This is a genomic window from Streptomyces sp. H27-C3, assembly GCF_030063415.1.
Lineage (GTDB): Bacteria > Actinomycetota > Actinomycetes > Streptomycetales > Streptomycetaceae > Streptomyces.
On record NZ_JASITA010000011.1, the window covers coordinates 56,860 to 113,488 of the forward strand.

Genomic DNA, 56,629 nt, shown 5'->3' on the forward strand with positions numbered 1-56,629 from the left:
CACGGGTGTGGCTGCCGGCCATGATGCCGCGCTTGAGGAGCACGAAGCGGTCCCCGACCAGGTAGGCGTGGTGCGGGTTGTGGGTGATCAGGACGACCCCCAGGCCCGCGTCGCGCGCCGCGGCGATGTACTTCAGGACGACGCCCGACTGCTTGACGCCGAGGGCGGCGGTCGGCTCGTCGAGGACCAGGACCTTCGCGCCGAAGTAGACGGCGCGTGCGATGGCCACGCACTGGCGCTCGCCGCCCGAGAGGGTGCCGATGGGCTGGTCGACGTCGCGCAGGTCGATGCCCATGCGCAGCATCTCGGTGCGGGTGGTCTCCCGCATGAAGGCGGTGTCGAGGCGCTTGAAGGGGCCCACGCCCTTGGTGGGCTCCGAGCCGAGGAAGAAGTTCCGCCAGACGGGCATCAGCGGGACGACGGCGAGGTCCTGGTAGACGGTGGCGATGCCCCGGTCCAGTGCCTCGCGCGGGGAGCTCAGGTGCGTCTCGTGGCCCTCCATCGAGAAGGTGCCCGCGTCGTGCTGGTGCAGCCCCGCGATGATCTTGATGAGGGTGGACTTGCCCGCGCCGTTGTCGCCCAGCACACAGGTGATCTCGCCCGCGTGGACTTCGAGTGAGACGCCCTCCAGCGCCTTGATGTTTCCGTAGAACTTGCTGACGTCGTCGAGCTCGACGAGGGCCACCGTCATTTCGTCGCCTCCGCGCGCTTGCGTACCCATGCGTTGAGCAGGGTGGCCAGAAGGAGCATCGCTCCGAGGAAGAACTTGAACCAGTCGGGGTTCCACTCGGCGTACACGATGCCCTTGCTGGTCATGCCGAAGATGAAGGCGCCGACCGCGGCGCCGACCGCCGATCCGTAACCGCCGGTGATCAGACAACCGCCGATGACGGCCGCGATGATGTACGTCAGCTCGTTTCCGACGCCTTCGCCCGACTGGACGACGTCGAACGAGAAGAGCAAATGCTGGCCCGAGATCCAGGCGCCCAGGGCGACGCCCATGTAGAGCCCGATCTTCGTCTTGTTGACCGGGACGCCGACCGCGCGCGCCGCGCCCTTCTCGCCGCCGACCGCGAAGATCCAGTTGCCGGAGCGGGTGCGCAGCAGGATCCAGGTGGCGACGGCGATCAGCACGGCCCACCACAGGATGGTGACCTTGAGGTTGACGCCGCCGATCGTGGTCTGCGAGGCGAAGACCTGCCTGGCGGACTCGAAGCCCTCCATGTCGCTGATGCCCTTGGTGGAGACCGTGCCACTGATCAGCTTGGTGAGGCCCAGGTTCAGACCGGTCAGCATCAGGAACGTACCGAGAGTGATGATGAAGCTCGGCAGTTTGGTACGGGTGAGCACGAAGCCGTTGAAGACGCCGATGGCGAGCGTCACCAGGAGCGAGACGAGGATGCCGACCCAGACGTTGGCCGTCATCTGGTAGCTGAACATCGAGGAGACCAGCGCCGAGCTGGTCACCATGACGCCGGCCGACAGGTCGAACTCGCCGCCGATCATCAGCAGCGCCACCGGGACGGCCATGATGCCGATCACCGAGGCCGCGTACAGGACCGTGCCGAAGCTGGACATCCGCAGGAAGCTGTCCGCGACGACCGAGAAGAACAGGAAGACGGCGACGGCGCCGACCACCGAGCCCAGCTCGGGGCGGCCGAGCAGCTTGCGCAGCGGTGAGGCCTTGATCAGCCGCTCGTCGGCACTCGCCCCGCTGCCGGGTACGGGCGCCGGTGCGGTCGCGGTCATCGGGTCCCCCGCTTCGTGTACGCCTCCAGCGCGGGGGCGTCCTTCTTGGTGATGATCTGCGGTCCGGTGAGGACCGGCTTGCCGCCGCCGAGGACGTTGTCGTTGTACTTGTAGAGCCACAACAGGTCCACGGCCTGGTAGCCCTGGAGGTACGGCTGCTGGTCGACGGCGAAGCCGAGCGTGTCGTCCTTGAGCGCGGTGACGACCTTGGCGTTGAGGTCGAAGGTGTCGATCTCGGCCTCGCTGCCCGCCTGCTCCTTGGCCTGGACGGCGGCGTCCGCGAAGGGCGCGCCGAGGGTCACGACGGCGTCGATGCCCTTCGTCGACTGGAGCTTCGCCTCGATGGACGCCTGTACGTCGGGCATGTTCGTGCCGTCGACGTAGAGGTTCTGCATGTCGCCGTCGAAGGTCTTCTTGGCGCCGGCGCAGCGCTGCTCGTGGCCCACGTTGCCCTGCTCGTGCAGGATGCACAGCGCCTTCTTGCGGCCGCGCTTGCCGAGCTCCTCGCCGACGGCCTCGCCCGCGATGGTCTCGTCCTGCCCGATGTGGGTGAGCGCGCCGAACTCCTTGGACTCCGCCGTGCCCGAGTTGACCGTGATCACCGGGATGCCGGCCTTCGTGGCCCTGGCGACCGCGGCCTTCATCGCATCGGGCTTGGCGAGCGAGACGATCAGCCCGTCGACCTTCTTGTCGACGTAGGAGTCGACCAGCTGAGCCTGCTGCTGGCCCTCGTCGTTGTGGGCATACAGGAACTTGATGTTGTCCTTGGCCGCCGCCTGCTCGGCGCCCTTCTGGACGATGTCCCAGAAGCTGTCGCCATCGCCCGAGTGGGTGACCATGCCGATGGTCCAGCGCGGAGTGTTCACCGCGGCCTTGCCCTGGGCGGCCTGCTGCGAGGCCCGCTCTTCGGCGCGCTTGCCGCCCGTGCTGCTGCAGCCCGCCAGCGAAGCTCCGAGCACCGCCGCCAGCACCGCGCCCATCGCGCGTACCCCTGTCCGAACCCTTGCCACGACGCCGTGCCCTTCTCGTACTCCTCGGTGCGTCCGGGGATCATTCAGACCGTCCCCGGCCGCCCAAGTATCTACGAGCTTGCGCCGACCTCGCCCAGCAGGTCCCGGCTGCGCGCGGCGCGCGCTCATCGGGTACCACGGGCCGTGTACTTCTCCAGCGCGGGGACGTCCTTGCCGGTGACCACGGCCGGTCCGGTCAGAACGGGCCTGCCGCCGCCGAGGACGTTGCCGTTGGTCTTGTAGAGCCACAGCTCGTCGACGGCGAGGTAGCCCTGGAGGTAGGGCTGCTGGTCGACGGCGAAGCCGATCTCCTTGGCCTTGAGCTGCTTGACCACTTCGGCGTTGAGGTCGAACGTGTTGACCTCGGCGTCGCTGCCGGCGCCGGTCTTCGCCTTGACGGTGGCCGCCGCGAAGGGCGCGCCGAGGGTCACGACGGTGTCGATGTCCTTGCCGCTCTCCAGCTTCGCCTCGATGGAGGAGGTCGACGCGGGCATGTTGGTGCCCTCGATGTTGAGGTTCTCGACGGTGCCTTCGAAGGTCTTCCTCACTCCGGCGCAGCGCGCTTCGAGCGAGACGTTGCCCTGCTCGTGGATGACGCAGAGTGCCTTCTTCTTGCCGCGTTTGTTGAGTTCCTCGCCGACCGCCTCGCCTGCCACGGATTCCTCCTGGCCGATGTGGCTGAGCGCGCCGGTGGCCTTGGAGTGCTCGCCGCCCGAGTTGATGGTGACGACGGGTATGCCGGCCGCGACGGCCTTCTTGACGGCGGCGGCGACCGCCTCGGGCTTGGCCAGCGTCACCACGATCCCGTCGACCTTCTTGTCGATGTAGGACTCGATGTGCTGGGCCTGTTCCTTGCCCTCCTTGTTGGCGGCGTAGAGGAACTCGACGTTGTCCTTGGACGCGGCCTGCTCGGCGCCGCTCTGGACGATGTCCCAGAACGTGTCGCCCTCCCCGGAGTGCGTCACCATGGCGATCTTCAGGCGCTTGGTGGTGACGGTCTTGCCGGTCTCCCCGTCGCCGTTCTTGCCGGTGTCCTCGGAGTCCTTGCCGCCCGAGCCGCTGCACCCGGCGAGTGCGAGCGCGCACACGGCGAGGAGGGCTGCTGCCTTGCGGTGGGTACGCATCGTGGGTTCCGCCTTGTCTCCCGGCCGCCCCGTTGCGGCTGGGGGGAGTTCTAGCGGCGTACGTGCGACCCCGTCAAGACTTTGTCCGAACATTCTTACGCGGGCTTGCCCGGAGAGGGTCCGGCGGCTGCTCGTTACGGCCTGACGAGCAGCTGGAACTCGAAGGCGTAACGCGAGGCGCGGTAGAGGTGCGAGCCGAACTCCACGGTCCGTCCGGTGTCGTCGAACGTCGTGCGCTGCATGGTCAGCAGTGGCGCGCCCTCCGCCTCCGCCAGTTGCCGTGCCTCCTGGGGGCCGGCGGCGCACGCGCCGACCGTTTGGCGGGCGCTGTGCAGGGTGATCCCCGCGGAGCGCATCATCCGGTACAGGCCGGTGGCTTCGAGGTGTTCGGTGTCGAGCGGGAGCAGCCCCATGGGCAGGTGGTTGCGCAGCCGGGCCATCGGTTCATTGTGCGCCAGGCGCAGCCGCTCGACGAGATGGACGTCGCTGCCCTCGGCAACCCCGAGCGCGGCCGCGACCTCGGCGGTCGCCGGTTCGACGGTGTTGCGCAGGACCTGGGTGGCCGGGCGCTGGCCGGCGGCCTCCAGGTCGTCGTACAGGCTGCTCAGTTCGAGGGGGCGCTTGACCTGGCTGTGTACGACCTGGGTGCCGACGCCGCGGCGGCGGACCAGGAGGCCCTTGTCGACGAGCGACTGGATGGCCTGACGGACGGTGGGGCGGGACAGGCCGAGGCGTCCGGCCAGCTCTATCTCGTTGCCGAGGAGACTCCCCGGGGCGATCCGGCCCTTCTCGATGGCCGCCTCCAGCTGCTGGGACAGCTGGAAATAGAGCGGGACCGGGCTGTTGCGGTCCACGCCGAGTTGGAGGGAGACGGTGGGATTCGCCGCGTGTTTCGACACGCCAGAGAGCGTATCCCCAGGTAATGCCCCCTGGTAGTCCTGAAGTCCGATTGTCAGGACAAAGCCTTGACAGGGTGGTGGGCAGCGGGTCACTTTGGGGCCATGCGCATCGGACTCATCGGCACGGGACGTATTGGCTCCTTCCACGCTGGAGTGCTCAGCCGCCACCGGGAGGTGGGCGCCCTGCTCGTCGCGGACGCCGATGCGGCGCGGGCGGTGGCGGTCGCCGACCAGCTCGGTGTCACGGCCGCGCCGTCGGTCGACGAGATCTTCGCCTGGGGCGTGGACGCCGTGGTGATCGCCTCCACCACCTCCGCCCACGCGGAACTGATCGGCCGGGCGGCGCGCGCGGGCCTGCCCACCTTCTGCGAGAAGCCGATCGCACTGGACCTGGCGGGGACGCTGGGCGCGCTGCGCGAGGTGGACGCCGCGGGCAACGCGCTGCAGCTCGGTTTCATGCGCCGCTTCGACGCGGGATACACCGCCGCGCGCGAGCTCGTACGCTCCGGCGGCCTCGGGCGGCTGCACACCGTGCGGGCGATGACGTCCGACCCGGCGCCGCCGCCCGCCGCGTATCTGCCGCTGTCCGGTGGCCTCTACCGGGACTGTCTGGTTCACGACTTCGACATGCTGCGCTGGGTCACCGGCCGCGAGGTCGTCGAGGTGTACGCCGTCGGATCCGACGCGGGACCCGCGATGTTCCGCGAGGCGGGCGACGTCGACACGGCCGCCGCGGTCCTCACTCTCGACGACGGCACGCTCGCCACGGCCACCGCCACCCGCTGCAACGCGGCGGGCTACGACGTACGGATGGAGCTGGCCGGCGAGCTCGACCAGGTCTCGGTGGGCCTCGACGACCGCACCCCGATCACCTCGACGGAGCCCAAGGGGCCGCCGGCCGCCGAGCGGCCGTGGCCCGGGTTCCTGGAGCGGTTCGCGTCGGCCTACGAGGCTGAGCTGGACGCCTTCGTGCAGCTCGTCCGCGGCGAGATCGCCAACCCGTGCGACGGCACGGAGGCGCTGCACGCGCTGCGCATCGCGGAGGCCTGCGAGCTGTCCCGGCGCGAGCGACGCCCGGTGCGGCTGGCGGAGATCCCCAGCTCATGACGGTGCGCGCGCAGGACGGTGTCGAGCTCTGGGCGAGCGCCGAGGGCGAGGGCGAGCCGGTGCTCCTGTGCCACGGCGGGCCCGGCACGTGGGACACCCTGGACGACGTGGCCGGCCTGCTCGCGGGCCGGGCCGCCGTGCACCGCTGGGACCAGCGCGGCTGCGGGCGCTCGGAGTGGCGCGGCCCGACCTGGCCCTGAAGCACGCCGAGCGGATGGCCTTCCCCTGGCGCGGCGTCAACTTCGAGTGCAACACGGCGATCAACGCCGAGACCAGGGCCCAGGACGTCCTGGGACTGCACACGCTGTGCGCCGGTCTGGACGTACCTGTGGCCATCGTGGACGGCGCCGACGACCTGCGTCCTCGCACCTCGGTGGACTCCCTGGAGCGGGTCCTCCCCCGGGTGTCACGGGTGACACTCGCCGGGGCGGGCCATCTGCCGTGGGCCGAGGACCCGGACGGGTTCGCCGCGGCGGCCCTGGATGTCCCTACGGCTCCCCCGCTGTGAGCACCGTGCCCTGCGCGACCGCGCACAGCGACTCCGCTCCCGCCTCGTCCGTCACATAGAGGTCGCAGCGGCAGACGCGGTCGGCGCGACGATCTGGTTGGACCACGCACGGAAGGTGTCCCGGTCGAGGTCGGGGACGCCGAGCAGTTCACAGATGACGGTCATGGGCAGCGGGAAGGCCGGCGCGTCGATGAGGTCCGCCGCGGTGTTCCCGTCGGCCGTCATCGCGTCGAGCAGCTCGTCGGTGATCCGCTGGACCTCCGGGCGCAGCGCCTCGACCTTGCGTGACGTGAACTCCCGCGCGACGAGCTTGCGCAGCCGCGTGTGGTGCGGCGGGTCCATCTCCAGCAGCAATCGCCGGACGGGCTGACAGGTTGCCGTATGCGGCAATCTTCAAGCTGTCCGGCCCCTGCGGCGCTCCCCCTGGCCCGCCACCGACCGCCGCCCCCACATCGTCCCCGCCAGCACCAGCGCGCCGCCCAACAGCCCTACCACTCCCAGCCGCTCACCGCCGATCGCGATCCCGACCGTCGCCGCCCACAGCGGTTCCGTGCCGAGCAGCAGGCTGACCCGCGACGGCGAGGTGCGGCGCACCGCCCACATCTGCGCGAAGAAGGCGAACAGCGTGCAGAAGACGGAGAGGAACACCAGCGCCGCCCACTCGCGTGGCCCGAACCCCGCCGCCACCGTCCAGGGCGCGGGACCGGTGCCGGGCGCGGCGGCCAGGACCGCGAACACGGCCACCGCTCCGCCGAGTTGGACGGTGGTGAGCGGGAGCGCGTCCGCGCTCTGCACCGACTTGATCCGGGCCATGGCCAGGACGTGCACGGTACGGGCGAGCGCGGCCAGCAGCATCAGCAGGTCGCCGGACGAGGGTGTGGTGAACCCGCCGCCCTGCGTCAGGAGCACCACACCGGCCACCGAGAGCCCCGCCGCGCCGAGGAAGGCGCGCGGCGGCCACACCTTGCGTACCGCTGTGTGGAGACTTCGACGGCTCGCACGCGGAGCGGTCACCGTACCCGCGCATGATCGGCCCGGGAAAGACCCGTCTCACTGGTCGGCCGGTGAGCGCGGGCGGCCCCCGCGGGCCCCACCCATGAGCGGGTTGTGAGTGACCGCCCTCCCCGAAACTCATCGGTGTCCGTTTGCCGCCAGCAGCGCCCACGCCCTGCCGCTTTCATTGAATTCGTAACCACCGCTTCGCAGATCTCCAGGTATTACGCGTTGAAGAAAGAGGTACGGACATGTCTTCACTGACCGGCAGGACCGCACTGGTGACGGGCGGCAGCCGCGGAATGGGCGCGGCCATCGCACTGCGGCTCGCCCAGGACGGCGCCGATGTGGCGATCACCTATGTGCGGGGCGAGGATGCCGCGCACGAAGTGGTCCAGAAGATCGAGGCGACGGGCCGGCGCGGGCTCGCTCTGCGGGCCGACGCGGCGGACGCGGCGGCGGCCACGGCCGTCGTGGGCCGGGCCGCGGACGAGCTCGGGCGACTCGACATCCTGGTCAACAACGCCGGTGTCGGTGTACTGGGGCCGATCGGTTCACTCGCTCTCACGGATGTCGACAAGGTCCTGGACATCAATGTACGAGCCGTCTATCTCGCCTCGCAGGCCGCGGCGGGACGCCTGGAGCGCGGCGGGCGGATCATCTCGATCGGCAGCTGCATGGCTCAGCGTGTTCCGGGCCCCGGCGGGACGCTGTACGCGATGAGCAAGGCGGCGCTGACCGGATTGACCAAGGCGCTGGCGCGGGAGTTGGGCGAGCGCGGCATCACGGCGAATCTCGTACTCCCGGGTCCCATCGATACGGACATGAACCCGGCGGACGGGCCGTATGCCCAGTCGCAGAGCGAGCTGACGGCCCTGGGCCGCTTCGGCACCCCGGACGAAGTGGCTTCGATGGTGGCGTACTTGGCGAGTGACGACGCGCGCTACACGACAGGCGCCGAGGTGCTGGTCGACGGCGGCCACGCGGCGTGACACACCCTGGCGGCACCCGCTGGCGGCGACTTCCTGCGGCCGGGTAGCGGGGGCGGCCCGCCCCTTCACGAGCTTGAACATGAGCTGAGGTCAAGCGGGTGCGAATCCGCGCGGGCCGCACCGGATCAGCCGCGGTGTCGCACGGTCGGTCTTGTCCGTACGGGAACAGGGAGGGGACCTGCCTCCGAGGCGGCCCACACACACCACGTGTGGTGCCCCCGGTTCGTACGAACCGGGGGCACCGCACGTGGTGTGTGTACGGGCCTGTGCGCCCGGTCGTCAGCCGCCCAACTCCTGGTGGCGGGCCGCCAAGCGGGCGGCGCCCTGCTCGGTCAGCGAGCCGAAGAGGCGGAGCCGGGAGATGCCGCCGTCCGGGAAGATGTCGATGCGGACCTCGCTCGCCGTCCGGGCCGAGGCCAGGACGAAGCGGTGGTTCGTGTCGGGCTGCAGACGGGTGCGCGGCAGGATCTCGGTCCAGCCCTCGGCCCCGGCAGAACCCGACTCGGCTCCGCCGTCGCGGACCGAAATGGCCGCCCAGCCCGCCGAGTTGCCCTTGAGATACGCCGTGTCGATCTCGATCGCGCGGATCTCCGACTGCTCCACCAGCCGGTAGCGGATCCAGTCGTTGCCCTTGTCCCGACGGCGGCGCGTCTCCCAGCCGTCGTCCATCTTGTGGGAGCGGCCCGGCGAGATGGTGTTGGTCGGCGAGGAGTAGAAGCGGTCCGACGCGTCCTCGACCTGGCCACCGTTCTCCAGGGCGGCGAGATCGAACCTACCCAGGACAGCCAGCCACGCCGGATCCGGCACAACCTCGCCGTACACCCGCAGACGGGCGATGCCGCCGTCCGGGTGCTGATTGACGCGCAGGTGCGTGAAGCGCTGCTCCACATCAACAGCGAAGCCGTTGGCCGCGTGCCCGCCAAGAGCCGTACGGGGAACGAGCGTTGTCCACTTCACGTCGGAGCCGGCCAGCCGCTCGGGCGACGGCGAGTCGGCGACCGAGGTCCCCTCGACCGAGACGGCCTGCGGGTAGTTGCCTCGGAAGTGGGCCGTGTCGACGACGATGCCACGGATCACGCCGGGCGCGCCGAGGCGTACGAACGCCCAGTCGTGGTCCTCGTCCGTGGGGTGCGGCTGCTCGGCCGAGACCCCGCGGCGGCGGCGGGTCTCCCAGCCGTCCATGATCTTGCCCTTGTGCCCGAAGTGCTCGGGGTCGAAGTGGGCGGGGCCGGAGCGCAGCATGTTCTCGCGCTCGGCGAAGAACTCGTCGTTGGCGGCGATCACACCCGCGCCGAGCCGCCGGTCGGCGAGGTCGGTGAGATGGGTGAAGGGGAAGTCGGCGGTGCGGTAGTCGGCGTACGGGTCGCCGCCCCCGTAGGGGTTCGCGTCGCCGGTGAACAGGGCTGTCGCCACGGTCAGTTGTTCCTTTCGAGCAGTAGGCCGGTGGGCTCGGCGAGGACGCCGTTGTCTGCGATGCGTACGCCGCGCAGCCAGGTCGACTTCACGACGCCGTGCAGTGTCCTGCCGGCGTACGCCGTGACCTGGTTGCGGTGAAACAGCTCGGCGGGGTCCACCGTGAAGGTCTCTTCGGGCGCGAGCACCGCGAAGTCGGCGTCACGGCCGGCCTCGATGGCGCCCTTCTGTCCCAGGCCCGCGAGTGCGGCCGGCGCGGTCGACATCCAGCGGACGACGTCCTCGACCGTGCGTCCGCGCTTGCGGGCCTCGGTCCAGATGGCGGGCAGGCCCAGCTGGAGCGAGGAGATGCCGCCCCAGGCGGTGGCGAAGTCGGGGGTCTTGAGGTCAGTGGTGCACGGTGAGTGATCGGAGACGATGCAGTCGATCGTCCCGTCGATGAGGCCGTCCCACAGCGCGTCCTGGTTGGCGGCCTCACGGATCGGCGGGCAGCACTTGAACTCCGTTGCCCCGTCCGGGACTTCCTCGGCCGTGAGGGTGAGGAAGTGCGGACAGGACTCGACGGTGACACGTACGCCCTCGCGCTTGGCGGCGGCGATCAGCGGCAGCGCGTCCGACGACGACAGATGCAGGACGTGAACGCGGGCGCCGAGGCGCTTGGCGTGCGCGATCAGGCCCTCGATGGCGGTGTTCTCGGCATCCCGGGGCCGGGACGCCAGGAAGTCGGCATACGCCGGGCCGGTCTTCTGCGGTGCGCTATCCAGGTGGTGCGGGTCCTCGGCGTGCACGATCAGCAAGCCCCCGAAGCCGGAGATCTCCGCCATCGACCTGGCCAGCTGCTCCTGGTCGAGCTCGGGGAACTCCTCGACGCCCGAGGGCGACAGGAAGCACTTGAAGCCGAAGACCCCGGCGTCGTACAGCGGTCGCAGGTCCGACAGGTTGGACGGGATCGCGCCGCCCCAGAAGCCGACGTCGATGTGCGCCTTGCCGCGGGCCACCTCCTGCTTGGTGGCGAGGTGGTCGGGCGTCGTGGTCGGCGGGAGGGAATTGAGCGGCATGTCGAGCAGCGTGGTGATGCCACCGGCCGCGGCGGCGCGCGTCGCGGTCCAGAAGCCCTCCCACGCGGTGCGGCCGGGATCGTTCACATGGACGTGGGTGTCGACCAGGCCGGGGAGCAGCACGTCGTCCCCGAAGTCCTCCAGCCGGGCCCCGGCCGGCACCTCGGCGTCGTACGGCAGCACACCGACGATCTTCCCGGCGGACACGGCGACGGATGCGGCGCGTGACCCCTCCGGGGTGATGACGCGCGTCGAGCGCAGTACCAGTTCCACGGCGTCGGACACCCATTACCTCACTTCAGCGGAATTCAACGAACTGTTGAAGAAGTCTTCACTCCGGACCTGGGTCCGTCAAGGCCCGGCCGAAGTGACGAGATCGCTTGGTCGATTCCACAAAGTGGAAGTAGAATTTCGCTGTGCAGAAGGTAGCTCTCCACAAGGCGCTCGCTCCAGAATCTCGGGAAGTGACGGCCGACACACGGACAAACACCCTCTGACCGGCAAGGACCTCTTGACGCCGACCGTGTCCTCCGCGCGGCCCGACCGATAGGCTGCTGCCTTGCCCGCCCGCCTCGAAAGGACCGTTGACGTGCTGTCGTCCAACACCACCACCGACGCTTCCAAGCATGCCGCGCCCAGCGGTGGTGTTCAGTCCCTTGAGCGCGCCTTCGACCTGCTGGAGCGGATGGCAGACGCCGGCGGCGAGGTCGGACTGAGCGAGCTCTCCGCCAGCAGCGGCCTGCCGCTGCCCACGATCCACCGCCTGATGCGGACGCTGGTCGCCTGCGGTTACGTACGCCAGCAGTCGAACCGCCGCTACTCGCTCGGCCCGCGCCTGATCCGCCTCGGCGAGAGCGCGTCCCGGCTGCTCGGCACCTGGGCCCGCCCCTTCCTGGCGCGCCTGGTCGAGGAGACCGGCGAGACCGCGAACATGGCGCTGCTCGACGGCGACGAGATCGTTTACGTCGCGCAGGTGCCGTCCAAGCACTCGATGCGAATGTTCACCGAGGTCGGCCGCCGGGTCCTGCCGCATTCCACGGGAGTCGGCAAGGCACTGCTCGCGCACACCCCGGCGGACGAGGTGCGGGCGCTGCTCGGGCGTACGGGGATGCCGGCGGCGACCGAGAAGACGATCACTACGCCCGAAGGCTTCCTGGAAGCGCTGGAGCATGTCCGCCGGGTCGGTTACGCGGTGGACGACAACGAGCAGGAGATCGGGGTCCGGTGCCTGGCGGTATCGGTGCCCAACTCCCCCACCGCTGCGGCGATTTCCATCTCCGGGCCGGCGGGACGGGTGACGGAGTCCGCGACGGACAAGATCGTCCCGATCCTCCAGGAAGTCGCCCAGGAGCTCTCGGTGGTCCTGACGAACGCGGGCCACAACTAGCTGCCGCTGCGCGGCGCTTGAGGACACGCCCGAAGGGCGTCCCGGGGTCCGGGGCCTGCCCCGGCTTCGGGAAGGGGCGGGTAGGGGAACAGCGCCGCAGGCAACCCCCACACCCCCCTACCCCAAACCCCCGTCCGCCATCGCCACCACCGCGTCCATCCTCCCCAGATGCGCCCGGTCATGCGTGACGAGCACCGTCGCCGTCCCCCGCTCCCGCGTCAGCGCGACCAGCAGGTCCAGCACCGCCGCTCCCCGCTCGTGGTCCAGCGCGCTGGTCGGCTCGTCGATCAGCAGCACGGCCGGGTCGTTCATCAGCGCCCGCGCGATGTTCACCCGCTGCCGCTGACCGCCGGACAGCTCGTGCGGGTGGCGGTCCGCCTTGTCGGCCAGGCCCACCGCGTCCAGCAGCTCCAGCGCCCGGCCGCGGGCGCCCCGCGGCGGCCGGCCGGACAAGTGAGCCATGACCTGCAGTTGCTCGGCGGATGTCAGAGACGGCAGCAAGTTGGGCTGCTGGAAGACGATGCCGATGCGCGCGCGCCGCAGCCGCGCCTTCTCCGCGCGGCTCAGGGTGCCCGTGTCCGTACCGTCGACGACGACACGGCCACGGTCCGCGGTGACCAGCGTGGCTGCGACCGCCAGCAGGCTGGACTTGCCGGATCCTGAGGGGCCGACCACCGCCGTCAGCGAACCGGCCGGCACATCGAGGGTGACGTCGTCGAGGGCGGTCAGGCGGGCGTCGCCGTCGGGGTAGGTGAGGGTCACTTCGGACAGGGTCAGGCTCATCGGGCGCTCCCGAGTGCGGTGAGGGGGTCCACGGCGGTGATGCGGCGGACGGACAGGGCCGCGCCGGCCGCGCCCAGCACGGCCATGACGGCGGCCGGGACGAGCAGCGTCGCCGGTTCGAGGACGAACGGAACGGCGCCTGCGGCCGACGCGCCGATCCCGGCGGCCAGCGCGGTGCCCATGGCCGTACCGGCGCACAGCATCAGCACCGCCTGTCCCAGCGCGTCGCGCAGGAGGTGGCCCGTGGAGGCTCCGAGCGCCTTGAGGACCGCGATGTCACCGCTGCGCTGAATCGTCCAGACCGTGAAGAACGCGCCGACGACCAGCGCCGAGATCGCGAAGAGGAAGCCCCGCATCAGCTGGAGCGAGCCGTTCTCGGCCCGGTAGGAGGCGAGCGCGCCCAGTGAGTCCTCCAGCGTGCGGGTCTCCGTGCCCGCCGCCGCGTCGCCCGCCGCGAGATCCGTACCGCCCCCGGTGGTCAGCGCGACGACCGTGGCCTGCTCCTCCCGGGTCGTCCCGCTGTGCCCGAGCCGCTGCCAGTCGTCGAGCGTGGTCCACACCACGGGCGTGTGGCTGTAGGAGTCCTCCCCCGCCACCGCGGCGACCTCCGCCTCGACGTCCCCGATCCGGATCTTGTCGCCGGACCCGATGCCCAGGTCATCGGCCGCCCGCGCGGACAGCACGACCTGCCCGGAGCCGAAGTCCCGGCCCGGCGCGAGCCCCGAGTCCGGCTCGACGCCGAACGCGGCGACCGCGGCCGTGCGGTCGCCCGCCCCGGCATTGGCGGTACGGATACCGAGCGGCTCGGCGCCGGTGACGCCGGGCTGCCGCGCCCACTTCGCCCAGACGCTCTCCGTCACCGAGGAGTTGGTGAACGACACCTCCTGACCCTCGGGCGGCGCGGCGAAGGCCAGCCGGTCGACGGGCAGCGAGGTGACGGCCGAGGTGTTGTCCCTGGCCAGCCCCGCCGTGAGGCCGGACAGCAAACCGACGAGCAGCGTGATCAGCACCACGACCGTACCCATCAGCGCGAACCGGCCCTTGGCGAACCGGAGATCTCTCCATGCGACAAACATGATCCCCAGCCTCTTCGCGCCCGCCCGGGAAAACATCGCGCCGGGGACCGCTCCCACCTCAACCTTTTGATTGACGGACCGGGCGCATCGGCCGTCTACGCTGGAGAACCATGGATTCCCGCCCCCCGGCCCCCGTTCTGCGCGTGCTGCGCCTGTGTCTGCACGCGCTGCTCATCGGCCTGCTCGCACTGGCCGCCGTCAAGGCCGTGGCGGGCGGCGCACCGCACGCGTTCGCCGTGGTCGCGGCAGCGGTCCTGGTGGCCGCCGTGTACGCCGCGGGAGCGGTGAGCCCCGCCCCGCGCCGCCGCTCACCGCGCGCCGCCGCGCTGTGGCTCGGTGCGCTGGGCGCCGCCTGGCTGGCCCTGCTGGCGCTCTCCCCCGACGGGCTGTGGACGGCCTTCCCCCTGTACTTCCTCCAGCTGCAGCTGCTGCCGATGCGCTGGGCCCTGCCCGCGGTCGCCGCTACCGCCGCCGCGGCCATCACGAGCTTCGTGCTGCACGGGCAGCAGATCTCCGCGGGCACCTTCATTGGGCCGGTGCTTGGCGCCGGTGTGGCCGTCGCGACCGTCCTGGGGCATCAGGCGCTGTACCGGGAGAGCGAGCGCCGCCGCGAACTCATCGAGGAGCTGATCGCGACCCGCGTTGAGCTGGCCGCCGCCGAGCGGGCCGCCGGAACACTGGCCGAACGTGAGCGCCTTGCCCGGGAGATCCACGACACGCTCGCCCAGGGCCTCTCCAGCATCCAGCTCCTGCTGCGGGCAGCCGAGCGGACGCTGCCCGACGGTGACCCGGCCGTGGTCCATGTCCGGCAGGCCAGGGAGGCCGCGCAGGACAATCTCGCCGAGGCGAGGCGGTTCGTACGGGCGCTGAGCCCGCCCGATCTGGAGCACGGCTCGCTGGCCGCCACCCTGGAGCGGCTGTGCGCGGCGGCGCCGGGCCCGGCCGTGGAATTCGGGGTCAGCGGTACGCCGGTCGCGCTGCCCACTTCGTACGAGGTGGCGCTCCTGCGTATCGCCCAGTCCGCGCTGGCCAACACCGTGCTCCACGCGGACGCGGGCCGGGCCGGGATCACCCTCAGCTTCATGGACACCTCGGTGGCCCTCGACGTGGTCGACGACGGCTCGGGGTTCGATCCGGTGGCGCCCCGGGCCAAGAGCGGAGGCGGCTTCGGACTGCCCGCGATGCGCTCCCGGGCGCGCTCGCTCGGCGGCACCCTGAGCGTCGAGTCGGCGCCGGGCCAGGGCACGGCAGTGGCGATCACGCTGCCACTGCCGCAGCCCCTGCTGGTCGGGTCGACGACGGGAGATCCGGCATGAGCGGCCCGATCCGGCTGCTGCTCGCCGACGACCATCCGGTGGTACGGGCGGGCCTGCGCGCGGTGCTCGACACCGAGCGGGACCTCCTGGTGGTCGCGGAGGCACCGACCGCCGAGCGGGCCGTGCGGCTGGCGGCCTCGGAGGCGTTCGACGTGGTGCTGATGGACCTCCAGTTCGGCCAGCGCATGATGCACGGCTCGGAGGCCACCGCGGCGATCACCGCCAGGCCGGGGGCACCCCGAGTGCTCGTGCTGACGACGTACGACACGGACGCCGACATCCTGGCGGCGGTGGAGGCGGGGGCGAGCGGCTATCTGCTCAAGGACGCCCCGCCGGAGGAACTGGCGGCGGCGGTTCGTACCGCGGCGGCCGGGCAGTCGGCGCTCGCGCCGACCGTCGCGCACCGGCTGATGGACCGGATGCGGACACCGGCGCAGGCCCTCACCCGGCGGGAGCTTGAGGTGCTCCAGCTGGTCGGGGACGGTCTGTCGAACCAGCAGATCAGTCAGGAGCTCTTCCTCAGCCAGGCGACGGTGAAGTCCCATCTGGTGCACATCTACGCGAAGTTGGGCGTGGACTCGCGCACCTCGGCGGTGGCCGCCGCGACCGCGCGCAGGCTCATTCGGCGCTAGCGCGGTAGAGTGGGGGCCGCTCTTCCGTCAGCGGAGCAGCGGCTACGGCTTACGACCTCGGGGGCAATAGTGCGCGGGCTCCCGGCGTCCCGCGACTCCGCCTCCGGCGTTGTCGTCGGCCGACGACGCTCCGCGTCGCCTCCCTCCTCCGCCTTGGACGCGAAGCCGCATGACGCCGCTCGCCGATCCACGCTCCATTGCCCCCGAGGTCGTCATGGGCGGCCACCAGGGGTGTACGAGAGGTACACCTTGCCCATACCGCCCGCGCCCAGCTTGGCGGCCAGCTGATACCCGGCCACGGTGCGCGGGTGGCCCCCTCAAGCGGCTGGAAGACCTTGTCCCGACCCGGCTGCTGACCACTCATTGCCCCACGTCCCCCACAGTGAACACCGTTACGGCACGGACCTTGTCCAAGGGCGTCCCCTGTTCGCGCCTCGCGATGAGGTAAGCAGGGGCCCATGGGCCGTAACAGAAGTGAAGACGAGGCAGTCGGCGTCGCCGGGCTGTTGCTCGCGGCGGGCGGCGGACGGCGGCTCGGGGGCCGGCCGAAAGCGCTGCTCGAATACCGCGGCCGACCGCTGGTGGAGCACGCGGTGCGGGTCCTGCGCGATGGGGGCTGCGGTCCGGTGCATGTCGTCCTGGGCGCGTCCGCGCCGGACGTAAGGACCCGGGCCGACCTGGCGGGCTGCGTACTGATCGACAATCCGCAGTGGGAGCAGGGCATGGGCTCCTCACTGCGGGCGGGGCTCGCGTCACTGGCCGGCACCGGGGCGCGGGCGGCGCTCGTCTCGCTGGTGGACCAGCCCGGGATCGGCGCCGCGGCGGTGACCCGGGTGCTGGCGGCGTACCGCTCGCCCGACAGCCTCGCGGCGGCGGCGTACGACGGGCAGCGGGGGCATCCCGTGCTCTTCGGCGCCGACCACTGGGAACCGGTGGCGGTGACCGCGGAGGGCGATCGGGGGGCACGCGCCTACCTGAAGGCGCACGAGGATGCGATCACGCTCGTCGAGTGCGGGGATGTGGCCGAGGCGTACGACATCGACACCCCCGGCGATCTCGGCCGCCTGGAGTGATCGCGATGGCACCCGGAGCCACTTCGGCGCGACTTCTGTCGACCCGGAGAATCTCGATATCAACAAACCATTGAACTTCCACCATGAGAAAACTACTATCCACTGGTCAGAAGCGCCCCGAACCCCAGACGGCGCCCGCGACCGTAACTCGGAGCCACGGCACCCCGTGCCGCATCGGCGACCCGGCGGCCGCCAGGCACCGCCCTCTGAAGGAGTGACAGCTCATGTCCGCACCAGCGCCGTCCCCGCTGGCCATCGTCGATGCCGAGCCCCTGCCGCGGCAGGAAGAGGTCCTCACCGACGCGGCTCTGGCCTTCGTGGCCGAGCTGCACCGGCTGTTCACGCCCCGCCGTGACGAGCTTCTCGTCCGCCGCGGTGAGCGTCGCAGCGAGATCGCCCGCACCTCCACACTGGACTTCCTCCCGGAGACCGCACAGCTCCGCGAGGACGACTCCTGGAAGGTCGCACCGGCTCCGGCCGCGCTGAACGACCGCCGCGTGGAGATCACCGGACCGACCGACCGCAAGATGACCATCAACGCCCTGAACTCGGGCGCGAAGGTCTGGCTCGCCGACTTCGAGGACGCGTCCGCCCCCACGTGGGAGAACGTCGTCCTGGGCCAGCGCAATCTGATCGACGCCTACGCGCGCACCATCGACTTCACCGACGAGAAGTCCGGCAAGTCCTACGCTCTCAAGGCCGCCGACGAGCTGGCCACCGTGGTGATGCGCCCGCGCGGCTGGCACCTGAACGAGCGTCACCTGCAGGTCGACGGGCGCCCCGTGCCCGGCGCGCTGGTCGACTTCGGCCTGTACTTCTTCCACAACGCCAAGCGCCTCATCGAGCTCGGCAAGGGCCCGTACTTCTACCTGCCGAAGACCGAGTCGCACCTCGAAGCCCGCCTGTGGAACGAGATCTTCGTCTTCGCCCAGGACTACGTCGGCATCCCGCAGGGCACCGTCCGCGCGACCGTCCTGATCGAGACGATCACGGCGGCGTACGAGATGGAGGAGATCCTCTACGAGCTGCGCGACCACGCGGCCGGGCTGAACGCGGGCCGCTGGGATTACCTCTTCTCAATCGTGAAGAACTTCCGTGACGGCGGCGCCAAGTTCGTGCTGCCGGACCGCAACGCGGTGACGATGACGGCCCCGTTCATGCGGGCGTACACCGAACTGCTGGTGCGTACGTGCCACAAGCGCGGCGCGCACGCCATCGGCGGCATGGCGGCCTTCATCCCCTCGCGCCGCGACGCCGAGGTCAACAAGGTCGCCTTCGAGAAGGTCAAGGCCGACAAGGACCGCGAGGCCGCCGACGGCTTCGACGGCTCCTGGGTCGCGCACCCGGACCTGGTGCCGATCGCGATGGCCTCCTTCGACGCGGTGCTCGGCGAGAAGCCGAACCAGAAGGACCGGCTGCGCGAGGACGTGTCGGTGACGGCCGGTGAGCTGATCGCCATCGACTCGCTGGACGCGAGCCCGACGTACCAGGGCCTGGTCGGCGCGGTGCAGGTCGGCGTCCGCTACATCGAGGCGTGGCTGCGCGGCATGGGCGCCGTCGCCATCTTCAACCTGATGGAGGACGCCGCCACCGCGGAGATCTCCCGCTCCCAGATCTGGCAGTGGATCAACGCGGGCGTCGTCTTCGAGGACGGCCAGAAGGCCACCCCGGAGCTGGCCCGCAAGGTCGCCGGTGAGGACCTGGCCGCGATCCGCGAGGAGATCGGCGAGGAGGCCTTCGCGGCCGGCAAGTGGCAGCAGGCCCACGATCTGCTGCTGACGGTGTCGCTGGACGAGGACTACGCGGACTTCCTGACGCTGCCGGCGTACGAGCAGCTGCGCGGCTGATCCCGCCCGCGCGTCACAGCGCCCCCGGTACCGACACGGTGCCGGGGGCGCTGTGCTGCCGCCCGGGGGCGGCGACCCATCCGGGGTAACGACCTCGGGGGCAATGGAGCGTGGTTCAGCGAGCGGCGTCATGCGGCTTCGCGTCCAAGGCGGAGGAGGGAGGCGACGCGGAGCGTCGTCGGCCGACGACAACGCCGGAGGCGGAGTCGCGGGGCGTCGGGAGCCCGCGCACTATTGCCCCCGAGGTCGTAATTGCTCGGTTCATGGGGGACCGCCGACGGTGCGTGCGTAGCGTTGACCGGTGGGGGGGCGGATACGGGTTGTACACGTCGGGGGCGGCGCTGTACGCGGCTCGGCCCGTGACCCCGGGTCGCCCCCGCCTCTCAGCGGATCGGCTCGGACAGCTCTCCCCTCAACCGCTGCGCACGCAGGACCAGTTCGAGCTCGAAGCGGCGGTCCGGGTCGTCGACCTCGTCGCCCCACAGCTCGCGGATCTGCCGCATGCGATAGCGCACGGTCTGCGGGTGTACGCCGAGCCTGGCCGCCACCTCGGGAGCGCCGCCCCGGGTCTCCAGCCAGGCCAGCAGGGTCTCCGAGAGCCGGCGGCTCTGGGTGGGGCCGCAGTCGGCGAGCGGCGCCAGGCAGCGGCGCGTCAGGTCCTCGATGAGCTCCTCCGGCGGCAGCAGGACCAGCGCCTCGGTGTGCTCGGTGCAGTCCAGGAGCTCGCCGGACGGGAGCAGCTTGCGCTCCATCAGACGCACGGTGGCGGTCGCCCAGCGCAGCGACTTCGCGGCCTCGGCGAGCGGCACCTCCGGGCCGATCGCGCCCGACCAGCCCTTCATCGCCCTGCGCAGCAGCTCGGTCCGGCCCGCCGACCCCGGATCGGGGACGACCATCAGCGGCTGCTCGCTCTCCATGTCGAGCAGCACCCCCTGGCCCACGGCCGGTGCGACGCACTCGCGGGCCGGGCGCAGCAGCACCGCCACGGCCACCCGCTCCGGCAGCGCCCAGCCGATCCGGGCGGCGTGCTCGGTAAGGGAATGGGTGGGGTCGGTGCGGTGCTCGGCCAGGAGTACCTGGGTGAACTTCCTTTGCAAACGCAGGCGTTCACCCGCCTGGCGGGCTGCGGCCTCGGCGTAGCCGCGTACCGACTGGTCCACCAGGCCGTCCAGGTAGGCGAAACCGGACTCGGCGAGCTCGTACATCGCGGGCGGCGGAATGCGGACCTGCTGGCCGATCTCGGCCAGTCTGCGCCAGGCCAGCCGGACGCCGAGCCGATAGTAGGCCTGGAGGGAGTCCAGGGACCGGCCGTGCAGCCCTTCGCCACGGCCGAACTCCTGGAACACCTCCAGGTGGACGGGCGGCCGGGTCGCGTCCTGCACCACGAGGTGCTGCACAAAGTCTTCCAGCGCCCGGCGGATGCCGACGAGAGCCGTCAACTGGCCGGACTCGTCGAGGATGAGCGGGACCCGTGGGTACTCACGGCGGATGCCGTCAAGGATCTCCTGGGCAAGGGAGGGCACTTCGTCCATGGCACGGTCGGTGAACTGCCTCACCTGTAGTCGGGGCACGTCCTCCCAGGCCGACCCCGTGGAGCGGTCCGGACCCCCCGATCGCGCCAATCCTGCCGATCCCGCGGGGCGTTCAGCCATGCATCGTTCCCCGTCCACTCGTGCGCTCGGGTCACTTCCGTGGCGTCGCCGTCTCATAGCTGATCAGCGGCACATTGGGCTGGTCCGGGGTGACGTTCAGCAGGGCGACGACACCGAGGGCCGCCCCCACGGCGAGAGCGGCGGCCACTACTGCGGTCACCGCTGCGGCTAGAAATCTGGGCATGGTCGGATCAGCCTCTCTGACTGCTGTGACCCCACCGGTGCCGCCGGCCCCGTCCGGCAATGGCTCAGTGTCAACAATGCATTGACAGTCCGTCAAGGGGCCGCCTACGGTTCCCGGCCCATAAGCATGTGCACATATCCGCCGACTCGTTCCCGCCGGCCCCATGGAGTGCCCGTATGCGTCGCACCGCTTCTCCCCTGTCGCTGATCCTGCTGGGCGTCGGCGTCTTTCTCCTGGTCCTGGCACCGATGCTGGCCTGGTACGTCGAGCCACGCGCCAAGCGCACCCCGATCGACGTCGATGTCACCACGGTGTTCACCGGCACAGGCAGTTACTTCGACACGACGAAGATCCGAACCGTCGACGACGAGCGACTCACCATCACCCGCCAGGTCCGGGGCGATGTGGCCGAGAGCGAGAAGAGCGGCCGGGCCGTCTGGGACGTCTCCACCTCGGTCGACACCAAGAAGTCGCTGCCCGCGGCCGACACCCACGACTCCCTGCAGTGGACCCTGGAGCGGTGGGTCACCGACCGCCGCACCAATGAGCCGGTGCACTGTTGCGACGAGAAACCCGCCTTCGACGGCGAGGCCTACCTCAAGTTCCCCTTCGACGTACAGAAACGCTCCTACCGCTGGTGGGACAACACGCTCGGCTCGACGGTCCGGCTCCGCTTCGACGGTACGAGGAAGATCCAGGGCCACGTGGGCCACCTCTTCACCGGCACCGTGAAGCCGGTGAAGACCGGCACCAGGCTGGTGCCCGGACGGCTCGTAGGACTGCCCGAGCGCAGCCAGGTACTCGCCGAGGAGTGGTACGCCAACCACGGCATCGAACTGGTCGCCGATCAGCGCACCGGGCGCATCATCAACGCCGCCACCGGGCCGCGCAAGACGCTGCGCGCACCGGGCAAGAAGCGGGACGCGATGGTGCTGCTCGACAGCGAGCGGATGGAGTTCACCCCGGCCACGCAGCGCGCGCAGGTGGCGCTGGCCTCGGACGACGGCGACCGGCTGAAGCTGGTGGGCGAGACGCTGCCGATGGGCGGTGGCTTGGCGGGTCTGCTCCTGGCCGCTTCGGGTGCGGTCCTCGTCGTGCGGGGCCGTTCACGTCCAACTGCGCAGCAAGTCATCACAATGTGAGGACTCATCAGTTTCCTGTGGGCCAGAAATTGTCACCGAGGTGAGTAGCCGCATCGAACGGTGTGGCTAAAACTGACCTCCCCACCCCAGCACGGCCCCACCCCGGTTCAGGTCGACCCCGAGAACAGCCCCAGAGAAGCCCAGGAACGGTTCCCGCTCACAGCCCCGTAGCAGTTCGGCAGTCCCGTACACCCCCACCCGGTTCCGCACCCCGAAACGAGTTGGAGCTCGCATGCCCCAGCACGTACCCCCTACTCTGCGCGAAGCGAAACCCGACAGAGCCCAGGGCCTTCAGCAGGGCCCGGAGCCACTGCGACAACCACGCCGGATCGTCTTTCTCTCCCGCCGTGACCTCGGAAACCCCGCGGCCGGCGGCTCCGAGCTCCTCGTCGACCGGCTCGCCGACGGCCTCACCGCCCTCGGGCACCAGGTGACGCTGTTGTGCGGGGGGCCCGCGGCGTACCGGGGCTACCGGGTCGTCTCCGCGGGCGGCGACCTCGGTCACTTCCTCAAGGCGCCCAGCGCCTTCGCCCGGCAGATCGGCGGCTGCGACCTGCTGGTCGAGGTCTGCAACGGGCTGCCGTACCTCACCCCGCTCTGGCACCGCGGCCCCACCCTGTGCCTGGTCAATCATGTGCACACCGAGCTGTGGGGCATGCGTTTCCCGGGCCCCGCTGCCGGGCTCGGGCGCCGGCTCGAACACTGGGCGCTGTCCGGCGCGCAGCGCAACAATCTGCTGGTGGCCGTGTCCGCGTCGACGGCCGGTGCGCTCGGCGCGCTCGGGGTGGACCGCGAGCGGATCCGCGTCGTGCACAACGGGGTCGAGAGTCCGGGCACCCGGCTGCCGCGCTCCGGCGAGCCGCTGTTCCTGGCGATGGGACGGCTCGTCGAGTACAAGCGCATCGATCTGCTGCTGCGGCTGTGGGAGCGGGTGAGGCCGGTCACCGGCGGAAAGCTGGTGATCGTCGGGGACGGGCCCGAGCGGCAGCGCCTCGAAGCGCTCGCGGGCCCCGATGTGATCTTCAAGGGCCGGGTTTCGGAGGCGGAGAAACATCAACTCCTGTGCGCGTCTTGGCTTTTGCTGCATCCTTCCGCGGTCGAGGGGTGGGGGCTGGTCGTCACCGAGGCGGCCACCCGGTCCACGCCGGCGATCGGCTTCGACGTACCGGGCCTGCGGGACTCCATCGAGGACGGCGTGACCGGTGTGCTCGCCCGCGGCGAGAGCTCGTTCGCCGCCGCGTGGTGCACGCTCACGCTCAGCGCGGAGCGGCGTGAGGCGATGGGGGCCGCCGCGGCGGTGCGGGCCGAGCGGTACCTGTGGAGCAGTACGGTGCACCAGTTCCGCGCGGTGGCCGCCGAAGCGGCGGGTGCGACCGGGCCGACCGGTGTGCCGGCGGGTGCGACCGATCCCGCGCGCGTGACGGCGGACATGACAGCGGGTGTGGCCGAAGTGGCCGCCTCGACCGTACGAGCCGCCGCACCGCGGCGGGGGTGAGCCGGTGAAGGACCCCTCCCTGCACAGGTCCGTCACCCTCTTCCGGGCCTTCATGCGAGAGCAGTCCGATCCCGAAGGGTGCTACACGCTGCTCGCCCGTGACGCGGCGGACCAACTGGAGCGGTACACCCCGCTCGACGGCCGGGTCGTCGTCGATGTCGGCGGCGGGAACGGGCACTTCACCGAGGAGTTCCGGCGGCGCGGCGCACAGGGGTTCCTCTTCGAGCCCGACATGAAAGAGCTGAGCGCGGGCGGCCGCAAGCCCGAGGGCGCGGTCGTCGCCGACGGCTATCTGCTGCCGCTCCCCGACGGGGTCGCCGACATCAGCTTCGCCTCCAATGTGCTGGAGCACGTGGAGGACCCGCAGACCTTCCTCAGCGAGATGGCTCGGGTCACCGCGCCCGGCGGGCTGATCTACGTCTCGTTCACCAACTGGTACTCGCCCTGGGGCGGCCACGAGTGGGCGCCCTGGCACTATCTGGGCGCCGAGCGGGCCCGGCGGCGCTACCAGCGGCGTACCGGGCACCCCGCCAAGCACACCGTCGGCGAGAACCTCTTCACCATCCATATCGGCACCACCCTGCGGCAGGTACGCGCCCGCACCGACGTCCAGGTCGTGACGGCCCGTGCCCGGTACTGGCCGTGCCTGCCCGCGCTCATACCCAAGGTGCCGGTGCTGCGCGAGTTCGCCACCTGGAACCTCCTCCTCATCCTCCGGCGGTGTCCATGACCAGCACGCTGCAGGCACCCCCTCAGGCACCGGTGCCCGCTGCCCCACCCGCACAGGGACCGTCCGAAGGCCCGCGCTCCCGGCGCTGGCTGTTCGGGTTCTGGGCGGCCGTCCTGGTCGCCCTGCTGGCGGTCTCGCCGGGCCGGATGACCTTCGACACCAAGCTGGGTGTCGTCGTCGACCCGTTCAAATTCGCCTCGGACCTCGGGGAGTTGTGGCACGACCGGGCGGGCTTCGGCGGGATCTTCGACCAGTACGTCGGATACGCCTTCCCGATGCTGCCTTTCCACGCCCTGGCCGATCTGATCCAGCTGCCGGTCTGGCTGGCCGAGCGGCTGTGGATCTCCCTCATCGTAGCCACCGCGTTCTGGGGCGCGCTGCGCCTGGCCGAGCGGCTGAACATCGGCTCCGGTCCCACCAGGCTGCTCGGAGCGGTCGCCTACGCGCTCTGGCCGACGTACACCATCGTCATCGGGTCGACCTCGGCCGCCGCGCTGCCCGGCGCGATGCTGCCCTGGGTGCTGCTGCCGCTCACCAACCCGCGCACCAGCGCCCGGATCGCCGCGCTGCGCTCCGCCCTGCTGATCCCGTTCATGGGCGGGGTGAACGCCGCGTCCACCCTCGCCGCGCTGCTGCCCGTCGGCCTGTATCTGCTCAGCCGGGCGAACACACCGCGCGGACGCTTGCTGCTCGCGTGGTGGCTGCCCGGCATGGTCCTTGCGACGGCCTGGTGGGTCGTGCCGCTGCTGATGCTGGGGATCTTCGGCGAGAATTTTTTGCCGTACGTCGAGCAGGCCGAGACCACGACGGCCACCATGTCCGCCACCGAGCTGCTGCGCGGCGCGGGAAACTGGGTCGCGTATCTGAACTTCGGTGAGGCCTGGCTGCCCGCGGGCTGGGCGGTCGCCACCGCCGTACTCGCGGTACTCGGCTCGGCGTTCGCCGCCGCGCTGGGGCTGGCCGGCCTGGCCCGCCGTGATCTGCCGGAGCGGCGCTGGCTGCTGCTGGTCGTGCTGTGCGTGGTGCTCGTGACGCTGGCCGGGTACGCGGGGTCGCTGGGCGGCCCTTTCCACTCCTTGGTGCAGGAGTGGCTGAACGGGTGGCTGGTCCCCTTCCGCAACATCTACAAGTTCCAGTCGGGCCTGGCGCTCGCCCTGGTCCTCGGCCTGATGCACATCACCGCGGTCGCCGCGGAGAGCCGCGGCGCGCGACCGCTGCCCGGGCGCCGCTTCCTGCCGCTCGTCGCGGCGATCCTGGTGCTGCCGGGGCTGGCGTTCCCGTACCTCAACGGGAGCATTCTGCAGCCCGGTTCGTTCAGCAAGCTGCCCGGCCACTGGGAGGCCACGGCCGACTGGCTGAAGAAGTACTCCCCCGACAGCCGCGCCCTGGTCGTGCCCGCCACCGCCCACGGCCAGTACACCTGGGGCTCCTCCATCGACCAGCCGCTCGACGTCCTCGCGGACTCGCGCTGGGCGCAGCGCGACTATGTGCCGTTCGGAACGCCGGGCAACCGGCGGGCCATGGACGCGGTCGAGCAGGCACTCGTCTCGGGCAGTGAAGTGCCGGGCCTGAGTGACTACTTGAGCCGGGCCGGGCTCTACTACGTGGTGGTGCGCAACGACCTGGACCCGGACCAAATCGGGTACGTACCGCCGCAGACCGTGAAGCGCACCCTGGAGTCATCCGGCTACCGCCGCATCACCGGCTTCGGCCCGGTGCTCACCGGCGGGCGCATCCCCGACGACACCCCGGTGCAGATCGAGGGGCTCTATCCGCGCCAGCAGGCCGTCGAGATCTACCAGCCGAGCACCGCGACCGAGCGGCCCGGCCGGGCCGGTCTGCGCGAGGCCGCGGACACGGCTGTCGTCAGCGGTGGGCCCGAGGCGCTGCTGCGGCTGTCCGCGGACCCGTCGATGCGCCGCCGCCCCGCGGTGCTGACCGGGGACAGCCACCCCGGCGTCGGCGCCCCCGAGGTGCGGGCGGTCGGGGACGGGCTGCGGCGCGCCGACACCCGCTTCGGCCTGGTCAACTCCAATACGTCGTACACGTACACCGCGAAGGAACGCAATCCCCCGGGGGCCGTGCAGGACCCCGGCGCGCAGCCCCGGCAGATCCTGCCGACCGACGGGGTGCGGCACCAGACCACGGCGGCGCTGCGGGGCGCGGAGTCGGTGACGGCGTCGAGCAGCGGCAACTGGCTGTTCCATCTGCCGCAGTACGACCCGGTGAACGCATTCGACGGCAACCCCGACACCGCGTGGGCCGAGGGCAGCGCCGCTTCGCCGACCGGCGAGTGGCTGCGGGTCGACTTCCGGCAGAAGGTGTCGGTGCCCTCGTCGATCGGGCTGACACCGCTGCCCGGCGACGGGGTGCGGGCCGCGCCCACCGTCGTAAAGGTGGAGACCGACCGGGGTTCGAAGACCAGCCCGCTGCAGCCCAACGGCATGCCACAGACGGTCACCGCGCCCGAGGGCGAGGCGAGTTGGCTGAAGATCACGATTGTGGACGCCCAGCAGGGGCGGCCAGGTCTCACCGGGGCGGGCTTCACGGAGGTGTCCGTTCCCGGGGTGCAGGTGACCCGGCTGCTCTCGCTGCCCGAGGACACGGCGGGCGAGCCGGAGGCGACCGGCTCCGAGGTGTTCTCGCTGCACCGGGGCAGCGACCCGGGCGGGCTCTCACCGGCGTCGGCCGAGGTCGGTCTGCACCGGCAGTTCAACTCCACGGCGGGCGGCGACTACGCACTGCGGGCGACCGCGCTGCCGGTGCCCGGCGACGCGCTCGACGAGCTGCTGTACCGGATCGCACCCGAGCAGCGGCGGCGGGTCACCGCGACCGCCGACTCGACGGCCAAGCTCGGTGCGTCACTGACACCGCGCAACCTGGTCGACGGCGACCTGACGACGTCGTGGATCGCCGGGGACCGCGCCGTGCTGCATCTGCGCTGGCCCGGCAAGCGGCCCGTCGGCGAGATCGTCTTCGCGGCGGCGGGCGGGCTTTCCACCCGACCCGAGCAGGTGGAGATCAGCTCCCCGGACGGGGCTGCGACCGCCTCGGTCGACGAGAACGGTCTTGCCCGCTTCGAGCCGATCAACACCGACCGGCTCGACATCACCATCTCGCGGTCGGCGCCGCTGACCATCCACAACCCGGTCGCGGACGGCGAGATGCAGCTTCCGGTGGGGCTGAGCGAGGTGTACGTCCCCGCTCTTGAGGAGTTCCGCGTACCGCAGCCCGACCCGGAGGAGAAGTTCGAACTCCCCTGCGGGCAGGGCCCGGTGCTCTCCATAGACGGCACGCTGCACGCGACGAGCGCGCAGGGCCGGCTGGCTGATCTGACGGAGCGTCGGCCGATCGAGGTCGCACTGTGCGCGGGCGAGCAGCGCAACGGTCAGGCCGAACTCTCCCCGGGCACCCACCGGGTGGAGGCGGGCGACACAGGTCCGCTCGCGATCACCGACATCACGCTGATCCGGGGCAGCGCGTCCGCTCCGGCGGCCGAAGCACGCGGTCTCACCGTCACGGACGGCGCCGGTGACCGGCGCACCGTGCGGGTGGTAGCGGGCCAGGCGTCGTACCTCCAGTTGTACGAGAACGAGAACTCCGGCTGGCACGCGACGCTGAACGGCAAGGAGCTGCCGTCGGTGCGGCTCGACGGCTGGCAGCAGGGCTGGCTGGTCCCCGAGGGCGAGGGCGGCACGGTGCGCCTGGAGTACGAGCCCGCGCGGTGGTACGAGGCCGGGCTGATCGGCGGCGCGATCGGCGTCGCCGTCCTGGTGGGCCTGGCGCTGTTCCGGCGCCGCGCCCAGAACCCGGACCCCGCGCAGCAGGTCCCGCCGACCGCGCCCGGCCCGGTGCTCGGCGTCGCGGTGCTCACGGTGGTCCTGATCGTGGTGGCGGGCCCGGTGGCCCTGCTCGTCCCGGCCCTGGCCCTGGTCGCCCACTTCCGGCACACGCTGTTGCCCCCGATCGCGCTGGTCGCGATGGCGGCGGCGGGCATCGCGGCGGCGGCGGACGCGGGCGCACCGCCATCCACGGACGCGGGTGCGTTCGGCCCGGCGGCGCAGTTCCTGGCACTGACGGCGCTGGTGGCGGCCCTGGTCACGACGCGCTCCCGCGATACGGGCCGGACCCCGGCCATGGGCACCCCGGTCGCGGGGCCGGACCCGGGCGCTTCGGGGACGTACCCCGGCCCGGCGACGCCGGGCGCGGGGCCGTACCCGCCGCCGGGCCAGAGCGGGGGCGCGGGCACCCCGGGCACGCATCACGACCCCGGAACTCCGGGCGCCAACCCGCCCCCGGCAGCTTCGGGTTGGGGCGCCGATCTGGAAGCCCCGCGCTCGGGCACCGACCCGGGAGCCCCGGGCTGGGGGCCACCGCCCCCGGCCGTTCCGGGCCGCCGGGACCCCGACCCGGACGCCTCGGTGTGGGGGCCGGGCCCCGGCGCGCCCGCCGCGAGCCCCGCCGCGGGGCCGGACCCGCGGGCGGGCGGGGGTTCGTACCCCGGCCCGGGTGGCTCACGCTCGGAGGCCCCGACCATTCCCGGCCCGCGCCAGGCCTCCGGCACCGGGAACGCGAGCCGGACACCGGACCCGCCGGGCCCGGAAAACGCGCTCCCACCGGGGACTTCACCCCACGCGGGCCCAGAGGTCGACCCGGACCCCGAACCCGTCGACCGGCCACCGCCCGGCCACCGCGACGAGCCCGGCTCCCACAAACGAACCGGTCCGGACAGTCCGGGCGCCCCACCGCCAGGACCGGCCCCGAAACCGGGTCCGTCGGACACGGCGGGCTCCAGCGACCACAGCGCGGAGGAGAACGACAGGTGACTGCCTTGCAGCATCCGCACCCCGCCCGGCACGAGGGACCGGCGCCGCGGGTGCCCTTCACCGTCGTCGACGAGGTCACCCGGCACTGCCTGGAGCCGCGCGAGCCCGAGACCGTACACATTGAGGTGCACCTGCCGCAGCGGCCGGACCCCGACCGGCTGCGGGCCGCGTTCACCGAGGCCCTGCGGCGCCATCCGCGCATCCTGATGCGGGAGGCGCCGGGGCCCTGGTACCGGCGGCGGTACGAGTGGGAGCTCACCCGCGAGCCCGACACGGACGTCGTGACCTTCCTGGAGCCAGGACCCGACGTCCTGGCGCGGGCGCGCGAGCGGGCGCTGACCGTCGCGCCGCCGCTGGCGCTCTCCCCGCCGGTCCGGCTGGAGGTCATCGACCGCGTCCTGCTGCTGGTCGTCAACCACACCGCCCTCGACGGCCCCGCATGTCTGCGCGTCCTGGCCACCGCCGCCGACATCTACGGCGGCCGCGACAACTCCCCCGCGACCGCGCCGGTACGGGCCGCCGCGCCGGAGAGCGCACCGGAGCCGCCCGGCCCCGGCGGCGGCACCGGCTTCACCCCGGTCGCCCGGGTCGCCCACGGCACGCCCGACGGGGGCTCCGGAAACGGGATACTGATCGCCGAGCTGCCGGTACCTCGCAGGCCGAAGGGCGCTCCGTACACCGTCAACGACCAGCTGATGGTCGCCACCGCCCGCATGATCACCCGCTGGAACCAGGAGCGCGGCAGCCGGCCGCGCCCCATGCGGATCACCATGCCCGTCGACGACCGCACCCGCGGGCTCGACATGCCGATCGGCAACGGGACGCGGCTCGTCGAAGTCCCGTTCCAGGTAGCGGAGTTGGCGGGAGAACCGGACGTACCTGAGCTGTTGCGCCGCACTGCGGAGCGCACCCTCGCGCTCAAGGCCGTCACCCGCCCCCAGCTCGGCCACGGCGCCGCCCTGCTCACCGCGCCCGTGCTGCCGGTCGGGCTCCGATCGGCGCTCACCCGCGGGCTGCGCCGGGCCGCCGCGCCCTGGACCTCGACCACGCTGCTCAGCAACATCGGCCGGGTCCCGTACCCGCTGGACTTCGGCGAGGGCACCGGCCGCGCGACGGCCGTCTGGTTCTCGGCGCCGGCGCGGATGCCGCGCGGGCTGACGGTGACCACGGCGAGCACCGCCGGCCGGCTGCACCTGGCCCTGCGCTGGTCCGGCGCGCTCCTCGGCCCCGGCGACGGCGACCGGCTGCGCGACCTCTTCGAGCAGTACCTCGACGCCACTTCAGAGGGAGGCGGTCCATCATGACGAGCACCAGCACACTCCCTTCCGACCTGCCCGGCGCGTCCCCCCGACCCTCGGGTCTGCGCGAGTTCTACGAGGACCCCACCGTCCCGGTCGCCTCCGGTGACGCCCGCAGCCTGCGCCAGGCGCGAATGCTCGCCGCCGCCCTCGGCCCGCCCGCTCCCCCGGCCACCGTCCTCGACATCGGCTGCGGCGACGGCACGGCTGCGGCCACCGCGGCGCCGCTCATCTCCGGCCACCGCGTCATCGGCGTCGACTGGTCGCAGGACGCGCTGCGCCGCGCGTCCGCCCGTATCAACCACGTAGTACGGGGTGAACTCACCGACGGGGGCCTGCCGTTCCCGGACGGCTCCGCAGACGCGGTCCTCTTCAGCGAGGTCATCGAACACCTCGTGGATCCCGACAGCGCCCTCGACGAGATCCGCCGCGTGCTGGCCCCGGGCGGCCACCTCATGCTGTCGACGCCCAACCTCGCAGCCTGGTACAACCGCGTCCTGCTGCTCGCCGGGGTCCAGCCGGTCTTCTCCGAGGTCAGCCTGCGCGCCATCCACGGCCGGCCGGGCCGGGAGGTGGTGGGGCATCTGCGCCTGTACACCGCCCGCGCGCTGCGCCAATTCCTGATGGCGTCGGGCTTCGACGTCGTACGCATCGCAGGGGCGCCCTTTCACGGCGTACCGCGCCCCCTGCGCCCATTCGACCGGCTCGCCTGCGCGGCGCCGAGCGCGGCTTCCATCCTGCTGGTGCATGCCCGCCGTCGCGCCGGGGACTGAGCCCGATGTGGTGGGGAGTGGCCTCGGCACTGCTCGCGAACGTCCTGTACAGCACCGGCTTTGTCCTCCAGAAGCGCGCGCTCGCCAAGCTCCCCGAGCTCAGCGTGCGCAGCCCCGCGCGACTGGTCCGCCTGCTGCTCGGCAGCCCGTTGTGGATCGCGGGTTCCCTGTCGCTCGCCGGCGGATTCGCCGCGCAGCTCGTCGTGTACCGGACCCTGCCGATGGCCGCCGCACAGGCGATCTTCGTCTCGGGCCTGGTTCTGCTGCTGCTCCTGTCCTCCGTCTTCCTGGGCGAACGGACCTCGGGCCGCGAGCGGTACGCCATCGCGGCGATCCTGGCGGCCCTGCTGATGGTCGTCGCGTCCCTGCGCCAGGACGCGGACAGCGTCGGCCGCAGTTCACCCGCCCCGCTGATCCTGCTGATCAGCGGCCTCGCCCTGGTCGCGGGCTACTCGCTGTACGTCTCCACCGAGCGCCGCACGGCCCGCCGCCACCGGAACCGGCCGCCGGCCTCGGGCGTCGAGTACGGCGCCGCCGTCGGCCTGGTTTACGGGGTGAGCTCACTCGCCATCAAGGGCGTCTCCGCGCACCTCACCACGGACACCCTCGACGACCCGGGCGGGGCCGTGATGGACCTGCTGACCTCGCCGTACCCGTACCTGCTGCTGATCACGGGCGCGACGGGCCTGGTGCTGTCCCAGTCGGCGCTCCAGCGTTGCCGGGCGTCGCTGATCGTGCCGGTGTGCACGACGGTCTCCTGTCTGTTCACGGCGGTCCTGGGCACGCTCGCCTTCGGCGAGTCCCTGCCCGACGATCCGCTGCTGCTGGCCCTGCGGGTGGCGGGCGCGACGCTCGCCGTCGCGGTCCTGCTCACCCTGACCGCCCAACCTGCCGTCGAATCAAAGGAGTTGGAACATGAACCCCGATGACCCCCTGCTGAAGATCATCGCCTGCCCGCTGGACAAGGGCCCGCTCACCCTGCTCGCCCTGGAGGACGCCCTCTACAACCCGCGGCTGCACCGCCGTTACCCGATCGTCGACGGCATCCCCCAACTCCTGCCGTCCTCGGGCGAACAGGTGGCCGAGGACGAGCACCAGCGCCTGCTGGGCCTGACAGCCGGCCCCTGACCCCGGAGTCGAAGTCAAGCGCTCAGCCCAGGGGCCGGGCCGAGGTGGCGACGGACAGCTCACGGCTCGCCCGGGTCGAGGCGCCGAGGGCGACGATCCTGGCGTCGCCCACCATCGCAGCCAACGGCCGCACCTCGGCCAGGGAGGCCCGGGAATCGAGGACGGACACGGGATGTGCGCCCTCCCCGATCCACCGGCCAACATCCTTGCTCTCGGGCCCAGTCCCAGCGTCGGTCACCGCGGACCTCCTCGTTCGTCATGTTCGCGTGCTGAACGCCGGGCAACGGCCGACGACGTACCGACACGATTGAACATCGACCGAGGTTGAGGTCAAGCGGGAGCCGCCCCGAGATGTCTCGGGGGCACCTTCAGGGGCGCCTCAGCCCATCACGACCGTGCGCTGGGCCGAGAAGTCGCCCCATTTCCCGTCCGGCAGTTTGGCGCGGAGTTTGATGCTGTAGCGCGTACCGACGGGCTCGTTCACGGTGAAGCGGTACGTCGCTTTCCCCTTGGGCGGGTCGGCGCCCCAGACGATCGTCGTGACGAGCTTTCCGTTGAGGTACAGCTGGTGTTCGCGGATCTCGCCCCCGGCCCCGGGCGGCGCCCACTCCAGGTCGATGCCGCGTTCACCCGCCTCGGTGCGGGCCGTCGCGCGCAGGGCGGTCGGTGCGGTGGAGGGGCCGTCGTCGGGACCCGAAGCCGTGGTCAGGTCAAGGGTGTTGCTGTCCTTCGAGGAGTTCTCGGCGGCGTCGCGGGCCCGCACCGTGAAGGTGTAGACGGTGCCGGGCCGCAGCCCGGTCACGCGGGCCGTGGCGGCGGAGCCGGGCACCGTGTGAATCCGGGAGTCCTCCTGGTAGATGTCGTACGACGTGACGCCGATGTCGTCCGCGGCCCGCCCCCAGGACAGGCTCACCGCACTGCGCCCGCCGACCCGCCCCCGCAGCTTCACGGGCACAGCGGGCGCCTGGCGGTCCTCCGGTGTGGGGGCCGGGGTGGTGACCGGGACGGGCCTGCTCGGCGCGGAGAGATTCCCCGCGGCGTCGCGCGCGCGAACGGTGAAGCTGTACCCGGTCGACGGGTCGAGCCGGTCGATGTCGACCATGTGCCGCGCGGCCGGCAGCGTCTTGACCTTGGCGCCCTCCTGGTACACCACGTACGCGGTGACGGCCTTGTTGTCGGTGGCCCGGTCCCACATCACATGCACGGAAGTGGCGCTGCCCGCCTGGACGGTCACCTCGTCCGGCGTGGAGGGCCGGGCGGTGTCGCGCTCGGGTTCGGGCGCGCAGGCGGCCAGTAGAAGCAGGGCGGAACAGGCCAACACGGCGCATACGGTGGGGCGTTGCACATCCGGACCCTTCATACGAAGTTAATGGTCCAGACCTGTATGCCATGGGTGGGGGCAGCGGGCAAGGGTTCGCGTGCGGTGACCTCAGATTGCCCGCCGCCACCGGACAGGCCGGCCGCCGCTACGCCATAATTCGTTCTCCTGCTTCGTAGGAGCTGTGTGGTTGACGAAGACCCGAGGGCGGCACCCGTGGAAGCGCGGTCGCGGAGGGCTGTCACCGCCCGGACGGAGCCGTCCGGGGTGCGCAGCAGGTCGCCCAGGCGCAGATCGGAGACCACGGTCCACCCACGGTCCATCACATAGAACTTGTGACCTGCAGTGCTGGTCAGCAAGCCACCGCCGACGACGGTGACGTCCACCAGCCGCTCGGTGTCGTGCTGGAAAGTGTCGGTGACCTGCCGGGCCCGCAGTTCCCGGAGGCCGGATCCGTGGCCTTGACCAAGTCTCCCACCCCCACCAAGGCCCAGACCGCGAGCGTGACGACGGTCAGGACCGTCAGCGCGCTCGGGAAGGTGAACCCCCGTTTCGGCGCCGCGGGTGGCGCCGGCGTCGTGTCGGTGCCCGTACTCACGAGGACGCCCCCGTCCGGAAGGCTTCCGGGTACTCACGCAGAAAGGCCGCCTCCGCGACGACCGCGGACCGCAGCTCGGAGAAGAGCACCCGCTCGTTCGGGGCATGCGGGTTGCACATGCTGTCCTGGGCGCCGAGGAGCAGCACCTCGGCGTCGGGCACGGCCTCGTCGCCGGGCGGCTGGACGTCGTAGTGCCCGTAGAGCAGGACGATCGGGGCGTCCGGGGCCGGCGGCGGCACCTCGGCGACGATGATCGGGGGGGGGGGGCCGGGAGGTCGAGCCGGTCGATGCGGGTGACCCCGGCGTCGCGGAGTAGCTCCACGAGGAGATCGTGCGCCTGCGCTACGGGCTCCGGCGGAAAGCCCGGGAACGCGACCGACGGGATGGCCGTCAGCCGCTCCAGATCCGCGCGGAGCCCGTCCATCAGTGTGTCGACCCTGGATCCCAGATCCATCGCGATCCCTGCAGTTCGTCCGTACGCCCCTGGGGGCGCCCTTGAGGATTTCTCGCTCAATGGATCACAGGGGGCGTACCGGCGCATCTTCGAACAGGGGCGAGGTGACCGCGTCGGAACCGCCGCGTCAGCTGCTGAGAAACTCGCTGACCTGCTGGGCGAACTCGCGGGGGTGGTTCTCGTGCACGTGGTGACCGGCGGAGATCGTGACCGAGTGGCAGTCCGGGATCAGGACGGCCATCTCGGCGATCCGGTCCGCTGACATCGAGCTGTCCGGGCCGCCCGTGATGATCAGGCTCGGCGCGACGATCTCGTTGAGCCCTTCGAGCCACTGCGGGTCGGGGTCGGCGAGCTGCTTCGTGATGGCCGGCACGACGGGCCAGTCGTAGTCGATGGGCGCATCGGGGTGCACGACCGGCGCCTGCGGCGTCTCGGCGGGGAACGGCGGCGGGGTCTCCTCCATCACGAGCCGCTCCACACGGTCCGCGTGCTCCTGGGCGAGCAGGTAGGCGACGACGCCGCCCATGCCGTGGCCGACCACGCCGACCCGGTCCACCAGCTCCAGCTCGTCGAGGAAGCCGTAGACGTCGTCGCGCATCAGCTCGACGGAGTACTCGTCGGGCCAGTCGCTCTCGCCGTGCCCGCGCAGGTCGATCGCGTAGACCCGCCATTCCTCGCCGAGCGCCTGCCCGGCCTCTTCCCAGCTCGCCGAAGAGGAGCCGAGCCCGTGCAGCAGCACGATCGGCGTCCCGAACGAATCGCCCCAGGTCCGATAGGCCAGCCGTACATCGCCGACATCCACTACAGAGAGATCACCCATACCCATACCCCGACGCTACAGCCCTGGACGGGGCACCTGGACCGCGCGGGGACCGGGGCCCCGTGAAAGGGTCGTCGGGTGAAGCCGACTGCCCGTCCGACCACCCGTTCCGCTGCCCGTGCGACCACCCGTTCCGGCGATCGTGCGACGACCCGGTCCGCCGGTCGTTCCGCCGGTCGTCTGCTGATTGTGACGCTCGCGTTCGCCCTGCTGCCCCTGACCGCCTGCAGCCCGCCGCCGCCGGACGGGTCGAACGGGGCCAATGAGTCCTCGGCCGGATCCGATGCCGGGTCCGGAGCCGGGTCCGCGGCCGGGCTCGACGATCCGGTGCTGAAGGACATCGCCATGCAGATCGTCTCCAGCGCGGAGAACTCCTCGCTGGACTGGAAGGCGCAGTACAAGTACATCGAGGACATCGACGACGGCCGCGGCTACACCGGCGGGGTCATCGGCTTCTGCTCGGGCTGCGGCGACATGCTGAAGGTCGTCGAGCGCTACACACGGGCGCGGCCCGGCAACCCGCTGGAGCCGTTCACCGGGGCGCTGCGCGCGGCCGGGGGCGGCGACTCCCACCAGGGGCTCGGCAGGCCGTTCACCGAGGCCTGGGCGCGGGCCGCCGGGGACCCGGAGTTCCGCGCGGCCCAGGACGCCGAGCGGGACCGGGCCTACTTCGATCCGGCGCTCGCCCAGGCAGAGCGGGACGGGCTCGGCGCGCTGGGCCAGTTCATCTACTTCGACGCCCACGTGATGCACGGCCTGGGCGACACCAAGGGCACGGTCGGCTTCCGCACCATGCGCGACAGGGCCATGGCGAAGGCCGAGCCGCCGTCGCGGGGCGGTGACGAGAAGACGTACTTGGCGGCATTCCTCGACGTCCGGGTGGCGGCCATCGACTGGGAGCCGTCCCACTCCGACACCAGCCGCATCGAGTCGGCCCAGCGGATCTTCCTGCGGGAGGGAAAGCTGGGGCTGGAGAGGCCGCTGCGCTGGAAGGTGTACGGCGACAGCTTCCGCATCGGCTGACGTCACCGCCACCGTCACCGGGCAGTCCAGTTTCCGTACTCCTGTAATTCGCCCAACTCTCGTAGCGTGCTTCGCAGTTGAACCACTGGTCACGCGGACGAGGGCGAGGATGTATGAGAGCGGTATGGCGCAGATCGGTGACAGCTCTGGCAGCAGGACTCCTGGCAGTGGCGCTGGCCCCGGCCGACGCCAGCGCGGCCGACCCACCCCAACCGGCCTACTCGGCCACCACCGGCGTCGGAGTGCACAACGCGTACGAGAAGGCGAAGTACCCGTACTTCGCGGACGCGTTGGACTCCGGCGCCGCGATGCTGGAGTTGGATGTCTGGACGAACGCCTTCGGCAGCAACTGGCGTGTCTCGCACAGCGATCCGTTCGGCAACGACAACAACTGCGAGAACGCGGCGAACGCGGGCCAGCTGCGCACCAAGCCCCGCAACCAGAACCTGGGGTGCCGGTAAGAACGCTGTCACCAGCCGCAAACGGTGGTGATCAGTCCTTCGGCTGGGCAAGCCGGGGTAGTTCGGTCGTGCTGGTCACCTCAGCGAGGGCGAGGCGACCGCCCTTCAGTTCGGGCAGGTAGTTGTAGATGGTGTTGCGGGAGACGCCGAGCAGCTTTGCGATCGAGGTCACGGTGTTCTCGGGGCGGGTGAGCAGGTCGCGGGCGTGACGGACCTGTTCGGGTGTCATGGCCGACGGTCGTCCGAGGCCGGCGCCGCGGGCGCGGGCGGCGTCCAGGCCCTCGTTGGTGCCCTGCACGATGAGTTCGCGGATGAACTCCGCTAAGGGCTGTCCCGCAATCCCTGGCAGGCGCACGACGACAGCTACGGCACCTCGCCGCGTTGTCGGAACGCCCGAATACGTCCAGTATGCGAACGTCCCTCCGCCTTGCGATGCACCGCATCTGACGCCGTGCGCTGATCCACCAGGGATTACGGGACAGCCCTTAGGGCGGCGAAGACGTGGAAGACCAGGCGGCCGCCCGGCGTGGTGGTGTCGAGTGCCTCGTGGAGTGAGGTGAAGCCGATGTCGCGCTTGCGCAGGCCGGACACGATCGCGATGAGGTCCTGGATGGAACGGCCGAGCCGGTCCAGCGACGGGACGACAAGGGTGTCGCCGGGGCGCAGGTAGTCGAGGGCTTTCCACAGTTCCTCGCGCTCGGCGTTCTTGCCGGACTTCTTGTCCGCGAAGATCCGGGCGCATCCGGCATCGGTGAGAGCGCGGATCTGCCGGTCGAGCAGCTGACCCTTGGTGGACACGCGTGCGTATCCCACAAGATCGCCGGTCCGTACGGCCGGAATGGGGGCGAGGAGGTCGGCGGTGTCGTCGTCCGGAGGCTGCTGCATCCGCCAGATCGTACAGAAAACGGTGCTGCCCGACTTTTTGAGCACAGAGGCTTTCTGACACCGTTTCTTGTGCATGATCCGGAGCTGATCCGACCCCGAATCCCCGCCAACCGATCTTGCTCAACAATCGGTCGATAGGTGAGCAAGATCAATCCTGGCGCGCGGTCCTGGCCCACCGGCGGGGAGGGGTCCGCTCGTCGGAATCGTTCAGCCTACGGAGCTGTGCCATTCGGCCGTGGCGTTGATGTTGGCGTCGGCCTGGAGGGCGGCTGCGGCTGGGTCGTGGCCGCGCAAGGCGGCCACCAGGTCCTCGTGGCCGGCGGGGTCCGCTCCGTCGAATCCGGGCAGCTCCCAGAATCCGGACATCGAAGCGCGCAGCGGTTCGGCGAGATTGCGGTACAGCTCGGCGAGCAGTGCGTTGCCCGAGGCGTCGACGACATGAGTGTGAAACTCCCAGTCGGCGGTGACCCATCCTTCGAAGTCCCTGGCCGTCCAGGCTTCGGCGCGGCGCTCCAGCGCCGCGGTCAGCGCGGCGAGGTCCTCATCGGTCGCGCGGGTGGCAGCGAGGTGGGCGGCCTTGCCTTCCAGGGCGGCGCGGACATCAAGGAGTTCGGTGGAGGCCCGGTCCGCGTAGAGGCGCTGGACCGCGCTGGAGAGCTCGCTGGTTGCCCGCACATATGTGCCGTCGCCCTGGCGGACTTCTAGGAGGCCAGCGTGGGCGAGGGCGCGGACGGCTTCACGGAGGGTGCCGCGGGCGACCCCGAGCTGACGCGTCAGCTCGGGTTCCGGCGGGATTCGGGTACCCACGGGCCACTCGCCGGCCGTGATCTGCCGACGGAGCGTGCCGAGCACCTCGGCGGACAGTGTGGGGCGGCGCACCGGTTCCAGACTCATACCGGCATCATACATCAAATGGTTTGACGTCTAAACATTAGACGTCTAATGTTTGAGTCATGATCGAGACCGCCTTCGTCCCCAGCAGGCCCCTCGGCCGCACCCGTGCCGCCTGGCTCGCCGGAGCGGGCGTGGTGCTCATCGCGCTCAACCTCCGCCTCGGGATCAGCAGCGCCTCCGCGCTGCTCGACGCCCTGCGGACCGACCTCGGCTTCGGCTCGGCCGCCGTCGCCGCAATGCCCGCCCTGCCGACCCTGAGCTTCGCCGCCGCCGGCTTCTTCACCGGCCGCATCGTCGGACGGCTCGGGGCCGAGCGGACCGTCCTGCTCGCGCTCGCGGCGCTCACGGCCGGGCTCACGCTCCGAGGCATCCCTGCCACCTGGGCGCTGCTTGGCGGAACCGTCCTGGCCATGTCCGGCCTCGCACTGTGCAACGTCCTGCTGCCGACTCTGCTCCGGGCCCACTTTCCGGCCAAGGTCGCACTACTCACTGGCGTGTACACGACCGTGATGGCGCTCGGTTCGACGCTGGGCGCGGCTGTGGCCGTACCACTGGCCGCGTGGGCGGGCTCTCCCTCGCTGGGGCTGGCCGTGTGGGCACTGCCCGCGCTGCTCGCCACGCTGGTATGGGCGTTCGTACGGGCTCCCGCGGCTCGGTCCGCGTCGGCCTCGGACGCATGCGAGACGTATGTATCGCCGTGGGCGATGGCGCGCACCCGGCTCGGGGCGCTGGTGACCGCGTACTTCGCACTCCAGGCGCTAAACTGCTATGCCATCATCGGCTGGCTGCCCACGATGCTGTCCAAGCAGGGCATGTCGGACAGCGGCGCGGGCGGCATCCTCGCGGTGTCCCAGGCCGTTGGGATCCCGGCGACCTTCCTGGTGCTCGCCTTCGCACGCGCGCCGGGCCGCCTACGGCCCGCCTTCATGACGATCTCGGCGGCCATGCTCGCCGGATTCACCGGACTCCTCGTCGCCCCAGTGGCCCTGCCTGTCGTCTGGGCCGTACTGGTCGGGCTGGGGCTGTGCTCCTTCCCCCTGGTACTGGCCGTAATCGGCAGCAGCGGAAGCAGCCCCGCCGAGACCACCGCCCTGTCCAGCCTGTCCCAGTCCCTCGGATACCTGGTCGCCGCTCTCGGCCCCTTCACCCTCGGCCTGCTGCGCAGCGCCTCCGGCGGCTGGACCCTGCCGATGGCCTCGCTGCTCGTAACGGCTGCCGCACAGCTCGTCATCGGAATGGCGCTCTCCGCCCGCCAGCGCTGATCTGCGGACCCGGAGGCAGTGCTCGCATGAGGGAAGCACTGCCCAAGCTCACGCGTCCGCAGGCTCCTCGGCTGGCTTCCCGCCGCCCGTTCTTCGGGGGCCTGGCACCGTGACCGCGGCGAGGTTGAGCCGGGCGGCCATGTCGAGGTTCACCTCCCCGTAAGGGCGTACGTGGGACCAGAACAGCGGGGTCAGGCCGCGCCGGTCGGCAGGGGTGAGCAGGTCGGCCCACTCCGGCTCGTCCAGGACGTCCTGGAGCATCAGGGTGTTCACGTAGACCAGGGCAGATTGCAGGATCCGAAGGCACAGAACGAACATCTCCTGCTCGTCGCGCCGGTTGGAGGCGATTTCCCCGCCCTTGCCGTAGGCGATCACCGAGTTCGCGCCGTTGGAGGACTCCATCACGTTCAGGCCCTCCTCGATCTCCCGCTGGAGGTCCCGCAGCCGCAGGTAGCGGGCGACGAAGATGGTCTTCTGGGCGCGGCCGACCTCCAGCATCGCCGCGTAGGTGAGGTGGGAGGCGTTGCGGGTGAAACGGCGCAGGATCGCCTCGGTGGAGGCCGTACGCGTGCGGATCGCGGTGGCGTACTTGATCATCTGGTCGTACTGCTGGGTGATGAGCTCCCAGCGGATCGGGCGGGTCAGCGCCGGGGTGAGCCGCGGGTAGGCGTCCGCCTCGCCGGCAACCGGCCGGTACAGCTTCACCTTGTTGATCCGCTTGATCCTGGGCAGCAGGTCGAAGTTCAGCAGCCTCGTGATGCCAAACCCGATTTCCGACTGGCCGTGCGAGTCCGTGTAGTTGACTTCGACGTCCATGGTGGTGCCGTGCCGCATGGCGCCTTCGATCATCGCGGCGACCTCGGAGGCGGTGCAGTTGATCAGCTGGGAATGGATGGCCAGGGATTTCTTCTCCACGTGCCAGTAGATGAGCACCCCCCGGCCGCCGTAGCGCGAGTGCCACTCGGTGAACAGATTCTGGTCGTAGGCACGGACATGGGTGGAGTCGGAGGCGACCGCGGTCGAGCCGTGGCCCCAAAGCTCGGTGCTGCGGGCGGCGAAGGTGGCGTTCGCGATCTGGACAGCGATCGCGCGGGCGGCCTCGGCGGACAGGTACCGGCGCCGTACATAGCGCAGCTCGTCCTCGGTGTGACCGTGACCGCCGGATGCCACGGCCTTGATCCCGGTGTTCGTGCCGTACGCGTAGATGACCAGCAGCAGGCGCTCGGCCAGGACCTCCGGTGAGAGGCTGCCGCCGCCGGAGACGGAGGCGACAGCGTCCAGGCAGCCGGTCCGCAGCACCGCTTCCTTCAGCATGTCGACGAGCGGCACGATGCCCCACCGCCGCTGTACCTCTCCCTTGATCCTGCGCAGATTCCGCGGTTCCGGCTGAGCTTCGGCCGGGGTCAGCCGGATCGCCCCGGACTTGCGCTCGGCGATGTCCAGCCAGGACAGCTTGGGCATCCCATCGTTCAGCAGCGTCAGCTCGGCCGCCATCTGCTCGCGCAGCTCGTCGACGAACACCGCGGCATCCAGCGGCTTGCGGAGTTCCCGGTAATTCTCCGCCCGCCGGGTCTCGAAGTCCTGAGGCAGGTCCTCGTCCGGGTTGCGCCACTTGTCGGCGCCGACCACCCAGATCTCCTTGCACTTGAGCTGATCCCGCAGAGCCTGGAGGGCGACGACCTCGTAGACCATGCGCACCACCCGGCGCCGGCCGCGCTTGTCGGCGCGGTGCACCACCTCCGCCCAGTCCCCGCCCATCGCCTTGTGGACCGGCACCGTCTCGCCCAGCGGGTAGTACGTCGTGTTCCCAGCGCTCGCGTACCGGGCCACCAGCGACAGGGCCTCGATGACCGGCCGGTGGGTGTGGTTGCTGGAACGGAACTCCAGCACGTCCAGCAGCTTGATCAGCCCGCGCCGGTAGTGGTTGGTGTACGACGCCTTCAACGTGGTCTGAACCGTGCGCCGGTAGACCGGCCCGCGGGTCTTGAACTCGTGCACCAGCTCCCGCAGCGTCTGCTCACCCCCGGACACCGCCGGGAAAACGACCGTCCGGACCGTGCCCTCCGGCGCACCGAGCGACGCCTCGGCCAGCTTGAAGAGGATGTTCTCCTTACCCGACACCTTCTTGAACGCGTTGACCAGCTGCTCGGTGACCTTCCTCTCCGCCCGCGCCCCGATCCGGCGCACCGTGGAGATCAGCAGCCCAACAAGCGTGTCCGTGATCTCCCGCTCCCGCTCGTGCAACAGCGCGGCCAGCAGCGTCACCCGCAGCGCCACCTGGTGCGTCCGCAGATGAGAGGGCGACTCCACCGCAGCCCGCGCCCGCCATCCGGCCACCACCTTCACCGCGACGTCGGCGAACAGGTCCGGCGGCAGCCCGATCGCGCGGACCGCCAGCAGTTTGTCGATCTCGGCGAGCATCGTCTCCAGGCTCACATTGCCCGGAGCCTCCTTGATCTTCCCCAGCACCGGCGGACCGTCCTCGCCCTCACCCGCGCCATCCTCACCGGGTACAGCGTCGTCTTCCTGATCGGCGCCGGCGACCAGGGCCACGATCCGCTCGACGCTCTCCACCGTCAGCCGCGCCGAGATCCGCGTCGTCAGCATCTCCTCGGCCGCCCGCAGTGCGGCACCCACGATCCGGTCGCAGCGTCCCGGCGTGGGCGGCTCAATACACTCCGCGCGACACCGCACCAGCAGTTCCACCCGTACCTGCTCCGGCCGCCGCTCCTTGCACGCGACGTGCTCCGCGAGCCAGGCGGTCAGCTTGTCCGCGTCCGCCACACTGCACTCACGGAAACCCAGGTGCTCCCGGACCTGCGCACGGTGGTACTCGATCGTCCGGCCGGTCCACTCGTACATCCCCAGCTCAGACGCGGGTACCTGCACCTGCCGGGCGACGAACTCCACCACCTCGCCCGGCAGCTCGACCCGGCCCCGGGGAAACCGGCCGTACTGCGTATAGAACTTCAGCAGCACCGCGAAGCCCAACCGCGTCGCACCACGCTTGCCGGACACAAGGTCCTGCTCGTCCTTCAAAAGCGTCCAGTGCTCGACGAGCTCATCCAGGTCCAACGGCGTACGGGTCACGATCACTGATCGTCCCCGCCAAGCCTCACCAACTGCAGTCCTACGGCCTCGCGCTCACCCGCACGAGGGACGCCAGACAAGATCACCGCCGTTTGCGGCTGGTGACACCGTTCTTACCGGCACCCCAACCTGGGCGGCTGCCTCGCGGACATCAAGGCGTGGCACGACGCCCACCCCGGCCACCGTCCCGTGGTGCTCAAGGTCGAGCTGAAGGACGGGTTCCAGGAGAAGAACGGGCGCGGCGCCGCCCAACTCGACGCCCTGGTGGGCGAGACGCTCGGCGACGCGCTGTACCGGCCGGCGGACCTGGCCGGCGGCCATGGGACGCTCGACAACGCGGTACGGGCCGACGGTTGGCCCGCGCGGTCCGCCCTGGCGGGGCGGTTCGTGCTGGAGCTGATCCCCGGGACCGTCGAGGAGGGCAACCCCGCCGACACCCTGTGGACCGACCGGGAGTACGCCACCCATCTGCGTGATCTCGCGGCGGCGGGCCGGCTCGGGGAGGCGGCGGCGTTCCCCGCCGTGCACCGCGCCGAGGGCGGTGACCCGCGGGCACGGTACGCGGATGCGAGCATCAGGCCCTGGTTCGTGATCTTCGACGGCGACGCGTCCGCGTACACGGGCGGCTCCATCGACACCGGCTGGTACGCCCGCAACCGGTACTTCCTGATCATGACGGACGCCCACAACGTGGCCCCGGCGATCGACGGTACGAACCCGACCGAGGCGCAGGCCCTCGAACGGCTCTCCCTGCTGGCGGGGCGGCACGCGAGCATCGTCTCGGCCAACTGGTATCCCTTGCCCCGGGTGCTGGCCGCCGTCGTACCGCGCGCGTCGGGCTGACCGGCGACGTGAGCATGGGGAAGGGGCGGCGGTCCGGACGGACCGCCGCCCCTTCCCCATGCCGTTCGTTCGGCCGTTCAGTGCGTCGTGGCCGGGATCTGGTCGGGGATCTCAGGCTTGGTGATCTCCCCGCCCCCGGCGCTGCCCTCGTCCTCGTCCGAACTCTCCTGCTTGCCAAAGTGGTTGAAGGCCAGGTTGAGCGCGATGGCCACCACACACCCGGTGCTGATGCCCGAGTCGAGCACCACCAGCATGTCCTCGGGGAAGGCGTGGTAGAAGCCCGGGGCTGCGATCGGGATGAGGCCGACACCGACCGAGGCCGCCACGATCAGCGTGTTCTCGCCCTTCTCCAGCGCGGCCGTGGCCAGCGTCTGGATGCCGCTCGCGGCGACCGTGCCGAAGAGCACGATGCCGGCGCCACCCAACACCGGCAGCGGGACCAGCGCGATGACGGAGGCGGCGACCGGGCACAGGCCCAGCAGAATCAGGATGCCGCCGCCGGTGGCGACGACGTACCGGCTGCGCACCTTCGTCATGGCGACCAGGCCGACGTTCTGGGCGAAGGCGCTGGCCATGAAGCCGTTGAAGAGGGGGCTGATGGCGCTGCCCAGGGTGTCGGCACGCAGGCCGCCCTCGATGACCTTCTCGTCCGCCGGGCGACCGACGATTTTGCCGAGCGCGAGCATGTCGGCGGTTGACTCGGTCATGCAGACCAGCATCACGATGCACATCGAGATGATCGCGGCGATCTCGAACTGCGGTGCGCCGAAGTGGAACGGCGTCGGGAAACCGACGACTTCGGCGCTCTTGATGGCGTCGAAGTTGGTGATACCCACCGGGATGGCGATGAGCGTTCCCGCCACGAGTCCGAGCAGGATCGCGATCTGCCGGAGGAAACCGCGCAGCAGCTTGCGCAACGCGAGGACGATCACGAGGGTGAGCGCGGCCATCCCGATGTTCGTCATCGAACCGTAGTCGGGCGCCTTGGCGTTGCCGCCCTGCGACCAGTTGAAGGCGACCGGCAGCAGGGAGACGCCGATCAGCGTGATGACGGTGCCGGTGACGACCGGCGGGAAGAAACGCACCAACTTGCAGAAGTACGGGGCGAGTACGAAGCCGATCACGCCGGCCACGATCACCGCCCCGAAGATGATCGGCAGGGCGTCGTCGCCCTGCCCCTTGCCGATGGCGATCATCGGGGTCACTCCGGCGAAGGAGACGCCGTTGACGAAGGGCAGCTTGGCGCCGATCTTCCAGAAGCCGAGCGTCTGGAGAAGTGTGGCTATGCCTGCCGTGAAGAGGCTCGCCCCCATCAGGAAGGCGGTCTCCTTGGCGTCGAGACCGACGGCAGGGCCAATGATCATGGGCGGGGCCACCACGCCGGCGTACATCGCGGCGACATGCTGGAGGCCGGTGGTGAACATCTTGAGTGGGGGCAACGTCTCGTCGACCGGGTGCTTCTCATCGGCGGCGACTGCGTCTTTGCGAAACCTGGGCTTGACGGCCACAGCGGTTCCTCCGGTCGGTTACACGTCTGCGGGGACATGGATGTCATGGAGGTGGTGCGGAGTGGGGCGTGGTGCAGGTGTGCAGCTGCTGCGAGTCGTGCGGGTGATGCGGGCGGTTCGGTGATGCGGGTGTTTTGACTGTTCGGGTGGTTCGGACCAGCCCGCACATTGGGGGCAAGTGGCGGTCTGGGCAGGGCAGTTGGACTGGACGGGGTACTCACCGGTCCCGAGGGGCGCGCACGCTCACGTACGCGCCTCCCGGAATCGGCCACCGTGAACCCCGCTCGGGTCCACGGCCGCCGACCGGGGGCCGTCCCCCCCGATCGGCCGGTCTGGTGACACGGCCCGGCGTTGGTCAGGCCTGCGCGGCGCTCCGCGCGAGTCGCTGTGCCTCGCCGCGCGCGGAGCGGGCGATGGCGTCCTCGTCCACCGTGATCAGGCGGGTGTCCTCGACGACGGGCTTGCCGTTGACGAGGGAGAGGGTGACCGGGGCGGCAGCGCCGAAGACGATGGCGGTGACCGGGTCGGCAATGGTGGAGTGGCCGATTCCGTCGATCTTCCACATCACCAGGTCGGCGAGCTTGCCGGCTTCGAGCGAGCCGATCTGGCTCGCGCGGCCGAGTACCTGGGCGCCGCCGTACGTGCCGAGGCGCAGCGCCTGGCGGGCGTTGAGCGCTGCCTCGCGGTGCGGGCCGAGGCGGTTGATGAGCAGGGCGTTGCGCAGTTCGGTGTGCAGCTCGCCCGACTCGTTGGAGGCGGTGCCGTCCACGCCGAGGCCGACCGGGACGCCTGCCTTCAGCATGTCCGGGACCCGGGCGATGCCGGCGGCGAGGCGCGCGTTGGAGGACGGGCAGTGGGCGACGCCGGTGCCCGTGCGGGCGAAGGCTGCGATGTCGGAGTCGTTCATGTGGACGCAGTGCGCCATCCACACGTCCTCACCGAGCCAGCCGGTCGACTCGAAGTAGTCGGTCGGGCCCATGCCGAAGAGTTCCTTGCAGAACTGCTCCTCCTCGACGGTCTCGCTGCCGTGGGTGTGCAGGCGTACGCCCTTGCGGCGGGCCAGCTCCGCGCCCTGCCTCATCAGTTCGGTGGTGACCGAGAACGGTGAGCAGGGGGCGACGGCGATCTGGGTCATCGCGTCGAATGAGGCGTCGTGGTGCTGGTCGATGGTCGCCTCGGTGGCGGCGAGTGCGCCTTCGAGGGTCTCGACGGCGAAGTCCGGCGGGAGGCCGCCGTCCGACGTGCCGCGGTCCATGGAGCCACGGGCGAGGGTGAACCGTACGCCCGTCTCGGAAGCGGCGCGGACGATGGCGCTCGACAGGTCGCCGGAGCCCTTCGGGAAGACGTAGTGGTGGTCCATCGCGGTGGTGACACCGCCACGGGCCATCATGGCCAGCGAGCCCTGTGCGGCGGCGTACGCCATGGGCTCGTCGATGCGCGCCCAGGTCGGGTAGAGCGCGGTCAGCCAGTTGAAGAGGTTGTGGTCGGTCGCGAGACCGCGGGTGATCCACTGGTAGAAGTGGTGGTGCGTGTTGATGAGGCCGGGCGTGACCAGGTGGCCGGTGCCGTCGATGCGGCGTACGACCCCTTCCAGACCCTTGGGGGCCTGTCCCGCGCCGATCGATTCGATCCTGTTGTCGGCGACTACGACATAACCCGAGGCGTACTCGGTGTCGTTGGCGTCGACGGTGGCGATCGCGCAGTTCTCGATGACGATGCGCTCGACCGCGCTGACCGCGCTGTCATGGGCTGCCGGTGCTGCCATGGTGCTTCCTCGTTCTCTCTGTGGCGGTTCGGGCACGGCAGGGCCACGGGATTTTGAGTGCCGGAGCCCGGCGTGGCAGCTGACAGTACTGCCGCCGATGAGCTGCTCCGGGTGCCGAAATGAGGGAAACGGATTTCGGTCCGGTACGGCGCCCGCCGGTGATGGACCGGCGGGGCCGTACTCAGCCATGGGTCAGAGGTTGGTCATGTCGACCGGGATGCGGGGCTCGACGCCGTCGCGCAGGACGGTGGCCTCGATCAGGCCGTACGGGCGGTCCGCCGCGAAGTAGACCTCGTTGTCGTTCTTGAGCCCGAAGGGCTCCAGGTCGACCAGGAAGTGATGGTTGTTCGGCAGCGAGAAGCGGATCTCGTCGATCTCGCTGCGGCTGTTGATGACCCGCGAACCCATTTGGTACAGGGTCTGCTGGAGCGAGAGGGAGTACGTCTCGGCGAAGGCCTGCAGGATGTGCTTCTTGGCCTGCTCGTACGAACGCTCCCAGTTGGGCATCCGGTCCGCGTCGTCGGTCCAGTTGTAGCGCCAGGCCGCGGAGACGTCGGTGCACAGGACGCGGTCGTACGCCTCCTTGAGGGTCGTGTACTTGTCCTTGACGTAGCCCCAGAACTCCGAGCTGGTGGAGTTCATGACCGTGAGGTCCTTCAGGCCGGAGATGATCTCCCACTTCTCACCGTCGTAGGTGATCTGCGTGGTGCGCAGCTCCTGGCCCTTGCGGGCGAAGGAGTGCCTGACCTCGTCCGAGCCGATGAAGCGGGAGTTGTTGTCGGCGGTGGCTATCCGCTCCCAGGAGTACTCCTGGATCCGGATGCGGGCGACCTTGATCGGCTCCTGGCTGCTCACGAAGTGCCGCGCCAGGTGGATGCCGAACTGCTCGGCCGACTCGATGCCGTGCTCCTTCGCGAAGGCGTACACCGTGTTCTTGGTGGTGTCCGTGGGCAGGACGTTCGCGTTGGAGCCCGAGTAGTGGACGTCGTCCATGTCGCCGGAGAGGGCGACGGAGACGTTCAGGTCCTTGATGTGGTGGGTGTCGCCGTCCCGCGTGATCTTGACGACGCGGTTCTCTGCCTTGCCGTACTGGTTCTGGCCAAGAATCGTGGGCATGTCTGCTAGCTCCCTCGGTATACGGAGTAGCCGAACGGGTTGAGCAGCAGCGGTACGTGATAGTGCTCGCCCGGTGTGACGGCGAACGTGATCGCCACCTCCGGGAAAAACGCACCGCTGTCCCTTACGCGGGGGGCGTCCTGCTTGGCCTCGGCTTGCTGGTCTGTGCTGCGGTCGTCGATGAAGTACGACTCGGTCTCGAAGTCGAGCCGTACGTGGGTGGTGCCTTCCGGCAGGGTCGGCAAGTCCTTGCAGCGCCCGTCCGCGTCGGTCTTCGACCCGCCGAGCGCCGTCCACTGCGCCGCACCGCCGCTGCGGGCGGTGAGGGTGATGGCGACGCCCGCTGCGGGGCGTCCGATGCTGGTGTCCAGGATGTGCGTGGACACCGACGCGGTGGTCTCGGTACTCAAGACCTTCACTCTCCTTGTTCTACGAGGCGGGTCAGCCGGATGCGGTTGATCTTGCCCAGCTCGGTGCGGACGATTTCCCGCTCCTGCTCGGGCGCGTTCCCGATCCGCTCACGCATCGCGTCGCGCATCTGCTCACCGGTCGCACCGGAGGCGCAGATCAGAAAGACATGTCCGAACCTGTCCTGGTAGGCCAGGTTCAGTTCGAGCATTTCGGCCTTGAGCGCCTCGGAGGCGCCGGCCATCCCCCGCTGCTCGCGGGAGGAGGTCGGGTCACCGGGCTTCGGCCGGCCGATCGGCGGATGCCCCGCCATCGCTTCGGCCAGGTCCCCCGCGGTCAGTTCGGCCATGGCGGCGTCGCTGGCGAGGAAAAGGGCGTCCGCGGTGGCGAAGGGGCGTCGGGCGAGCAGGTCGCTCCCCCACGCCGAACTGGCGCATACCTCGTGGAGCGCGGCTGTGGCCTCGCCGACCTGCAAGGTGTTGAACCGGGCCAGACCCGGTGTCGTACTCGAAGTCACGGGAGCCTCCGTGGCCTTGTGCTGGACGGGCTGGGCATAGCTAACGCTCTCAACAACATCACGTCAACAGTTTGTTGAAATTCGGCGAACACAAAAACCGCCGCCCGGGCATCAGGACGACGGTTCCACGAAATGATCGATCAAACCGGTGCCAGACCGGCGAGCAGCTACTCGCTCTTGGGGGTGTTTTCCCTGTTCAGGTAGTTGTACACGGTGAAGCGGCTGACCCCCAGGGCGCTCGCCACCGTCTCCACCCCGTGCCGCACGGAGAAAGCCCCACGCCCCTCCAGGGTTCGTACGACCGACTGCTTGGCCCTGCGGTCGAGCTCGGACAGCGGCATGCCGTGCCGGCGCTCCAGGGCGGCCAGGATGTGATCGAGGGAATCCGACAGCTGCGGCAGCCGCACCGCGAGAACGTCCAGGCCCTCCCAGGCCAACACCACGTCGTCGCCGCGGGCCTGCTCCGGCTCCATGATCTCGGCGCCCATGGCGTCGGCGAGCGGCTTTATCGCCGTGAAGAGCGGGTGGTCTCCGAGTCCGGTCACTGCCCGCCCTCCCCGATCACATTGACCTGCAACGAGACCCGGGTGGCGCCCTCGGCCAGCGACCTGCGCAGCAGCGCGTCGACCGCGGTCAGCACCGCGTCCGCGCCGCCCTCCGCGGTGTTCCCGAACGGGCCGACATCCACCGCGTCCAGTTCGGCCACCTGGATGACCTCGCGGGCGGCCAGCGCATGCGGCGGCGCATCGTCGAGGTCGAACGGCTCGGTCGTGAACTCCACTCTCAATCGCACGCGCTCAACCTACTGCGCGAGGCACGAAAACCGGCAGCCCCCCTTGACAGCTCTCCTGGATTCCGGGCAACCTTCCATCAAGCAGAAAACAACTTCCGCGATACGGAAGGAGCGTCAAACTCTCATGGCCTCTCTTTTTTCCGAGAAGCGCACCGACCAGCGCTTCGATGTGAACCTCTCCATCCTCTTCACGGAACTCCCGCTCCTTGAGCGTCCCGCGGCCGCGGCCGCGGCGGGCTTCACGGCGGTCGAGCTGTGGTGGCCCTGGATCGAGACTCCCACCCCTGACCAGGCCGAGCTCGACGCTCTCAAGAAGGCGCTCGACGAGGCAGGCACCCAGCTGGTGGGCCTGAACTTCTACGCCGGACAGCTGCCAGGCCCCGACCGCGGCGCGGTTTCCGTGCCGGGCGAGGAGTCGGACCGCTTCCGCGCGAACATCGACGTCGCGGCGGACTTCGCCGCCTCGGTCGGCTGCAAGGCGCTCAACGCGCTCTACGGCAACCGCGTGGACGGCGTCGACCCGGCGGTCCAGGACCAGCTGGCCCTGGAGAACCTGGTTCTCGCCGCCCGCGCCGCCGACCGCGTCGGCGCGATCCTGCTGATCGAGACCCTGAACAAGCCGGAGTCGCCGCTCTACCCCCTGGTGAGCGCGCCCGCCGGTGTCGGTGTCGTCGACAAGGTGAACGCGGCGACGGGACTGGGCAACGCCAAGTTCCTGCTCGACCTCTACCACCTGTCGATGAACGGCGAAGACCTCGTCGAGGTCATCGAGAAGTACGCCGACAAGACCGGTCACGTGCAGATCGCCGACAACCCGGGCCGCGGCGCTCCCGGCACCGGCGGCCTCGACCTCGCCGACCTGCTCGACCGCCTCAAGAAGGCGGGCTACGACGGCTGGGTCGGCCTCGAGTACAAGCCCGGCGACCGGCCGAGCGCAAGCGCCTTCGAGTGGCTGCCGGCCCCGCTGCGCGCCGCCGGCGCCTGACGGCCCACTCCTGACGTACGCAAGACTTTTTTCCGAAAGAGGCACCCTCATGAGCACCCTTCCCAAGATCGGCTTCATCGGCCTCGGCATCATGGGCTCCCCCATGGCCGAGAACCTGCTGAAGGCGGGTTACGACGTCACCGGCTTCACCCTTGAGCAGCCCAAGATCGACCGTCTGGTCGCGGCCGGCGGCAAGGGCGCGAGCTCGATCGCCGAGGCCGTCAAGGACGCCGACGTCGTCATCACGATGGTGCCCGCCTCCCCGCAGGTCGAGGCCATCGCGTACGGCGAGAACGGCATCCTGGAGAACGTCAGGAAGGGCGCCCTCCTGATCGACATGTCCTCGATCACCCCGCAGACCTCCGTCGACCTGGGCAAGGCGGGCGCCGAGAAGGGCCTGCGCGTCCTGGACGCCCCGGTCTCCGGTGGCGAGGCCGGCGCGATCGAGGCCGTACTGTCGATCATGGTCGGTGGCGAGAAGGCCGACTTCGACGCCGCCAAGCCGGTGCTCGACGTGCTGGGCAAGACCATCGTCCTGTGCGGCCCGCACGGCTCCGGCCAGACGGTCAAGGCCGCCAACCAGCTGATCGTCGCGGTCAACATCCAGGCGTGCGCCGAGGCCGTGGTCTTCCTGGAGAAGTCCGGCGTGGACCTCGCCGCCGCGCTCGACGTCCTCAACGGCGGCCTGGCCGGCTCCACCGTACTGACACGCAAGAAGGACAACTTCCTCAAGCGGGACTTCGCCCCGGGCTTCCGGATCGACCTGCACCACAAGGACATGGGCATCGTCACCGACGCCGCCCGCAATGTCGGTGCCGCCCTGCCCGTCGGCGCGGTCGTCGCCCAGCTCGTCTCCTCGCTGCGCGCCCAGGGTGACGGTGGCCTGGACCACTCCGCCCTGCTCCGTGGCGTCGAGCGCCTTTCGGGTCAGCCCCTCAAGAGCTGACCCGACCCCCTGAACTCCGGGCTGCGGCAGCGCTGACACCTGTCCTGTCGCGCCCAGGCGCTGCCGCCGCCCGGACCCAGACTCTTGATTTCAACAAACTGTTGACGCTACGTTCTGCCCGTACTTACGCTCCACATGACGGAAACGTCTTCCGTCAGCAGCTCCCGCACGGAAGGTCCCCATGTCGAAGCGTGTGCTCACGACCGAATCCGGCGCCCCGGTCGCCGACAACCAGAATTCCGCCTCCGCCGGTCTCGGTGGCCCGCTCCTCCTCCAGGACCAGCACCTCCTTGAGAAGCTCGCCCGGTTCAACCGTGAGCGCATCCCGGAGCGCGTGGTCCACGCGCGCGGATCCGGCGCGTACGGCTACTTCGAGGTCACCGACGACGTCACCGGCTTCACCCGCGCGAACTTCCTCGGCGAGGTCGGCAAGCGGACCGAGACGTTCATCCGCTTCTCGACCGTCGCCGACAACCTCGGTGGCGCGGACGCGGTCCGCGACCCGCGCGGTTTCGCGCTGAAGTTCTACACCGAAGAGGGCAATTACGACCTCGTCGGGAACAACACCCCGGTGTTCTTCCTCAACGACCCGGTCAAGTTCCCCGACTTCATCCACTCCCAGAAGCGCGACCCCTTCACGGGCAAGCAGGAACCGGACAACGTCTGGGACTTCTGGGCGCACTCGCCGCAGTCCACGCACCAGATCACCTGGCTGATGGGCGACCGCGGCATCCCCGCCTCGTACCGCCACATGAACGGCTTCGGCTCGCACACCTACCAGTGGACGAACGCCGAGGGCGAGGCCTTCTTCGTCAAGTACCACTTCAAGACGAACCAGGGCATCCGCTGCCTGTCCTCCGAGCAGGGCGCCGAGCTGGCCGGCTCGGACGCCAACTCGCACCAGACAGACCTGCTCCAGGCCATCGAGCGCGGCGTCAACCCGTCCTGGACCCTGCACGTCCAGGTCATGCCGGCCGCCGAGGCCGCTGAGTACCGCTTCAACCCGTTCGATGTGACGAAGGTCTGGCCGCACGCGGACTACCCGCTCCAGCGGGTCGGCCGGCTGGTCCTCGACCGGAACCCGGACAACGTGTTCGCCGAGGTCGAGCAGGCCGCGTTCTCGCCGAACAACTTCGTGCCCGGCATCGGCCCGTCCCCGGACAAGATGCTCCAGGGCCGGCTCTTCGCCTACGCGGACGCCCACCGCTACCGCCTCGGTGTGAACCACACCCAGCTGCCGGTGAACGCGCCCAAGGCGACCAAGGCCGACAACTACGGCCGCGACGGCGTCATGTCGACCCGCTACGGCAGGCGGCACGACAAGAACTACGAGCCCAACTCCTACGAGGGCCCGGCCCAGACGGACCAGGCGCTCTCCGCCCCCCTCGCGTTGTCCGGCTGGACCGGCACCCACGAGAACGCCGTCCACGTCAAGGACGACGACTTCTTCCAGGCGGGCGAGCTCTACCGGCTGATGTCGGACGAGGAGAAGTCCCGCCTGATCGCCAACATCGCAGGCGGCCTCTCGCAGGTCACCCGCGACGACGTGATCGAGAAGAACCTCGCCCACTTCCACGCGGCCGACCAGGAGTACGGCAAGCGCGTCCAGGAAGCGGTCCGCGCCCTGCGCGAGGACTAGTGCCGCGCCAGGCAACATCGGCCCCGTCGCGGCACTAGCACGGGCGAACAACCCACAGACCGCGCGCGGAAGCTGACGGGAGGTCATCTTCCACGCGCCGTCCGTACCGCCGACCCGAATGAGGGGTGGCCGGCGATACGGACAGGACTGGGAACCGCGGCGGCGAGCGAGCCAGTGCGGTGGTCAAGGCTTCCGGTATCTGCCCTGCTCGACCTGAGAGCAGAGCAGACCGGCAGTTCATCGCCCACCGCCGCGGTCCCGGACCGACCCCTACCCACCTTCCCCGTGCGACCCTCGCACCGCTAGGCGGGCTTCGGGACGATGCGCCGGACTCCGCCCTCCCCCTCCCCGGTGCGACCCTCGCACCGCTAGGCGGGCTTCGGGACGATGCGCCGGACTCCGCCCTCCCCCTCCCCGGTGCGACCCTCGCACCGCTAGGCGGGCTTCAGGGCGATGCGCCGGACTCCGCCCGGCGACCCGAGCGGGCCGGTATTTCGGCCCGCCGCACCAACCGCGGTCTCGACCGCACCCCATAGACCCGCCCGGCGGCGCGAATGTCCTGTCGCGCCAGCCTCGTGCCGTCGGGCGGCTTCAACTTCCGTGAAAGTGCGCGGAGTACGGATCGTTTCGTACTCCGCGCACTTTCGCGTTCCCGGGCGCGTACGTGCTCCTACGTGCTCGGGTCCACGCGCCCTGCTCTCCCGTCCAAGCCCCGCGCACCCCGCACAAGGCACTCGGGACACCACACCGGGATCGGCGTCCGGCTGCGCACGCTCCACACGCCACCACCGGCCCGCCGTGGTCGCACAGGTCAGCAGTGCCGGCGCGCCGAGGCCCTCCCAGCACCCGGCAGGCGTGCGAAGGCCCTCACCCGGCGCCCAGCACCCGGCAGGGGCACGCGCACGCCGAAGGGGCGGCCCGCCGTGGTGGCGGGCCGCCCCTTCAGTAGGTGCGGGTCGTGCGGGGTGCGAGCGTCAGACGAGCGGACGGATCGCCGTGGGCGCGTGGCCCGGCTCCGTGGCGAGGTCCTCCCACTCCTTGACGGCGCTGATATCGGCCGTCGGGCTCATGGAGATGTTGGTGACCCGCTCCAGGATCGCCTCGACGACGACCGGGACCCGGAACTCGGCGGCCAGCTTCTTGGCCTCCTCGAAGGCGGGCAGCAGTTGGTCGGGCTCAGTGACGCGGATGGCCTTGCAGCCGAGACCCTCGACAACCTTGACGTGGTCGACGCCGTAGACGCCCAGCTCCGGGGAGTTGATGTTCTCGAACTCCAGGTTGACCTGGAAGTTGATGTCCAGGCCGGCCTGCGCCTGACGGATCAGACCGAGGTAGGCGTTGTTCACGAGAACGTGGACGTACGGGATCTTGTGCTGCGCGCCGACCGCCAGCTCCTCGATCATGAACTGGAAGTCGTAGTCACCGGAGAGCGCGACGACGGGCGTCTCGGGGTCGGCGGTGGCGGCACCGAGCGCGGCCGGGATGGTCCAGCCGAGCGGGCCCGCCTGGCCGCAGTTGATCCAGTGGCGCGGCCGGTAGACGTGCAGCATCTGCGCGCCGGCGATCTGGGAGAGGCCGATGGTGGTGACGTAACGCGTCTCCGGGCCGAAAGCCTTGTTCATCTCCTCGTACACGCGCTGCGGCTTCAGCGGCACGTTGTCGAAGTGCGTGCGGCGCTGGAGCGTGGACTTGCGCTCCAGGTGCGAGGCGACCCACGCGGACCGGTCGGGCAGCTTGCCCGCGGCCTTGAGCTCCTTGGCGACCTCGACGAAGAGCTCAAGAGCGGCCTTGGCATCGGAGGCGATGCCGTAGTCCGGGGCGAAGATCTTGCCGATCTGGGTGGGCTCGATGTCGACGTGGACGAACTTGCGGTCCTTGGTATAGACGTCGAGCTTGTAGCCGGTGTGGCGGTTGGCCCAGCGATTGCCGATGCCCAGGACGAAGTCCGACTCCAGGAACGTCGCGTTGCCGTAGCGGTGCGAGGTCTGCTGGCCGACCATGCCCGCGTTCAGGTCGTGGTCGTCCGGAATGGTGCCCCAGCCCATCAGGGTCGGCACGACGGGCGTGTTGGTGATCTCGGCGAACTCGACCAGCAGGTCGGAGGCGTCCGCGTTGATGATGCCGCCACCGGCGACGATCAGCGGGCGCTCGGACTCGAGCAGGAAGGTGATCGCCTTCTCGATCTGGGCGCGGGTCGCGGCCGGCTTGTAGACGGGCAGCGGCGCGTACGTCTCCGGGTCGAACTCGATCTCGGTCAGCTGGACGTCGATCGGCAGGTCGATGAGGACCGGGCCCGGACGGCCCGAGCGCATCAGGTGGAACGCCTGCTGGAAGACGCCGGGGACCTGCGCGGCCTCCAGGACGGTGGTCGCCATCTTGGTGACCGGCTTCGCGATCGAGGCGATGTCGACGGCCTGGAAGTCCTCCTTGTGGAGGACCGCGACCGGGGCCTGGCCAGTGATGCACAGGATCGGGATCGAGTCGCCGATCGCGGAGTAGAGCCCGGTGATCATGTCGGTGCCGGCCGGTCCCGACGTACCGATGCACACACCGATATTGCCGGCCTTGGTGCGGGTGTACCCCTCGGCCATGTGGGAGGCGCCCTCGACGTGGCGGGCCAGCGTGTGGTCGATACCGCCGCCCGCTTCGAGGGCCTTGTAGAAGGGGTTGATCGCCGCGCCGGGCACACCGAACGCGGCCGTCACGCCTTCGAGCTTGAGGATCTCAACAGCCGCTCGGGCGGCGGTCATACGAGGCATTGGGTACTCCTGCTTCGGCCTGTCGGAACGACCCCACCGCTGTGGACCGGTGAGCGTCATTTCCATAATGCGGAAGTTTAGTTCTGCTATATGGAAGTAATCTAGAGGCGGGCCGTGCAACCGTCAAGGGCGGCCAATGGTCGAAGTCCCTCCCCAAGGCGTCGCTCTTGGTGGACGATGGGACACGTACCGCAGTCATAAGCGCCGACGGTCCGAGGGGGACGGTCATGGGAGAGAACGTGCCGGTGCGCTGCCCGGCATGCCGCCGCCATCACACGTTCACGTCGCCGGTATTTCCCTGCGCGTGTGGCGCCCCGCTCGCGCCTCCCCTGCTCCGGGGTGCCGCGCCG

At 70.4% G+C, this 56,629-nt stretch carries 51 protein-coding genes and 4 pseudogenes (2 of these 55 running past the window's edge); 25 read left to right on the plus strand and 30 right to left on the minus strand.

Annotation, left to right across the window (positions count from 1 at the left end; all coding sequences use genetic code 11):
* From QMK30_RS13115 to QMK30_RS13135, 5 genes are all read right to left on the minus strand, one after another.
* A protein-coding gene (locus QMK30_RS13115; protein ID WP_283517825.1) for an ATP-binding cassette domain-containing protein crosses the window boundary here: on the minus strand, nt 1–721 show its 5' portion. The gene continues 155 nt to the left of window position 1, outside the view; the window shows 721 of its 876 coding nt (coding positions 1–721); the start codon lies at nt 719–721; its stop codon lies beyond the left edge, outside the window.
* The gene (locus tag QMK30_RS13120; protein WP_283517827.1) at nt 688–1,749 is read right to left on the minus strand and encodes an ABC transporter permease; all 1,062 of its coding nucleotides are present in this window, start codon (nt 1,747–1,749) and stop codon (nt 688–690) included. Before QMK30_RS13120 ends, QMK30_RS13115 begins: the two co-directional genes overlap by 34 nt.
* On the minus strand, nt 1,746–2,759 hold the full coding sequence (locus QMK30_RS13125; RefSeq protein ID WP_502963131.1) for a sugar ABC transporter substrate-binding protein: 1,014 nt from the start codon (nt 2,757–2,759) through the stop codon (nt 1,746–1,748). Before QMK30_RS13125 ends, QMK30_RS13120 begins: the two co-directional genes overlap by 4 nt.
* Before the next feature lie 125 nt (nt 2,760–2,884).
* The gene (locus QMK30_RS13130; RefSeq protein WP_283517829.1) at nt 2,885–3,883 is read right to left on the minus strand and encodes a substrate-binding domain-containing protein; all 999 of its coding nucleotides are present in this window, start codon (nt 3,881–3,883) and stop codon (nt 2,885–2,887) included.
* Between the two features lie 134 nt (nt 3,884–4,017).
* A complete protein-coding gene (locus QMK30_RS13135) occupies nt 4,018–4,737 on the minus strand; it encodes a GntR family transcriptional regulator (RefSeq protein WP_283518012.1) in 720 nt (239 codons plus the stop codon).
* Between the two features lie 147 nt (nt 4,738–4,884).
* On the opposite strand from QMK30_RS13135, the gene QMK30_RS13140 reads away from it, so the two are divergent.
* From QMK30_RS13140 to QMK30_RS13145, 3 genes are read left to right on the plus strand one after another with little or no spacing between them, the layout of a single operon-like run.
* On the plus strand, nt 4,885–5,889 hold the full coding sequence (locus tag QMK30_RS13140; protein WP_283517830.1) for a Gfo/Idh/MocA family protein: 1,005 nt from the start codon (nt 4,885–4,887) through the stop codon (nt 5,887–5,889).
* Nucleotides 5,886–6,089 (plus strand): alpha/beta fold hydrolase, encoded by a 204-nt coding sequence (locus QMK30_RS38455; RefSeq protein WP_349362067.1) that lies wholly within the window; start codon nt 5,886–5,888, stop codon nt 6,087–6,089. Before QMK30_RS13140 ends, QMK30_RS38455 begins: the two co-directional genes overlap by 4 nt.
* Complete coding sequence (locus tag QMK30_RS13145) at nt 6,065–6,397, plus strand: alpha/beta fold hydrolase (RefSeq protein WP_349362068.1); 333 nt, start codon at nt 6,065–6,067, stop codon at nt 6,395–6,397. Before QMK30_RS38455 ends, QMK30_RS13145 begins: the two co-directional genes overlap by 25 nt.
* Before the next feature lie 78 nt (nt 6,398–6,475).
* Here QMK30_RS13145 and QMK30_RS13150 read toward each other — a convergent pair.
* Nucleotides 6,476–6,745 (minus strand): annotated as a pseudogene (locus QMK30_RS13150) (cytochrome P450); the annotation flags it as partial.
* Between the two features lie 45 nt (nt 6,746–6,790).
* Nucleotides 6,791–7,372 (minus strand): annotated as a pseudogene (locus QMK30_RS13155) (DMT family transporter); the annotation flags it as partial.
* Between the two features lie 269 nt (nt 7,373–7,641).
* Here QMK30_RS13155 and QMK30_RS13160 point away from each other — a divergent pair.
* Complete coding sequence (locus QMK30_RS13160; protein ID WP_283517832.1) at nt 7,642–8,382, plus strand: SDR family NAD(P)-dependent oxidoreductase; 741 nt, start codon at nt 7,642–7,644, stop codon at nt 8,380–8,382.
* A 279-nt stretch (nt 8,383–8,661) separates the two neighbouring features.
* Here QMK30_RS13160 and alc read toward each other — a convergent pair whose 3' ends face one another.
* Together alc and allB are read right to left on the minus strand one after the other, a co-directional pair.
* Nucleotides 8,662–9,795, minus strand: coding sequence for an allantoicase (gene alc / locus QMK30_RS13165; RefSeq protein WP_502963132.1), 1,134 nt, complete (start codon nt 9,793–9,795; stop codon nt 8,662–8,664).
* 2 nt (nt 9,796–9,797) lie between these two features.
* Complete coding sequence (allB, locus tag QMK30_RS13170) at nt 9,798–11,138, minus strand: allantoinase AllB (RefSeq protein ID WP_283517834.1); 1,341 nt, start codon at nt 11,136–11,138, stop codon at nt 9,798–9,800.
* 304 nt (nt 11,139–11,442) lie between these two features.
* Here allB and QMK30_RS13175 point away from each other — a divergent pair, with 304 nt between their 5' ends.
* Nucleotides 11,443–12,240 (plus strand): IclR family transcriptional regulator, encoded by a 798-nt coding sequence (locus QMK30_RS13175; RefSeq protein ID WP_283517836.1) that lies wholly within the window; start codon nt 11,443–11,445, stop codon nt 12,238–12,240.
* A 117-nt stretch (nt 12,241–12,357) separates the two neighbouring features.
* Here QMK30_RS13175 and QMK30_RS13180 read toward each other — a convergent pair whose 3' ends face one another.
* Nucleotides 12,358–13,023, minus strand: a complete 666-nt coding sequence (locus QMK30_RS13180) for an ABC transporter ATP-binding protein (protein ID WP_283517838.1) — start codon at nt 13,021–13,023, stop codon at nt 12,358–12,360.
* Nucleotides 13,020–14,099 carry an ABC transporter permease gene (locus QMK30_RS13185; RefSeq protein ID WP_283517840.1) on the minus strand — a complete coding sequence of 360 codons (1,080 nt, stop codon included), beginning with the start codon at nt 14,097–14,099 and terminating at the stop codon, nt 13,020–13,022. Before QMK30_RS13185 ends, QMK30_RS13180 begins: the two co-directional genes overlap by 4 nt.
* A 110-nt stretch (nt 14,100–14,209) precedes the next feature.
* Between QMK30_RS13185 and QMK30_RS13190 the strand changes: the two genes are divergently transcribed.
* The 4 genes from QMK30_RS13190 to aceB all read left to right on the plus strand — a co-directional run bounded on the left by QMK30_RS13190 (nt 14,210) and on the right by aceB (nt 18,967).
* A complete protein-coding gene (locus tag QMK30_RS13190; protein ID WP_283517842.1) occupies nt 14,210–15,415 on the plus strand; it encodes a sensor histidine kinase in 1,206 nt (401 codons plus the stop codon).
* The gene (locus QMK30_RS13195; protein ID WP_283517845.1) at nt 15,412–16,047 is read left to right on the plus strand and encodes a response regulator; all 636 of its coding nucleotides are present in this window, start codon (nt 15,412–15,414) and stop codon (nt 16,045–16,047) included. The genes QMK30_RS13190 and QMK30_RS13195 overlap by 4 nt, the downstream gene beginning before the upstream one ends.
* A gap of 458 nt (nt 16,048–16,505) precedes the next feature.
* Complete coding sequence (locus tag QMK30_RS13200) at nt 16,506–17,120, plus strand: nucleotidyltransferase family protein (RefSeq protein WP_283517847.1); 615 nt, start codon at nt 16,506–16,508, stop codon at nt 17,118–17,120.
* Nucleotides 17,121–17,344: 224 nt separating this feature from the next.
* On the plus strand, nt 17,345–18,967 hold the full coding sequence (gene aceB, locus QMK30_RS13205; protein WP_283517849.1) for a malate synthase A: 1,623 nt from the start codon (nt 17,345–17,347) through the stop codon (nt 18,965–18,967).
* A gap of 383 nt (nt 18,968–19,350) precedes the next feature.
* On the opposite strand, the gene QMK30_RS13210 is transcribed toward aceB, so the two are convergent.
* A complete protein-coding gene (locus QMK30_RS13210; protein WP_283517851.1) occupies nt 19,351–20,619 on the minus strand; it encodes a PucR family transcriptional regulator in 1,269 nt (422 codons plus the stop codon).
* Between the two features lie 31 nt (nt 20,620–20,650).
* Entirely contained in the window at nt 20,651–20,803 is a 153-nt protein-coding gene (locus QMK30_RS13215; RefSeq protein ID WP_283517853.1) for a hypothetical protein, read from the minus strand.
* A gap of 176 nt (nt 20,804–20,979) precedes the next feature.
* On the opposite strand from QMK30_RS13215, the gene pgfA reads away from it, so the two are divergent.
* The 8 genes from pgfA to QMK30_RS13255 all read left to right on the plus strand — a co-directional run bounded on the left by pgfA (nt 20,980) and on the right by QMK30_RS13255 (nt 32,195).
* Complete coding sequence (gene pgfA, locus QMK30_RS13220) at nt 20,980–21,945, plus strand: cell envelope lipid trafficking protein PgfA (protein ID WP_283517855.1); 966 nt, start codon at nt 20,980–20,982, stop codon at nt 21,943–21,945.
* Between the two features lie 232 nt (nt 21,946–22,177).
* A complete protein-coding gene (locus QMK30_RS13225) occupies nt 22,178–23,440 on the plus strand; it encodes a glycosyltransferase family 4 protein (RefSeq protein WP_283517857.1) in 1,263 nt (420 codons plus the stop codon).
* A gap of 4 nt (nt 23,441–23,444) precedes the next feature.
* Entirely contained in the window at nt 23,445–24,170 is a 726-nt protein-coding gene (locus tag QMK30_RS13230; protein ID WP_283517858.1) for a class I SAM-dependent methyltransferase, read from the plus strand.
* Nucleotides 24,167–28,996: an alpha-(1->3)-arabinofuranosyltransferase domain-containing protein gene (locus QMK30_RS13235; protein WP_283517860.1), complete on the plus strand. Its 4,830-nt coding sequence runs from the start codon at nt 24,167–24,169 to the stop codon at nt 28,994–28,996. The genes QMK30_RS13230 and QMK30_RS13235 overlap by 4 nt, the downstream gene beginning before the upstream one ends.
* On the plus strand, nt 28,993–30,300 hold the full coding sequence (locus QMK30_RS13240; RefSeq protein ID WP_283517862.1) for a condensation protein: 1,308 nt from the start codon (nt 28,993–28,995) through the stop codon (nt 30,298–30,300). Before QMK30_RS13235 ends, QMK30_RS13240 begins: the two co-directional genes overlap by 4 nt.
* A complete protein-coding gene (locus QMK30_RS13245; protein ID WP_283517864.1) occupies nt 30,297–31,067 on the plus strand; it encodes a class I SAM-dependent methyltransferase in 771 nt (256 codons plus the stop codon). Before QMK30_RS13240 ends, QMK30_RS13245 begins: the two co-directional genes overlap by 4 nt.
* A 17-nt stretch (nt 31,068–31,084) precedes the next feature.
* The gene (locus tag QMK30_RS13250; protein ID WP_283517866.1) at nt 31,085–31,996 is read left to right on the plus strand and encodes a hypothetical protein; all 912 of its coding nucleotides are present in this window, start codon (nt 31,085–31,087) and stop codon (nt 31,994–31,996) included.
* The gene (locus QMK30_RS13255; protein WP_283517867.1) at nt 31,983–32,195 is read left to right on the plus strand and encodes a Trm112 family protein; all 213 of its coding nucleotides are present in this window, start codon (nt 31,983–31,985) and stop codon (nt 32,193–32,195) included. The genes QMK30_RS13250 and QMK30_RS13255 overlap by 14 nt, the downstream gene beginning before the upstream one ends.
* A gap of 22 nt (nt 32,196–32,217) precedes the next feature.
* Here QMK30_RS13255 and QMK30_RS13260 read toward each other — a convergent pair whose 3' ends face one another.
* The 5 genes from QMK30_RS13260 to QMK30_RS13280 all read right to left on the minus strand — a co-directional run bounded on the left by QMK30_RS13260 (nt 32,218) and on the right by QMK30_RS13280 (nt 35,385).
* Complete coding sequence (locus QMK30_RS13260; RefSeq protein WP_283517868.1) at nt 32,218–32,433, minus strand: hypothetical protein; 216 nt, start codon at nt 32,431–32,433, stop codon at nt 32,218–32,220.
* 141 nt (nt 32,434–32,574) lie between these two features.
* Nucleotides 32,575–33,555, minus strand: coding sequence for a fibronectin type III domain-containing protein (locus tag QMK30_RS13265; protein WP_283517869.1), 981 nt, complete (start codon nt 33,553–33,555; stop codon nt 32,575–32,577).
* Entirely contained in the window at nt 33,552–33,899 is a 348-nt protein-coding gene (locus tag QMK30_RS13270) for a hypothetical protein (protein ID WP_283517870.1), read from the minus strand. The genes QMK30_RS13265 and QMK30_RS13270 overlap by 4 nt, the downstream gene beginning before the upstream one ends.
* Nucleotides 33,900–34,107: 208 nt before the next feature.
* Complete coding sequence (locus QMK30_RS13275; RefSeq protein ID WP_283517871.1) at nt 34,108–34,350, minus strand: hypothetical protein; 243 nt, start codon at nt 34,348–34,350, stop codon at nt 34,108–34,110.
* Nucleotides 34,351–34,692: 342 nt separating this feature from the next.
* On the minus strand, nt 34,693–35,385 hold the full coding sequence (locus QMK30_RS13280) for an alpha/beta fold hydrolase (protein WP_283518015.1): 693 nt from the start codon (nt 35,383–35,385) through the stop codon (nt 34,693–34,695).
* A gap of 180 nt (nt 35,386–35,565) precedes the next feature.
* Here QMK30_RS13280 and QMK30_RS13285 point away from each other — a divergent pair, with 180 nt between their 5' ends.
* The gene (locus QMK30_RS13285) at nt 35,566–36,408 is read left to right on the plus strand and encodes a chitosanase (RefSeq protein ID WP_502963134.1); all 843 of its coding nucleotides are present in this window, start codon (nt 35,566–35,568) and stop codon (nt 36,406–36,408) included.
* Nucleotides 36,409–36,521: 113 nt separating this feature from the next.
* Nucleotides 36,522–36,863, plus strand: a pseudogene (locus QMK30_RS13290) (hypothetical protein); the annotation flags it as partial.
* A 37-nt stretch (nt 36,864–36,900) separates the two neighbouring features.
* Here QMK30_RS13290 and QMK30_RS13295 read toward each other — a convergent pair.
* The 3 genes from QMK30_RS13295 to QMK30_RS13305 form a co-directional block, all read right to left on the minus strand.
* Nucleotides 36,901–37,224, minus strand: a complete 324-nt coding sequence (locus QMK30_RS13295; protein ID WP_283517874.1) for a helix-turn-helix domain-containing protein — start codon at nt 37,222–37,224, stop codon at nt 36,901–36,903.
* 116 nt (nt 37,225–37,340) lie between these two features.
* Nucleotides 37,341–37,754, minus strand: coding sequence for a recombinase family protein (locus QMK30_RS13300; RefSeq protein WP_283517875.1), 414 nt, complete (start codon nt 37,752–37,754; stop codon nt 37,341–37,343).
* A 207-nt stretch (nt 37,755–37,961) separates the two neighbouring features.
* Entirely contained in the window at nt 37,962–38,648 is a 687-nt protein-coding gene (locus QMK30_RS13305; RefSeq protein WP_283517877.1) for a FadR/GntR family transcriptional regulator, read from the minus strand.
* Nucleotides 38,649–38,707: 59 nt separating this feature from the next.
* On the opposite strand from QMK30_RS13305, the gene QMK30_RS13310 reads away from it, so the two are divergent.
* Nucleotides 38,708–39,910 (plus strand): MFS transporter, encoded by a 1,203-nt coding sequence (locus QMK30_RS13310; protein WP_283517878.1) that lies wholly within the window; start codon nt 38,708–38,710, stop codon nt 39,908–39,910.
* Between the two features lie 48 nt (nt 39,911–39,958).
* On the opposite strand, the gene QMK30_RS13315 is transcribed toward QMK30_RS13310, so the two are convergent.
* Nucleotides 39,959–43,000 carry a Tn3 family transposase gene (locus QMK30_RS13315; RefSeq protein ID WP_283517880.1) on the minus strand — a complete coding sequence of 1,014 codons (3,042 nt, stop codon included), beginning with the start codon at nt 42,998–43,000 and terminating at the stop codon, nt 39,959–39,961.
* Nucleotides 43,001–43,117: 117 nt separating this feature from the next.
* On the opposite strand from QMK30_RS13315, the pseudogene QMK30_RS13320 reads away from it, so the two are divergent.
* Nucleotides 43,118–43,843: pseudogene (locus tag QMK30_RS13320) on the plus strand (phosphatidylinositol-specific phospholipase C domain-containing protein); the annotation flags it as partial.
* A gap of 77 nt (nt 43,844–43,920) precedes the next feature.
* Here the strand turns inward: QMK30_RS13320 and QMK30_RS13325 are convergent.
* The 7 genes from QMK30_RS13325 to QMK30_RS13355 all read right to left on the minus strand — a co-directional run bounded on the left by QMK30_RS13325 (nt 43,921) and on the right by QMK30_RS13355 (nt 49,950).
* Nucleotides 43,921–45,351 (minus strand): nucleobase:cation symporter-2 family protein, encoded by a 1,431-nt coding sequence (locus QMK30_RS13325; RefSeq protein WP_283517881.1) that lies wholly within the window; start codon nt 45,349–45,351, stop codon nt 43,921–43,923.
* Between the two features lie 355 nt (nt 45,352–45,706).
* Complete coding sequence (locus QMK30_RS13330; RefSeq protein WP_283517882.1) at nt 45,707–47,116, minus strand: 8-oxoguanine deaminase; 1,410 nt, start codon at nt 47,114–47,116, stop codon at nt 45,707–45,709.
* A 192-nt stretch (nt 47,117–47,308) separates the two neighbouring features.
* On the minus strand, nt 47,309–48,232 hold the full coding sequence (gene pucL, locus QMK30_RS13335; protein ID WP_283517883.1) for a factor-independent urate hydroxylase: 924 nt from the start codon (nt 48,230–48,232) through the stop codon (nt 47,309–47,311).
* A 5-nt stretch (nt 48,233–48,237) separates the two neighbouring features.
* Nucleotides 48,238–48,642: a hydroxyisourate hydrolase gene (gene uraH / locus QMK30_RS13340; protein WP_283517885.1), complete on the minus strand. Its 405-nt coding sequence runs from the start codon at nt 48,640–48,642 to the stop codon at nt 48,238–48,240.
* Between the two features lie 5 nt (nt 48,643–48,647).
* Complete coding sequence (gene uraD / locus QMK30_RS13345; RefSeq protein WP_283517886.1) at nt 48,648–49,157, minus strand: 2-oxo-4-hydroxy-4-carboxy-5-ureidoimidazoline decarboxylase; 510 nt, start codon at nt 49,155–49,157, stop codon at nt 48,648–48,650.
* Between the two features lie 167 nt (nt 49,158–49,324).
* Nucleotides 49,325–49,702, minus strand: coding sequence for a helix-turn-helix domain-containing protein (locus tag QMK30_RS13350; protein WP_283517888.1), 378 nt, complete (start codon nt 49,700–49,702; stop codon nt 49,325–49,327).
* Entirely contained in the window at nt 49,699–49,950 is a 252-nt protein-coding gene (locus QMK30_RS13355; protein ID WP_283517889.1) for a hypothetical protein, read from the minus strand. The genes QMK30_RS13350 and QMK30_RS13355 overlap by 4 nt, the downstream gene beginning before the upstream one ends.
* A 124-nt stretch (nt 49,951–50,074) precedes the next feature.
* Between QMK30_RS13355 and QMK30_RS13360 the strand changes: the two genes are divergently transcribed.
* The 3 genes from QMK30_RS13360 (at nt 50,075) to QMK30_RS13370 (ending at nt 53,520) form a co-directional block, all read left to right on the plus strand.
* Nucleotides 50,075–50,935, plus strand: coding sequence for a TIM barrel protein (locus QMK30_RS13360; protein ID WP_283517891.1), 861 nt, complete (start codon nt 50,075–50,077; stop codon nt 50,933–50,935).
* 49 nt (nt 50,936–50,984) lie between these two features.
* Nucleotides 50,985–51,881: a 2-hydroxy-3-oxopropionate reductase gene (locus QMK30_RS13365; RefSeq protein ID WP_283517893.1), complete on the plus strand. Its 897-nt coding sequence runs from the start codon at nt 50,985–50,987 to the stop codon at nt 51,879–51,881.
* Nucleotides 51,882–52,062: 181 nt separating this feature from the next.
* A complete protein-coding gene (locus tag QMK30_RS13370) occupies nt 52,063–53,520 on the plus strand; it encodes a catalase (RefSeq protein WP_283517894.1) in 1,458 nt (485 codons plus the stop codon).
* A gap of 974 nt (nt 53,521–54,494) precedes the next feature.
* Here QMK30_RS13370 and gcl read toward each other — a convergent pair.
* A complete protein-coding gene (gcl, locus tag QMK30_RS13375) occupies nt 54,495–56,279 on the minus strand; it encodes a glyoxylate carboligase (RefSeq protein ID WP_283517895.1) in 1,785 nt (594 codons plus the stop codon).
* A gap of 227 nt (nt 56,280–56,506) precedes the next feature.
* On the opposite strand from gcl, the gene QMK30_RS13380 reads away from it, so the two are divergent.
* On the plus strand, nt 56,507–56,629 hold the 5' portion of the coding sequence (locus tag QMK30_RS13380; protein WP_283517896.1) for a hypothetical protein. Its footprint extends 600 nt past the window's final position; the window shows 123 of its 723 coding nt (coding positions 1–123); it begins with the start codon at nt 56,507–56,509; the stop codon falls past the right edge of the window.

Excerpts from the sequence above, each read along its gene's own strand:
- QMK30_RS13120 (WP_283517827.1), bottom strand. The coding sequence starts at position 1,749 with ATGACCGCGACCGCACCGGCGCCCGTACCCGGCAGCGGGGCGAGTGCC.
- QMK30_RS13130 (WP_283517829.1), bottom strand. The coding sequence starts at position 3,883 with ATGCGTACCCACCGCAAGGCAGCAGCCCTCCTCGCCGTGTGCGCGCTC.
- QMK30_RS13140 (WP_283517830.1), top strand. The coding sequence starts at position 4,885 with ATGCGCATCGGACTCATCGGCACGGGACGTATTGGCTCCTTCCACGCT.
- QMK30_RS38455 (WP_349362067.1), top strand. The coding sequence starts at position 5,886 with ATGACGGTGCGCGCGCAGGACGGTGTCGAGCTCTGGGCGAGCGCCGAG.
- QMK30_RS13160 (WP_283517832.1), top strand. The coding sequence starts at position 7,642 with ATGTCTTCACTGACCGGCAGGACCGCACTGGTGACGGGCGGCAGCCGC.
- QMK30_RS13180 (WP_283517838.1), bottom strand. The coding sequence starts at position 13,023 with ATGAGCCTGACCCTGTCCGAAGTGACCCTCACCTACCCCGACGGCGAC.
- QMK30_RS13185 (WP_283517840.1), bottom strand. The coding sequence starts at position 14,099 with ATGTTTGTCGCATGGAGAGATCTCCGGTTCGCCAAGGGCCGGTTCGCG.
- QMK30_RS13190 (WP_283517842.1), top strand. The coding sequence starts at position 14,210 with ATGGATTCCCGCCCCCCGGCCCCCGTTCTGCGCGTGCTGCGCCTGTGT.
- QMK30_RS13195 (WP_283517845.1), top strand. The coding sequence starts at position 15,412 with ATGAGCGGCCCGATCCGGCTGCTGCTCGCCGACGACCATCCGGTGGTA.
- QMK30_RS13200 (WP_283517847.1), top strand. The coding sequence starts at position 16,506 with ATGGGCCGTAACAGAAGTGAAGACGAGGCAGTCGGCGTCGCCGGGCTG.
- aceB (WP_283517849.1), top strand. The coding sequence starts at position 17,345 with ATGTCCGCACCAGCGCCGTCCCCGCTGGCCATCGTCGATGCCGAGCCC.
- QMK30_RS13210 (WP_283517851.1), bottom strand. The coding sequence starts at position 20,619 with ATGGCTGAACGCCCCGCGGGATCGGCAGGATTGGCGCGATCGGGGGGT.
- QMK30_RS13215 (WP_283517853.1), bottom strand. The coding sequence starts at position 20,803 with ATGCCCAGATTTCTAGCCGCAGCGGTGACCGCAGTAGTGGCCGCCGCT.
- pgfA (WP_283517855.1), top strand. The coding sequence starts at position 20,980 with ATGCGTCGCACCGCTTCTCCCCTGTCGCTGATCCTGCTGGGCGTCGGC.
- QMK30_RS13225 (WP_283517857.1), top strand. The coding sequence starts at position 22,178 with ATGCCCCAGCACGTACCCCCTACTCTGCGCGAAGCGAAACCCGACAGA.
- QMK30_RS13235 (WP_283517860.1), top strand. The coding sequence starts at position 24,167 with ATGACCAGCACGCTGCAGGCACCCCCTCAGGCACCGGTGCCCGCTGCC.
- QMK30_RS13245 (WP_283517864.1), top strand. The coding sequence starts at position 30,297 with ATGACGAGCACCAGCACACTCCCTTCCGACCTGCCCGGCGCGTCCCCC.
- QMK30_RS13255 (WP_283517867.1), top strand. The coding sequence starts at position 31,983 with ATGAACCCCGATGACCCCCTGCTGAAGATCATCGCCTGCCCGCTGGAC.
- QMK30_RS13265 (WP_283517869.1), bottom strand. The coding sequence starts at position 33,555 with ATGAAGGGTCCGGATGTGCAACGCCCCACCGTATGCGCCGTGTTGGCC.
- QMK30_RS13280 (WP_283518015.1), bottom strand. The coding sequence starts at position 35,385 with ATGGGTGATCTCTCTGTAGTGGATGTCGGCGATGTACGGCTGGCCTAT.
- QMK30_RS13300 (WP_283517875.1), bottom strand. The coding sequence starts at position 37,754 with ATGCAGCAGCCTCCGGACGACGACACCGCCGACCTCCTCGCCCCCATT.
- QMK30_RS13305 (WP_283517877.1), bottom strand. The coding sequence starts at position 38,648 with ATGAGTCTGGAACCGGTGCGCCGCCCCACACTGTCCGCCGAGGTGCTC.
- QMK30_RS13310 (WP_283517878.1), top strand. The coding sequence starts at position 38,708 with ATGATCGAGACCGCCTTCGTCCCCAGCAGGCCCCTCGGCCGCACCCGT.
- QMK30_RS13330 (WP_283517882.1), bottom strand. The coding sequence starts at position 47,116 with ATGGCAGCACCGGCAGCCCATGACAGCGCGGTCAGCGCGGTCGAGCGC.
- pucL (WP_283517883.1), bottom strand. The coding sequence starts at position 48,232 with ATGCCCACGATTCTTGGCCAGAACCAGTACGGCAAGGCAGAGAACCGC.
- QMK30_RS13360 (WP_283517891.1), top strand. The coding sequence starts at position 50,075 with ATGGCCTCTCTTTTTTCCGAGAAGCGCACCGACCAGCGCTTCGATGTG.
- QMK30_RS13365 (WP_283517893.1), top strand. The coding sequence starts at position 50,985 with ATGAGCACCCTTCCCAAGATCGGCTTCATCGGCCTCGGCATCATGGGC.
- QMK30_RS13370 (WP_283517894.1), top strand. The coding sequence starts at position 52,063 with ATGTCGAAGCGTGTGCTCACGACCGAATCCGGCGCCCCGGTCGCCGAC.
- gcl (WP_283517895.1), bottom strand. The coding sequence starts at position 56,279 with ATGCCTCGTATGACCGCCGCCCGAGCGGCTGTTGAGATCCTCAAGCTC.